This is a genomic window from Aliiglaciecola aliphaticivorans (assembly GCF_054782055.1).
On sequence record NZ_BAAGTF010000003.1, the window covers coordinates 288,358 to 342,308 of the forward strand.

At 40.1% G+C, this 53,951-nt stretch carries 54 protein-coding genes; 27 read left to right on the forward strand and 27 right to left on the reverse strand.

What is annotated here, in order from left to right; all coding sequences use genetic code 11:
* The first annotated feature begins 292 nt into the window (after nt 1-292).
* The 4 genes from ACYVIL_RS02325 to ACYVIL_RS02340 all read left to right on the forward strand — a co-directional run bounded on the left by ACYVIL_RS02325 (nt 293) and on the right by ACYVIL_RS02340 (nt 3,405).
* The gene (locus ACYVIL_RS02325) at nt 293-457 is read left to right on the forward strand and encodes a class IIb bacteriocin, lactobin A/cerein 7B family (protein ID WP_460311421.1); all 165 of its coding nucleotides are present in this window, start codon (nt 293-295) and stop codon (nt 455-457) included.
* Nucleotides 441-626, forward strand: coding sequence for a hypothetical protein (locus tag ACYVIL_RS02330; RefSeq protein WP_460311422.1), 186 nt, complete (start codon nt 441-443; stop codon nt 624-626). Before ACYVIL_RS02325 ends, ACYVIL_RS02330 begins: the two co-directional genes overlap by 17 nt.
* Nucleotides 627-907: 281 nt before the next feature.
* Complete coding sequence (locus ACYVIL_RS02335; RefSeq protein WP_460311423.1) at nt 908-1,120, forward strand: hypothetical protein; 213 nt, start codon at nt 908-910, stop codon at nt 1,118-1,120.
* A 134-nt stretch (nt 1,121-1,254) separates the two neighbouring features.
* Nucleotides 1,255-3,405 (forward strand): ATPase, T2SS/T4P/T4SS family, encoded by a 2,151-nt coding sequence (locus tag ACYVIL_RS02340; RefSeq protein WP_460311455.1) that lies wholly within the window; start codon nt 1,255-1,257, stop codon nt 3,403-3,405.
* A gap of 89 nt (nt 3,406-3,494) precedes the next feature.
* Here the strand turns inward: ACYVIL_RS02340 and ACYVIL_RS02345 are convergent, their stop codons facing one another.
* Entirely contained in the window at nt 3,495-4,898 is a 1,404-nt protein-coding gene (locus tag ACYVIL_RS02345) for a DUF5610 domain-containing protein (RefSeq protein ID WP_460311424.1), read from the reverse strand.
* Nucleotides 4,899-5,113: 215 nt separating this feature from the next.
* On the opposite strand from ACYVIL_RS02345, the gene trmA reads away from it, so the two are divergent.
* Complete coding sequence (gene trmA, locus ACYVIL_RS02350; protein ID WP_303471060.1) at nt 5,114-6,220, forward strand: tRNA (uridine(54)-C5)-methyltransferase TrmA; 1,107 nt, start codon at nt 5,114-5,116, stop codon at nt 6,218-6,220.
* 1 nt (nt 6,221) lies between these two features.
* Here trmA and fabR read toward each other — a convergent pair whose 3' ends face one another.
* The gene (fabR, locus tag ACYVIL_RS02355; RefSeq protein ID WP_303471062.1) at nt 6,222-6,839 is read right to left on the reverse strand and encodes an HTH-type transcriptional repressor FabR; all 618 of its coding nucleotides are present in this window, start codon (nt 6,837-6,839) and stop codon (nt 6,222-6,224) included.
* 146 nt (nt 6,840-6,985) lie between these two features.
* Here fabR and ACYVIL_RS02360 point away from each other — a divergent pair, with 146 nt between their 5' ends.
* Entirely contained in the window at nt 6,986-8,101 is a 1,116-nt protein-coding gene (locus ACYVIL_RS02360; RefSeq protein WP_303471064.1) for an acyl-CoA desaturase, read from the forward strand.
* 636 nt (nt 8,102-8,737) lie between these two features.
* Here the strand turns inward: ACYVIL_RS02360 and ACYVIL_RS02365 are convergent.
* Complete coding sequence (locus ACYVIL_RS02365; protein WP_303471066.1) at nt 8,738-9,049, reverse strand: pyridine nucleotide transhydrogenase; 312 nt, start codon at nt 9,047-9,049, stop codon at nt 8,738-8,740.
* Nucleotides 9,050-9,139: 90 nt separating this feature from the next.
* Here ACYVIL_RS02365 and ACYVIL_RS02370 point away from each other — a divergent pair, with 90 nt between their 5' ends.
* Complete coding sequence (locus ACYVIL_RS02370; protein WP_460311425.1) at nt 9,140-9,727, forward strand: uracil-DNA glycosylase family protein; 588 nt, start codon at nt 9,140-9,142, stop codon at nt 9,725-9,727.
* Nucleotides 9,728-9,771: 44 nt separating this feature from the next.
* Here the strand turns inward: ACYVIL_RS02370 and ACYVIL_RS02375 are convergent, their stop codons facing one another.
* Nucleotides 9,772-11,994: a bifunctional diguanylate cyclase/phosphodiesterase gene (locus ACYVIL_RS02375; RefSeq protein ID WP_303471071.1), complete on the reverse strand. Its 2,223-nt coding sequence runs from the start codon at nt 11,992-11,994 to the stop codon at nt 9,772-9,774.
* Between the two features lie 212 nt (nt 11,995-12,206).
* Here ACYVIL_RS02375 and ACYVIL_RS02380 point away from each other — a divergent pair, with 212 nt between their 5' ends.
* Nucleotides 12,207-13,106, forward strand: a complete 900-nt coding sequence (locus ACYVIL_RS02380) for a TIGR03899 family protein (protein WP_460311426.1) — start codon at nt 12,207-12,209, stop codon at nt 13,104-13,106.
* 87 nt (nt 13,107-13,193) lie between these two features.
* Nucleotides 13,194-14,054, forward strand: coding sequence for a glutathione-dependent disulfide-bond oxidoreductase (yghU, locus tag ACYVIL_RS02385; protein ID WP_303471074.1), 861 nt, complete (start codon nt 13,194-13,196; stop codon nt 14,052-14,054).
* Between the two features lie 97 nt (nt 14,055-14,151).
* Here the strand turns inward: yghU and ACYVIL_RS02390 are convergent, their stop codons facing one another.
* The 13 genes from ACYVIL_RS02390 to dusA all read right to left on the reverse strand — a co-directional run bounded on the left by ACYVIL_RS02390 (nt 14,152) and on the right by dusA (nt 25,145).
* Nucleotides 14,152-14,916, reverse strand: coding sequence for a phosphoadenylyl-sulfate reductase (locus tag ACYVIL_RS02390; RefSeq protein ID WP_303471075.1), 765 nt, complete (start codon nt 14,914-14,916; stop codon nt 14,152-14,154).
* Nucleotides 14,909-16,618 (reverse strand): assimilatory sulfite reductase (NADPH) hemoprotein subunit, encoded by a 1,710-nt coding sequence (gene cysI / locus ACYVIL_RS02395; protein ID WP_460311427.1) that lies wholly within the window; start codon nt 16,616-16,618, stop codon nt 14,909-14,911. The genes ACYVIL_RS02390 and cysI overlap by 8 nt, the downstream gene beginning before the upstream one ends.
* Nucleotides 16,618-18,441 (reverse strand): assimilatory sulfite reductase (NADPH) flavoprotein subunit, encoded by a 1,824-nt coding sequence (locus ACYVIL_RS02400; protein WP_460311428.1) that lies wholly within the window; start codon nt 18,439-18,441, stop codon nt 16,618-16,620. Before ACYVIL_RS02400 ends, cysI begins: the two co-directional genes overlap by 1 nt.
* Nucleotides 18,442-18,555: 114 nt before the next feature.
* The gene (locus tag ACYVIL_RS02405; RefSeq protein WP_303471081.1) at nt 18,556-19,314 is read right to left on the reverse strand and encodes a TIGR04219 family outer membrane beta-barrel protein; all 759 of its coding nucleotides are present in this window, start codon (nt 19,312-19,314) and stop codon (nt 18,556-18,558) included.
* Nucleotides 19,315-19,317: 3 nt separating this feature from the next.
* Complete coding sequence (locus ACYVIL_RS02410) at nt 19,318-20,310, reverse strand: DUF2333 family protein (RefSeq protein WP_303471083.1); 993 nt, start codon at nt 20,308-20,310, stop codon at nt 19,318-19,320.
* Between the two features lie 56 nt (nt 20,311-20,366).
* A complete protein-coding gene (locus ACYVIL_RS02415; protein WP_460311429.1) occupies nt 20,367-20,825 on the reverse strand; it encodes a copper chaperone PCu(A)C in 459 nt (152 codons plus the stop codon).
* Nucleotides 20,826-21,042: 217 nt separating this feature from the next.
* On the reverse strand, nt 21,043-21,372 hold the full coding sequence (locus ACYVIL_RS02420) for a hypothetical protein (protein WP_303471087.1): 330 nt from the start codon (nt 21,370-21,372) through the stop codon (nt 21,043-21,045).
* 25 nt (nt 21,373-21,397) lie between these two features.
* A complete protein-coding gene (locus ACYVIL_RS02425) occupies nt 21,398-21,598 on the reverse strand; it encodes a PspC domain-containing protein (RefSeq protein ID WP_348491422.1) in 201 nt (66 codons plus the stop codon).
* An 82-nt stretch (nt 21,599-21,680) separates the two neighbouring features.
* Nucleotides 21,681-22,340, reverse strand: coding sequence for a phage shock protein PspA (pspA, locus tag ACYVIL_RS02430; RefSeq protein ID WP_460311430.1), 660 nt, complete (start codon nt 22,338-22,340; stop codon nt 21,681-21,683).
* Between the two features lie 482 nt (nt 22,341-22,822).
* Nucleotides 22,823-23,242 carry a MarR family winged helix-turn-helix transcriptional regulator gene (locus ACYVIL_RS02435; protein WP_460311431.1) on the reverse strand — a complete coding sequence of 140 codons (420 nt, stop codon included), beginning with the start codon at nt 23,240-23,242 and terminating at the stop codon, nt 22,823-22,825.
* 231 nt (nt 23,243-23,473) lie between these two features.
* Nucleotides 23,474-23,635, reverse strand: coding sequence for a hypothetical protein (locus tag ACYVIL_RS02440; RefSeq protein ID WP_303471098.1), 162 nt, complete (start codon nt 23,633-23,635; stop codon nt 23,474-23,476).
* Nucleotides 23,636-23,649: 14 nt separating this feature from the next.
* Complete coding sequence (locus tag ACYVIL_RS02445) at nt 23,650-23,937, reverse strand: hypothetical protein (protein WP_303471100.1); 288 nt, start codon at nt 23,935-23,937, stop codon at nt 23,650-23,652.
* 218 nt (nt 23,938-24,155) lie between these two features.
* Complete coding sequence (gene dusA / locus ACYVIL_RS02450; RefSeq protein ID WP_460311456.1) at nt 24,156-25,145, reverse strand: tRNA dihydrouridine(20/20a) synthase DusA; 990 nt, start codon at nt 25,143-25,145, stop codon at nt 24,156-24,158.
* A gap of 790 nt (nt 25,146-25,935) precedes the next feature.
* Here dusA and ACYVIL_RS02455 point away from each other — a divergent pair.
* Both ACYVIL_RS02455 and ACYVIL_RS02460 read left to right on the forward strand, forming a co-directional pair.
* Entirely contained in the window at nt 25,936-26,229 is a 294-nt protein-coding gene (locus tag ACYVIL_RS02455; RefSeq protein WP_460311432.1) for a hypothetical protein, read from the forward strand.
* 148 nt (nt 26,230-26,377) lie between these two features.
* Entirely contained in the window at nt 26,378-26,938 is a 561-nt protein-coding gene (locus tag ACYVIL_RS02460; RefSeq protein ID WP_303471106.1) for a CBS domain-containing protein, read from the forward strand.
* 57 nt (nt 26,939-26,995) lie between these two features.
* On the opposite strand, the gene ACYVIL_RS02465 is transcribed toward ACYVIL_RS02460, so the two are convergent.
* Complete coding sequence (locus ACYVIL_RS02465) at nt 26,996-28,117, reverse strand: zinc-binding dehydrogenase (RefSeq protein ID WP_460311433.1); 1,122 nt, start codon at nt 28,115-28,117, stop codon at nt 26,996-26,998.
* A 415-nt stretch (nt 28,118-28,532) separates the two neighbouring features.
* Between ACYVIL_RS02465 and ACYVIL_RS02470 the strand changes: the two genes are divergently transcribed.
* From ACYVIL_RS02470 to ACYVIL_RS02480, 3 genes are all read left to right on the forward strand, one after another.
* A complete protein-coding gene (locus ACYVIL_RS02470; protein WP_460311434.1) occupies nt 28,533-29,900 on the forward strand; it encodes a methyl-accepting chemotaxis protein in 1,368 nt (455 codons plus the stop codon).
* 32 nt (nt 29,901-29,932) lie between these two features.
* Complete coding sequence (locus ACYVIL_RS02475) at nt 29,933-30,433, forward strand: DUF6436 domain-containing protein (protein ID WP_303471114.1); 501 nt, start codon at nt 29,933-29,935, stop codon at nt 30,431-30,433.
* A 91-nt stretch (nt 30,434-30,524) separates the two neighbouring features.
* The gene (locus ACYVIL_RS02480; protein ID WP_460311435.1) at nt 30,525-31,115 is read left to right on the forward strand and encodes a pyridoxamine 5'-phosphate oxidase family protein; all 591 of its coding nucleotides are present in this window, start codon (nt 30,525-30,527) and stop codon (nt 31,113-31,115) included.
* Between the two features lie 19 nt (nt 31,116-31,134).
* Here ACYVIL_RS02480 and ACYVIL_RS02485 read toward each other — a convergent pair whose 3' ends face one another.
* Complete coding sequence (locus ACYVIL_RS02485; protein ID WP_460311436.1) at nt 31,135-32,430, reverse strand: ribonuclease J; 1,296 nt, start codon at nt 32,428-32,430, stop codon at nt 31,135-31,137.
* Between the two features lie 351 nt (nt 32,431-32,781).
* On the opposite strand from ACYVIL_RS02485, the gene ACYVIL_RS02490 reads away from it, so the two are divergent.
* From ACYVIL_RS02490 to ACYVIL_RS02505, 4 genes are all read left to right on the forward strand, one after another.
* A complete protein-coding gene (locus ACYVIL_RS02490) occupies nt 32,782-33,339 on the forward strand; it encodes an HNH endonuclease (RefSeq protein WP_460311437.1) in 558 nt (185 codons plus the stop codon).
* 94 nt (nt 33,340-33,433) lie between these two features.
* Entirely contained in the window at nt 33,434-34,342 is a 909-nt protein-coding gene (locus ACYVIL_RS02495) for an acyltransferase (protein WP_460311438.1), read from the forward strand.
* A gap of 6 nt (nt 34,343-34,348) precedes the next feature.
* A complete protein-coding gene (locus ACYVIL_RS02500) occupies nt 34,349-35,245 on the forward strand; it encodes an acyltransferase (RefSeq protein WP_460311439.1) in 897 nt (298 codons plus the stop codon).
* Nucleotides 35,245-36,489 (forward strand): mechanosensitive ion channel family protein, encoded by a 1,245-nt coding sequence (locus ACYVIL_RS02505; protein WP_303471123.1) that lies wholly within the window; start codon nt 35,245-35,247, stop codon nt 36,487-36,489. Before ACYVIL_RS02500 ends, ACYVIL_RS02505 begins: the two co-directional genes overlap by 1 nt.
* A gap of 100 nt (nt 36,490-36,589) precedes the next feature.
* Here ACYVIL_RS02505 and ACYVIL_RS02510 read toward each other — a convergent pair whose 3' ends face one another.
* The gene (locus ACYVIL_RS02510) at nt 36,590-36,772 is read right to left on the reverse strand and encodes a hypothetical protein (protein WP_303471126.1); all 183 of its coding nucleotides are present in this window, start codon (nt 36,770-36,772) and stop codon (nt 36,590-36,592) included.
* Between the two features lie 330 nt (nt 36,773-37,102).
* Here ACYVIL_RS02510 and ACYVIL_RS02515 point away from each other — a divergent pair, with 330 nt between their 5' ends.
* Both ACYVIL_RS02515 and ACYVIL_RS02520 read left to right on the forward strand, forming a co-directional pair.
* Complete coding sequence (locus ACYVIL_RS02515) at nt 37,103-37,882, forward strand: DUF2884 family protein (protein ID WP_460311440.1); 780 nt, start codon at nt 37,103-37,105, stop codon at nt 37,880-37,882.
* A gap of 17 nt (nt 37,883-37,899) precedes the next feature.
* A complete protein-coding gene (locus ACYVIL_RS02520) occupies nt 37,900-38,718 on the forward strand; it encodes an NAD-dependent epimerase/dehydratase family protein (RefSeq protein ID WP_460311441.1) in 819 nt (272 codons plus the stop codon).
* 103 nt (nt 38,719-38,821) lie between these two features.
* On the opposite strand, the gene ACYVIL_RS02525 is transcribed toward ACYVIL_RS02520, so the two are convergent.
* On the reverse strand, nt 38,822-40,249 hold the full coding sequence (locus ACYVIL_RS02525; protein ID WP_460311442.1) for a sodium-dependent transporter: 1,428 nt from the start codon (nt 40,247-40,249) through the stop codon (nt 38,822-38,824).
* 196 nt (nt 40,250-40,445) lie between these two features.
* Entirely contained in the window at nt 40,446-41,180 is a 735-nt protein-coding gene (locus tag ACYVIL_RS02530; protein ID WP_460311443.1) for an SDR family NAD(P)-dependent oxidoreductase, read from the reverse strand.
* Between the two features lie 200 nt (nt 41,181-41,380).
* Here ACYVIL_RS02530 and msrA point away from each other — a divergent pair, with 200 nt between their 5' ends.
* Nucleotides 41,381-41,917 (forward strand): peptide-methionine (S)-S-oxide reductase MsrA, encoded by a 537-nt coding sequence (gene msrA / locus ACYVIL_RS02535; protein ID WP_303471136.1) that lies wholly within the window; start codon nt 41,381-41,383, stop codon nt 41,915-41,917.
* Between the two features lie 5 nt (nt 41,918-41,922).
* Here the strand turns inward: msrA and ACYVIL_RS02540 are convergent, their stop codons facing one another.
* Complete coding sequence (locus tag ACYVIL_RS02540) at nt 41,923-43,032, reverse strand: hypothetical protein (RefSeq protein WP_460311444.1); 1,110 nt, start codon at nt 43,030-43,032, stop codon at nt 41,923-41,925.
* A gap of 235 nt (nt 43,033-43,267) precedes the next feature.
* Between ACYVIL_RS02540 and ACYVIL_RS02545 the strand changes: the two genes are divergently transcribed.
* On the forward strand, nt 43,268-45,082 hold the full coding sequence (locus ACYVIL_RS02545) for an alkaline phosphatase D family protein (protein WP_460311457.1): 1,815 nt from the start codon (nt 43,268-43,270) through the stop codon (nt 45,080-45,082).
* A 165-nt stretch (nt 45,083-45,247) separates the two neighbouring features.
* On the opposite strand, the gene ACYVIL_RS02550 is transcribed toward ACYVIL_RS02545, so the two are convergent.
* Complete coding sequence (locus ACYVIL_RS02550; protein WP_460311445.1) at nt 45,248-46,342, reverse strand: mechanosensitive ion channel family protein; 1,095 nt, start codon at nt 46,340-46,342, stop codon at nt 45,248-45,250.
* 447 nt (nt 46,343-46,789) lie between these two features.
* Between ACYVIL_RS02550 and fldB the strand changes: the two genes are divergently transcribed.
* The 3 genes from fldB to ACYVIL_RS02565 all read left to right on the forward strand — a co-directional run bounded on the left by fldB (nt 46,790) and on the right by ACYVIL_RS02565 (nt 48,662).
* Entirely contained in the window at nt 46,790-47,332 is a 543-nt protein-coding gene (gene fldB / locus ACYVIL_RS02555) for a flavodoxin FldB (RefSeq protein WP_303471143.1), read from the forward strand.
* A 7-nt stretch (nt 47,333-47,339) separates the two neighbouring features.
* Complete coding sequence (locus tag ACYVIL_RS02560; protein WP_460311458.1) at nt 47,340-48,122, forward strand: CLCA_X family protein; 783 nt, start codon at nt 47,340-47,342, stop codon at nt 48,120-48,122.
* Nucleotides 48,123-48,251: 129 nt separating this feature from the next.
* On the forward strand, nt 48,252-48,662 hold the full coding sequence (locus ACYVIL_RS02565; RefSeq protein ID WP_216048934.1) for an ExbD/TolR family protein: 411 nt from the start codon (nt 48,252-48,254) through the stop codon (nt 48,660-48,662).
* 105 nt (nt 48,663-48,767) lie between these two features.
* On the opposite strand, the gene ACYVIL_RS02570 is transcribed toward ACYVIL_RS02565, so the two are convergent.
* From ACYVIL_RS02570 to ACYVIL_RS02580, 3 genes are all read right to left on the reverse strand, one after another.
* Nucleotides 48,768-49,145 (reverse strand): hypothetical protein, encoded by a 378-nt coding sequence (locus ACYVIL_RS02570; protein WP_303471149.1) that lies wholly within the window; start codon nt 49,143-49,145, stop codon nt 48,768-48,770.
* Between the two features lie 113 nt (nt 49,146-49,258).
* Nucleotides 49,259-50,059, reverse strand: coding sequence for a tRNA1(Val) (adenine(37)-N6)-methyltransferase (locus ACYVIL_RS02575; RefSeq protein ID WP_460311446.1), 801 nt, complete (start codon nt 50,057-50,059; stop codon nt 49,259-49,261).
* A gap of 27 nt (nt 50,060-50,086) precedes the next feature.
* Nucleotides 50,087-50,458 (reverse strand): PH domain-containing protein, encoded by a 372-nt coding sequence (locus ACYVIL_RS02580; protein WP_460311447.1) that lies wholly within the window; start codon nt 50,456-50,458, stop codon nt 50,087-50,089.
* A 189-nt stretch (nt 50,459-50,647) separates the two neighbouring features.
* Here ACYVIL_RS02580 and ACYVIL_RS02585 point away from each other — a divergent pair, with 189 nt between their 5' ends.
* Nucleotides 50,648-51,631, forward strand: a complete 984-nt coding sequence (locus tag ACYVIL_RS02585) for a serine/threonine dehydratase (protein WP_303471157.1) — start codon at nt 50,648-50,650, stop codon at nt 51,629-51,631.
* A gap of 14 nt (nt 51,632-51,645) precedes the next feature.
* Nucleotides 51,646-53,298, forward strand: coding sequence for an amidohydrolase (locus ACYVIL_RS02590; protein WP_460311448.1), 1,653 nt, complete (start codon nt 51,646-51,648; stop codon nt 53,296-53,298).
* Nucleotides 53,299-53,951: the final 653 nt, after the last annotated feature.

Sequence of the window (53,951 nt, forward strand, 5' to 3'; positions counted from 1 at the left end):
ATCACTACCCATCAGGGCAAGTGGGCGCGAATTATACATGTGTACGGAATTAATGCAACGCCTATTACTAATTAAATGCAAGTTTATAAGGTTAAATTATAAACACAACAGAAACCCCCTCTTAAAACAATAAAAAACTGTACCAAGGAACAGGTGTATTTTAGTTACCATTTCACTAACCTTTTGATATTGCTTAGGCGCAAAGATGGTTACAAGGCCCAAAGCAATAAAAACGTTCTTTAGCTGTGCATTAGTAAAGGACAGTATTTTTTTAATCAAAAGGAATTCGCAAATGCGAGAATTGAATGAAATGCAATTAGAAGAAGTAAATGGTGGCGTCGCTCCCCTTGTAATTTTACAAGGGATGGCTGCGTTAGGTGGTTATATGGGGTTAACGGCCACTTTTAGTAAGTTCGGCACGGGGTTCGGCTACGGCATTTATGACGCAACTCATTAACCTAGAGGCTAAGATTATGTTAGAGATTAAAGAACACGATATATCTAAAGTATCAGGTGGCTTTGAAGTTCAAGATATCGGTTACTCAGTAGGCTACGGTGTTGGTTATGTATTTAGTGGTAAAGCTGGTTATCAATTAGGTATTTCGATATACGAGTTTCTTCACTAGGTTAACTCAAGCTAAAGGGGTGTAATCCCCTTTTTTCTCTTTAATTTAAAAGGTGAGGAAAAACAATGAACCGCAAATTTGTCATATTCACTAATAGTATTTTATTTTTAATGATAGCAACCAATCTCTGGAGTGCTACATATAATTGGATCGTCAATGATATTAATATGTCGACCAACCCCAGTTTGCAAACCGCTCTGTTATACATTATTTGCGGTTTTCTTTTTAACCAACATGATGCAGTAAAGAAAACTTAAATACGGCACAAAGGAGACTAAACGATGGACCCTAAATTAATCACATTTATAAACTGGACGTTTTATATTTCAATAGCTTTTGCCTTGATTCAGGTTTTAGGGAGTTGGTTTGCTGATGGCACCGACATTCTTGGAAATCCAGTGATGCATAGTGCAATGTTATTAATCATTATGAGCTTTTTATTCAACCAAAGTGTAAAACCAAACGAGTCCGAAGAAAAGCAATCTAAATCTTAGGTTTTGTTAATGATTACACTCAGTTATAGTTAGGGAATAAGTAATGACACTGACCGTAGTAGATGGCAACAGAACTGGTTATTGAAGAGACTCTTCAGAAAATAGATAGATTGTTGGAAGCTCATCCATCATTGATGGATGCATATCAGCAATTGGAACCGATAATTCTCAACTTGTTTGAAGCTCAGCGTATGAGTATTTTTCAACGCCGGCGGCAACATCAAGATTTGGTTGCCCGTTTTAAAACGGGTAAAGAGACGTTGCAAATCAAAGTTCCCATCAGTCCGCAGTCGATCGCTGGCTATGTTGCCCTGAGTCAAAAACCACTGTTAATTAGTGATCCTTATAATGTTCAGGAACTAGCTGATATTCACCCTCGGCTGAAGTTTGCTGACAAATTCGATAAAAATAGTTCCTTCAAGACTGAAAATATCATTTGTGTGCCTATTCTAAACGCTGGCGTACTCATGGGTGTTATGCAAATAATAAATAAAAAAGTAGGTGTTTTCGGTGATGCTGATTTGCGCTTAGCGAAATCATTATCAGAAATTTTAGGCAATAAATTTCGTTATGAGTTAGGTGGTACCAGTAATCCGTTTGATTATCTAGTCCACCGAAAGTTGATGTCTGAAAAAGATCTCAAGCAGTTCACTGAAACCAGTAAAGATATTCGTCAATTAATTCAACGCATGATCTCCGAAGCCCGCATTCCAGAAGATGAATTGGGAAATGCCCTTTCGGTTCACTATCAAGTTCCCTACATTAGTTATCTGCCTGAGAAATATCATGTTTTACAAAGTGGCAATAAGCTAAACCTGTCTTATTTAAAACGAAACTATGTGGTGGTATTAGCCGACGCCTCTGAAAACCCGATAGTTTTAATGGCAGAACCTAACAATGCTGCACTTTTAATGGAAATTGAAAGTGCCTTAGGGATAGACAGCTACGAAATCTCCGTAGGCTTGCCCAACCAGGTTTTACAATATTTAGGAGCCGGTGGTGGGGGCGGTGCGCCAGGAGAGATGGATGAAATACTGGACGAAATTGGTACCAGTAATGAAGAATTAGATGATACCAGTGAGGAGATGTCGGATGATGCTCCTGCAGTGGTACGTTTGGTTAGTCGAGTTTTACATGACGCAAAACGGTTAAATGCGTCAGATATTCATGTTGACCCGGAAAAGAACGGCCCAACACGGGTTCGAATGCGTATAGATGGCGTGTGCCGAGATATCACCCAAGTCCCCGCTTCTCATCATAGTGCGGTTATTGCCCGAATAAAAATCATGTCGAACTTAAACATCGCCGAGAAACGAGTCCCTCAAGATGGTAAGTTGGCATTTAAAATGTCTGGTCAATTGGTAGAAGTTCGAGTCGCCACTATACCTACGGTAGCCGGTGAAGGCGTGGTCATGCGGATATTGGCCTCTGGCGGCGCTTTGCCCATTGAAAAAATGAACATCTCTCCTAAAAATATGAGTATGTTAAGGGTAATGATTAAAAAGCCCCATGGAATATTGCTGGTTGTAGGCCCAACTGGCTCGGGGAAAACCACCACTTTGCATGCAATATTGGGTTATTTGAACACACCTGACAAGAAAATTTGGACCGCCGAAGACCCAGTGGAAATAACCCAGCCGGGTTTACAACAAGTGCAGGTGAGCCCAAAGATAGGATTTACCTTCGCTAATGCCTTAAGGGCTTTCTTACGTGCCGACCCTGACATTATTCTGATTGGTGAGATGCGGGATAAAGAAACGGCCCACGCAGGTATTGAAGCATCTCTAACGGGCCACTTGGTACTTTCTACTTTACATACCAACTCAGCGCCAGAAACCATTACTCGCTTATTAGATTTAGGATTAGATCCCGTTAACTTTTCAGATGCTTGTGTTGGTATTATGGCGCAACGTTTGATTCGTACGTTATGTTCGAATTGTAAAGAAACATACCAAGCAACTGAAACAGATATGTCCTTTATTCGTCGTCAATACGGCGAGCAATACCTTGAAGAACTGGATCTACAAGAGCCATTAATGTTGCATCGAGGTAAGGGGTGCGATGACTGTGGAGACACCGGATATAAAGGAAGAACTGGGGTCCATGAATTGTTGGCGATGACACCTGACCTTCGCTCTCTGGTGTATAAGGAAGCTTCGGTAACAGAGATGAAAGCCCAGGCCATGAAAGACGGAATGCGGACCCTTACTCAAGATGGGATTTTAAAAGTACTAAAAGGTGATACTGATATAGCACAAATCCAGATTATCAGCGGCACTGATTAATCTAGTCAGGCACTCATTATGTTAATTGAGTGCCTGTATGATTTAATATTGAATAGTCAACATCGATAAAGTAAAGCCCATAGATTCAGTTATTCTGCATCAGAACTTTGATTAGCGTTTGGTAGGTTAGCTAATAACTGCTTGTTAAACGCATGAAAATCGTTGATTGCAGTAACTAAATCATTGGTATCTAACTCTTGAACTTCATTAATAATACTATTAATTAACGAGTCGTACTGATCACCATCCGCTAATTTTTGTTGGGATTGCTCGAAAACATCCAGCATTTTTTGTAAGTAATCGCTCACTCTCTCTACTGGCTTCGATGAGGGTTCCTGGCGACTATTTTCGTCGCTATAATGAGAAACTGATTCATAGGCTTTGACAACCTCGACTTGCTCTTGTCGAGTCAGTTGCAACGCAAAACCAGTCAGCTCTTGTTCATCAAAACCAATTTCCAGGGCTTGCTCGAAGGCCTGCTCGATATCGCCTTCAAAAAACGTTGTCGCTAAATCATTGGCATCTGAAACAAGCTGTCCAATAGATTCTAACTCAGCTTCATCTAACTCACCGGATACAGAAAAACTGTAATTTTTCTGGCTAATAAAGACGGACTGTTGATTCACTGTCGGTTCGTTAGTTTCATCTGGAGTCTCAGTTTGAGGGTTGACCTGAGACGACCTTTCTTCATCAGCCTTTGTATCTTCACTATTTAGTGTTTCAATATTGTCGGTCGCCGCTCGGGGAAGAACATCGTTGTGTTCAATGCTCGGTTCTTGATTAGTTTGCTTCTCTTGCTGCAATAATACCTGTCGATTCAATTCGAATTGTTTTAAATCTTCGAAACGAATAAGTACTTCGTCACCATCCTGGGTGCGGATCCTAAGTTCACCACTTTGTTGACTCGCTGCTGCAATACTATCTGTTTCATTGGAAATAGGTGACTGCAAGTCAGTATCTTCAGTTTCATCAGCGTGACCAAAAAGTTTATCCTGTAAACGCTGAATACCCTGTTCAATTAAATTAGCGCTACGGTCGATCCCGTCCGAAATCTCTTCATTCATAAAGCCAGACAAATCATTTTCCGCCAGCTTAATCCCTTTTGAAACACCGGAACGAGCTTGCTCAAATAACGTGTTTAATGTTTCTTCATCCGCGCCATTGCGGGCAGCGCCGGAGATCACTCCACTCACGAAATGAAGTACATTTTTAGCCACTTCTTCAAAGTCGAATAAGCTTTCATTTGTTTCTTCGGGATTCTTCAGATTTGCACGTTTACTATCTAACTCTATGGTTTGATTCAACGAATTACTGTAAATTCTCAACCCAACTGTGGTTTGCGAGCTGAGCTTGCTAACAGTAGATTCAGCAGACATACTCAGGCCTGCTTCGGCTTGTTTCAAACCCGCTTCTCGCAATTGATTTTTTATAGCGTCATTGGGGTTAACTTGGGTTTTATCTCCCATAAACGCTTTAATTTCGCCAAAATTCATGTGGAATACCTCACTATCCTCGTATAATAGTATCGACTATAAATTCACTTTATTGAGAAATTAAATTAAATAAATCAAGTATTTTGTGAAATAGTGAGTAAAATTAGTGAGTTACATATAGAGTAAAAAACAAACAGCAAATTGCGTTTGCAAGCGCGTAAGAAATCTTTAAAATTCGCGAATCTTCTTATAATGCCAAACTTATCGAGTTCTTGATGCGACCTACAGAAATAGCCCCCCAATATTACCAAGCTCAACTCGACCAGAAAATAACCGTTTTAAACCATCAATTTGCGCAATTCAACATGCCCGAATTGGAAATTTTCGAGTCTGAAAAATTGCACTATAGAATGCGTGCGGAGTTTCGCGTTTGGCATGATGGAGACGAGCTGTTTCACATTATGTTTGATCAACAAAGCAAAGAAAAATACCGAGTCGACCAATTTCCTCCAGCCAGTAAACTTATTAATAAGGTGATGGCAGACTTAGTCGCGTTGCTAAAAGTTAATGACATAGCTCGACGAAAACTGTTCCAAATTGATTACTTGAGCACCTTAAGTGGAGAAATTGTTGTTTCACTGCTTTACCACAAAGCCTTAGATGAAAAATGGCTTGAACAAATTAACGACATTTTGAAGCAGTTAAGAAAACATTATCCTATCGATATTGTTGGTCGAGCTCGCAAACAAAAAATGTTAGTGGATAAAGACTTTGTAATCGAACATTTACCCGTCGGTGAAAGGATTTACAAATTCAAACAAATTGAAAATAGTTTTACTCAACCTAATGCACTAGTGAATCAGAAGATGGTGGAATGGGCCCTTGATGTGACCGCAAACAGCGAAGGGGACTTGTTAGAATTATATTGTGGCTTAGGCAACTTCAGTATTCCCATGGCACAAAACTTTAACCGTGTTTTAGCCACTGAGATTTCAAAAACATCAGTGGCCGCAGCCCAAGATAATATTGCCGCAAATCAAGCTCACAATGTCACCATATTGCGGATGTCTAGCGAAGAGTTTGTACAAGCTCAGGCTGGAGTCAGAACATTCAATCGACTCGAAGGGATAGATTTAACCCAGTACAACTGCCGCACCGTATTAGTGGATCCGCCTCGTGCTGGATTAGATGATGAAACCGTTTCTATGGTCAGTAACTATGACAATATTGTTTATATATCATGTAACCCAGAAACTTTACTCGATAACTTAAACAGATTAACTGAAACCCACGAAGTAAAGCGTTTTGCTATGTTTGACCAATTTCCTTATACCCATCATGTTGAAGCAGGTGTTTATTTAGTGCGGAAAAACACAAATTAAGTTATATGGACTCGTTACTCTTAGCGAATTCCAAAGAACCGTTTGTAATGAACCTTAACTGAATTTTCAATCGCATCGCCAACTGCTCTCGTTGAATGGGATCTAAATCTAAGGCTTCTGCTCCTGTGCTAAATACCAGCTTAACCATAGCTTCAGCTTGTAGATTTGCGAGCTTTTTACTTAAACCTGTTGTAGCCACCGTATAATCAGTTAATTCCTCGGTGAAATGTTGAATTTCTCTGAATACTGCGGCTCTGAACGCGTTTGAGGTACCCGTGTGTTCCCGTAACAATAATCTAAAAATATTGCTATTGGCGGAAATGAATTCCATAAATGTATCAATGGATGTGCTTATGACACCACCGCCAGAGGCAATTCTTACCCGCGCTTGACGCATCAACTGACGCAATGTTAACCCTGCTTCATCCACTAAAGTCAGACCTAACTCATCGATATCTTTAAAGTGACGATAAAATGAGGTTGGCGCGATACCCGCAGCTCTAGCTACCTCTCTTAAGCTCATGCTAGAAAAACTGTGCTGTTCATCTAAAAGTCCAAAAGCGGCATCTATAATTGCACGACGTGTTTTTAGTTTTTGTTGTTGTCGAGTTTGAATCACTTAGTACCCTTAGATATTTCCAGTAGTGACAAAATTATTAGAACGAATTACACCCTAGGTTAACAACCTTTTCAATTTATTTACTTGATAAAGTAGGCCGCTCAGGATAAATTAGCGTACAGTTGTAAGCTCAAAAGCATTTTTAAATGAACAAACCTCGTCTATTGTTGACCAATATTTTGGTCTTTCTTATTACCGGTGTCATTGCTGTGGTTGGTGTTCCCTTGGAAGCATATTTCAATGGATTCGACGCATATGAAGTGATGGCCTGTATTTTCTTAATTTATTTTTCTGGTATGTCGATAACTGCTGGCTACCACAGATTATGGTCTCATAAAGCCTACGAGACGAACGCAGTCGTTCGCTTTATTTTAGCCGTTGGTGGTGCAATGGCACTGCAAAATAGTATTTTACATTGGAGTTCTGATCATAGGGTACACCACAAGTTTGTCGATCAAAATGGCAAGGATCCTTATTCAGCTAAGCGTGGATTTCTTTTCTCCCATATAGGTTGGATGCTTAGAGACTATGAATCCCATCGATATGACGACTATAAAAACTGTCGCGACTTGCAAAAAGATGCCATTGTTATGTGGCAGCACAAATATTATTTGCCAATCGTTCTGGCGACCAATTTTGGTATCCCCATGGTATTAGGGTTTCTCAATGGTGATGTATTAGGTATGTTGCTATTGGCAGGTGTGTTCAGATTAGTTGTTGTGCACCATGTCACTTTTTTCATCAATTCCCTTGCTCATATATGGGGGAAACAGCCCTATACCGACAAAAATACTGCTCGAGACAACGGAATATTAGCCTTTTTCACCTTTGGTGAGGGCTATCACAATTACCACCATATTTTCGAATATGACTACCGCAATGGTATCCGTTGGTGGCATTTTGATCCAACCAAATGGTTGATTCGCGGGTTATCCGCTTTGAAATTGGCTAAGAACCTGCGACGCTGTCCAGAAGAAAGGATTGAAAAAGCGCGTTTCGAAATGATGATGAAACGTACCCAAAAGAGAATTTCGAGTTTGCCTGACGCCGACGAAATTCTGGTGAAATTACAACATGAATACGACGTATTAGTTGCCAAAATGAGTGATTATTACGCGGCCAAGAAAAAGCTGTTGGAAATTAAACAAGCCCGTTTGAAAAAGAGTTACGACAATTTTGAAATTGCCAACAAATACGAAGAATTAAAGCTGAGTATGGTTTTACAAAAGCAAAAGTTCTACGAATTGTATCAAATGGCATAGGTATTAATCGGCTGGCAGGGTTGTTTAGAGAGTTCTTGTAGGCGGGTGCTTTAGCCCCGCGGCGTATGCGAAACATTCCATGGCCTAAAGACCATGCTACAACATAGCCTGTAGGCGGGCGCTTTAGCCCCGTGGCGTGTTGGAAACATTCCATGACCTAAAGACCATGCTACAACATAGCCTGTAGGCGAGTGCTTTAGCCCCGCGGCGTGTTGGAAACATTCCATGGCCTAAAACCATGCTACAACATAGCCTGTAGGCGGGCGCTTTAGCCCCGCAGCGTGTTGGAAACATTCCATGGCCTAAAGACCATGCTACAACATAGCCTGTAGGCGGTTGCTTTAGCCCCGTGGCGTGTTGGAAACATTCCATGGTCTGAAGACCATGCTACAACATAGCCTGTAGGCGAGTGCTTTAGCCCCGCGGCGTATGCGAAACATTCCATGGCCTAAAGACCATGCTACAACATAGCCTGTAGGCGGGCGCTTTAGCCCCGCAGCGTGTTCGAAACATTTCATGGTCTAAAGACCATGCTACAAGCCTCGCGGTTCTTGCGGAAATCGAGGGTTTAGTCGCACAATTACCGCGCAAAAAAAAACCTGACTGACGTCAGGTTTTTTTATAAGATTAATAAACTTAGCGTTGTACGGCTGCTGTTAACGATTGGTCCGTTAAAGCATCACGGTGAGCGACAACTTCGATTAACGCGTCTTTTGGATAATACTTAATGGTGGCCATAACGCCATCACTTTGAATATTTGCTTTTTCAGCAATATCCATTTGAACGTTTCGATAAGTCATGTTTTGGCTAATCTTGTTTGCCATGCATTGACTATTCACTTCAAACGATTGCTTGTCTACACAATCAAACGTTTTTAACTGATCGGCTTGAGCATGCGCAACCGTTCCTAAAGATAAGACGGCAAGAAAAGAAAATAATTTACGCATTGTGTTACTCCTATTTAATCATCGGTATTCCGATGTAAAGAATATAACACACTCAACCCTAAGATCGAAGCATAGTTTTATGACAGTAATATGACAAGGTGTAATTTATTGAAAAAAAATGACTTTGATTTAGCTAGAAATTGCCGAGAATGTGAAAAAATACTCCCGTTAGAACCCAGGCCAATTATACAAGGAAGTTCAAAGAGTAAAATTTGTATCATTGGCCAAGCGCCGGGGCTTGCTGCACATAATACGAATCTACCATGGAATGATGCCTCAGGAGATAGATTAAGAGCATGGATTGGTATGCCAAAAACTACTTTCTACGATGAAAATACAGTAGCAATATTACCTATGGGATTTTGTTACCCTGGAAAAGCAGCTTCCGGAGATTTACCTCCGATTAAGCAATGTGCAGAAATTTGGCACCAACGTCTGCTGTCTGCATTCAGCCCCAAGCTCACCCTTCTCATCGGGCAATATGCTCAAAACTATTATTTAAAAGACAAATCAAATGTCACCAACAGAGTAAAGAATTGGCAGCAATACCTTCCCAAGTACATTGTGCTTCCTCACCCTTCTCCACGAAATAACATTTGGTTGAAGAAAAATGAATGGTTTGAACAATCTGTATTGCCGCAGATTAAGAGTCGAATACAAACCGCCTGTCATTCATAATGAGCTCGCCGATTTATATTGAGATGATGTAATTGAAATCGTGACTAATAACTGTCTAAAAACTTAACGAGTTCATCAAATGCCATTGGCTTAGCGTACAAATACCCTTGTGCTTCATCACAACCCAATTTTAACATGTAACTGGCCTGTTCGCGCTTTTCAATTCCTTCAGCTATGGTATGTAATCCCAAACGGTTACCTAATGTTACAATGGTTTCGGCAATAAAAGCCGATTGGTTTGGTTTAATTTCATTAATAAATGATCTATCAATCTTCAATCTGTCTAAGGGTAACTGCTGTAAGTAGCTCATTGAAGAAAATCCCGTTCCAAAGTCATCGATGGCTATTTTCACCCCGAACTCTTTCAGCTCTTTCAGCGACTCGACAACAATCTGAGGTTCATCCATTACCACGCTTTCGGTTATTTCCAACTCTAACTGAGCTGGCACTAATGCATGCTTACTGACAGAGGTTTTTACCCCTTGAACAAAATCTGGATCTCTAAATTGCGGCATAGAAATATTTACCGCCATACGCAAGTCATCGTAGCCTTTGTCTGTTAACACTTTGAGGTGCCGACAAGACTCTTCCAATACCCAAGCACCAATTTCAATAATCAGTCCTGAATACTCCGCTAATGGAACAAAGACGGCTGGAGAAATAAAGCCTTCATTCTCAGTTGGCCAGCGTAATAATGCTTCCATGCCAACAACCTGTTCAGTCACCAAATCAACTTGTGGTTGATACCACACCTCTAGCTTTCGTGCAGAGAAATCGGTTCGAAGTTGCCGAATTAAACCTAACCGCCAAGTCGTCTTTTCTTCCATTTCCGGTTCGTAGTAACCGTAATTGGTATTTAAATCTTTTTTGGCGCGATTTAAAGCAATATTGGTTTGTTTTAATAAATTAATGCCCGTGCAATCGTCATCTATTAGCTTACAAAATCCCATTGTAATGTTAATGGGTAGAGTATGGTCACCGGCTTTGAAGGGAAATGCGAACAGTGAATTAACTCTTTCAGGATTAACCACTTCTTCAGAACCAATTAGCCCGAAAACGTCGGCCCCAATACGACCCATCCTGACTTTAGCCCCCAAACTATCTTGAACACGTCTAGATACTGCTTTGAGAAGATTATTCCCCGCATCTTGTCCTAAACCATCATTCACGTCTGAAAAGTGTTTAATATCCAGTAACGCCACAACATTGTAGCCGGTACTTGTCATCACCGCAGTCTCATCAAGCATATTAATGAATTCATTGCGATTGGGCAGTTTAGTTAACCAGTCTTTAAACGCCGCGGTGCGTAATTGATGGAACAAGTTTACATTTTCATAACCGATAGAAATACTGTGTAAAAAAACTTCCAATAGCTTCCGGTCTAGTGAATTTAAGGTTTCTTTGGCGTTAAGAAAAACAGCAGCGTCGTAACCAGAACTATTTAGATACAAAACAGAATAATTTTCTTCGTAAACATGTTCTTTTTTGGAAAGACATTGACTAACCGACTCGACAATCTTTTTATTATGCAGGTTATCTAAACTCTCATTTATATATTTAGCATATTCACCTGCCGCCCCTAAAACGTAAACACTGTTATCTTCTTTATCAAGAATTGCCCCTGCTCTGGCACAGACAACACCACTGGCATCAAGACCAATAAGTGAGCTAATTTGAGTGACTATACCTTCGCAAAAACCCTTAACCGAGTGCTCTTCTAATAAATTCGCTGAAGAATGAATAATCTTTTCTAAGCCCATACGGCTTTGATTTATGGTGAGGATTTGCTGATAAGAACGCAAAGAAGCAATGATGGTTGTAACTAGTTTACTGCGCGTAAGTTCGGTTTTCGTTTTGTAATCGTTAATGTCGTATTCTTTAATAACACTTTCTTCTGGCGCATAACCTGGTTGCCCAGTCCGCAAGATTATTCTAGGCTCCATTATCTTTAGTTCTTCACGCATTTTTCGCGCGACCACTAACCCAGCGTCATCAGTTTCCATTACAACATCTAGGAGTATTATAGCGAGTTTACTGCCTAATTTTTCTATAATAGTAAGTGCTTGCTCACCTGAATAGGCGTGATGGAAGAATAGCTTTTTATCATTGAGCTGTAAATCTGACAGCGCTAATCTCGTTACTGAATGAATTTCCTCATCGTCATCAACTACTAACACATTCCAGTGACCTAAATGCGTCTCCTGTTCTTGTGATTCGTCTTCATCCAAGAAAATCAATTCATCATTTTCATAATCCGTTGGAGACATTCATCCTTCCACCATACAAACACCATAATTGGTGAATTCTGTTGTTTACTACCTAAACATATCTCAATATGTAACAAAGAGGAATTATAATTGTAGCAAAAAACAGCAGACTCGCCTTTTTTATTTGATTTTCGTCAAAAAGTGCAAATTCGTCAATTTAAATAATTTTCGGTTATAATCATTTTTTCGTTATTCAGGTCAATTTACCCCTTATGAAAATAGATTCTAATGTGCCGCCTCCCCATTTAATGCAGAAAAAAGACGCTGCGGCAAAAACAAAGCAGCAAGCTGAGGTAGCAGCGACTCATAAGGCTAATGCAGAGCATACCAAGCAGGCGAAACTCAAAATGCTGCAATGGTTTAGTCGAGCCGGTATTGCCATTGGGCATAAAAGCGCAATAGAACAAGATTTACATAAAAAAGTGAATCGACATCAGTTTGTTAAAGCCCAACGAAAGTTAAAAAACTTGGAACGGATCTTCGCATTGGCAACGGATTTCAGCCAAGAACAGGCCGTTCAAGACGAACTAGATCCGGATTGGTTCTTCAGTTTTAGCGAAATGGCAGAAAATATTAACTCTCCCGCGATGCAAGAATTATGGGCGAAAATATTCACAGTAGAGATAAGTGTACCAGGTTCATTTTCCCTTAAAACCTTACAAACCTTAAAAAACTTAACCCATAGAGACGCGAAAATACTCAAGCTAGCAGTAGGTATGGCGACGAGAAGAAAAGGTGAGCATGGGTTAAAAATTATCTATGGTTACCATCGAAAACCCAGTATTTTATCTGTTTTCAGATTAACCAAAAATGAGCAAATTAATTTAGCGGAACACGGCTTAGCTTATCCAGATCTGTTATCGCTAATGGATCTCGGTCTAATTTATAATAGTGAGATTGAGACCAGTGAACTTGAAACTCAAAGTCGCTTGCAATACCGCTGTGGTGGCGAAACTTTTCATCTCGCCCCGAAGAAAAGAGGGTTGAGTTTGCAGTATTATAAATTTACCTCAATAGGCTCTGAATTAGCACGCTTAATAAATAGCACCGTAAATCAACACTATTTAGATAACTTGTTAATATTACTTGCAAGTGAATTCGAGTTAAATTGAACCTCATCACTTTAGTTTTTCAGTTACACCCCAATCTCATTATTTTAAGTAATGTTGCCCCCTTAACTAAAAATATCAGGAGCTAAAATGAGTGACTCTTATACCCCGCCCAAAGTATGGACCTGGAATAAAGACAGCGGTGGAAAATTTGCAAATATTAATAGACCTATTTCTGGAGCAACCCACGAAAAAGATCTTCCCGTTGGTAAGCACCCATTGCAACTATACTCATTGGCAACACCAAATGGCGTGAAAGTCACAGTGATGCTAGAAGAACTACTAGAAAATGGACATACAGGGGCTGAATACGACGCTTATTTAGTGGATATTTTAGAAGGCGATCAATTTAGTAGTGGGTTTGTTGCTGCAAACCCCAACTCCAAAATTCCTGCTTTGGTTGATCACAGTACGCCGAAACCCACCCGTGTGTTTGAATCGGGCTCTATACTCCTCTACTTAGCAGAAAAGTTTAATGCATTCATTCCACAAGATCCGGCACTGCGAACCGAATGTATTTCATGGTTATTCTGGCAAATGGCCAGTGCGCCATTATTAGGAGGAGGATTCGGTCATTTTTATGCTTACGCCCCTGAAAAATTGGAATATCCCATAGACCGCTACACCATGGAAATAAAACGCCAACTTGACGTGCTCGACAAGCTACTAGCGGATAATAAATACATGTGTGGAGACGAATACACCATTGCAGATATCGCAACTTGGCCATGGTATGGTGCATTAGTCAAAGGCTTAGCCTATGACGCCGCCGAATTCATTGAGGCACATACTTACAAGAATGTTATTCGATGGGCCGATGAAATTGCTGAACGCCCCGCAGTTCAGCGTGGCAGAATGGTCAATAAAACCTGGGGAGAACCGGAATCTCAGTTGCGTGAACGTCATGATGCCAGTGATTTCGAAACAAAAACCCAAGATAAAATAGGTTAGATATCATTTAACCATATACACTGAACCGGAGTTCAGTGTATATGGCATTGTGCTATTTTTCATACCTGAGAAACACCACAAAATGTTGGCCGAGTAATTAGATTCCGTCACCAAATTCGTGAAGGCCACATTCGCGTTTTAACCCAAAGAAACGAGTATCTTGCTCACTCATTCCGGCTTCTAAGGCTCTAGATGTATGCCAGTCACCAATAGACACAAAACCTTTCTCCCACAGAGGATGGTAAGGCAGATCGTGTGCTTTAAGATATTGATGAAGCGCTTTATTTGATTGATCAATGATAGGATAAACTTTAGTTTGTCCATTTAATCTTTGTAGTACATTCAAGTTTTCACGAGTATCCGACTGAGAGCGTCTTAAACCGGCAAACCAAGTTCCAACATTCAGCTCTTTCAAAGCTCGTTGCATTGGTAGAACCTTGTTCATCTTGTTGTACTTCTCGATGCCTTCAATTCCTTGTTCCCACAATAAACCATGACGCGCTTCTTGCCATGCTGCAGACTCAGGTGCTCGATACACTTTTAAATTGAGTTTAAGCCGTTCGGTTAGTTCATCAATGAAATTATAGGTTTCTGGAAAAAGATAGCCAGTATCAGTGAGCACAACAGGAATATCGGAATATTCTTGAGACAACAAATGCAGCATGACCGCTGATTGCGCACCAAAACTAGACGACACTATGTGTTCACCAGGTAGATGCTCGAGTGCCCAAACAACCCGCTGTTGCGGCGTTTGTTTTTCAAGATCTGCATTTAACTCTGCGAATTGCTCAGTGCTTAGATTGTTAACCCAATCTGCTGCACGGGCATTTTCGCCTGAATTTTGAAACACTGCGTTAGGCATAAAAATCCTTGGCTGAATTAACAACCGGAGCGATGACTTTAGCGCGAATTAAAAAGTCACCAAAACCTTCGTCTTGATTACCTTCTTTAGCCCAACGACCAATGAGTTCATCGAGGTGAGCTAAAATCTCTTGCTCGCTAATATTTTCTTTATACATTTTAGGAATACGTGTGCCCTGACGATCACCACCTAAGTGGAAATTGTATTTACCCGGACCTTTACCCACTAAACCAACCTCAGCAAGCATCGCTCGACCACAACCATTAGGACAGCCAGTGACACGAAATATAATACTGCGGTCAGCTACATTGTGTTTTGCAAGCAAACCCTCGATTTCGGTTACTGCATCAGGCAAATAACGTTCAGCTTCTGCCATTGCCAAAGGACAAGTTGGCAATGAAACACAGGCCATTGAATCGAGACGTTGATTACTGACTCCATCAGAAATCAATCCATGGGTTTTAGCCAAGGTTTCAATTTCTTCTTTCTGCTCTGCCGGAACGCCTGCAATTACCAAGTTTTGATTGGCAGTTAAACGAAAATCACCTTTATGCACTTTGGCTATCTCAGCACAACCTGTTTTTAAGGTTTTACCCGGATAGTCAAGAATACGACCGTTTTCAATAAATACGGTTAAATGATACTTACCATCAACGCCTTCAACCCATCCAAAACGGTCACCACGAGATGTAAACTCGTAAGGGCGGCTTTGCGCAAATTCAATACCGGCACGCTTTTCAACTTCGGCTTTAAAGTTCTCTACACCAACACGCTCAAGGGTATATTTGGTTTTCGCGTTTTTACGGTTAACACGATTTCCCCAATCCCGTTGAGTACCCACGACAGCGGCAGCCACATCCAACGTCTTATCCAAAGGAATATAACCGAAGTCGTCTGCTTTACGTGGGTAAGTCGAGTGATCACCATGGGTCATGGCTAAGCCACCGCCGACTAAGACGTTAAAACCAATTAGCTTGCCGTTTTCAGCAATAGCAACAAAATTGAGATCATTGGCATGCACATCAATATCGTTATGTGGTGGTATAACAACCGTCGTTTTGAACTTACGAGGTAAATAGTTGTTACCTAAAATCGGTTCATTTTCAGTGGTTTCGACCTTTTCACCATCTAACCAAATTTCTGCATATGCACGAGTTTTGGTGAGCAAATGTTCACTAATTTTTTTAGCCCACTCGTACGCTTCTTGATGTACGGCAGACTCAACCGGGTTTGAAGTACACAAAACATTACGGTTAACGTCACCGGCAGTCGCAATTGAATCGATGCCCACTTTATTAAGGGTTTGATGCATTAATTTAATTTGCGGCTTTAGAACACCGTGAAACTGGAAAGTTTGACGGGTAGTTAATCGAATACTGCCGTAAAGACTATGATCTGCTGCAAACTTATCAATGGCCAACCATTGATCGGGAGAAATAATTCCACCTGGTAAACGAGCACGCAACATCACATTTTGTAAGGGTTCTAATTTTTGTTTAGCCCGCTCAGCTCGGATATCACGATCATCTTGCTGGTACATACCGTGGAATCGAATCAACTGAAAATTGTCAGCGGTAAAACCACCGGTTAAATCATCTTTAAGATCTTGGGCAATTGTGCCACGTAAAAAGTTACTTTCGCCTTTTATACGTTCGTTTTCTGCCAACTTACCTTCAACAATAAATTTTTTATCGGAGCTCATTAGTACACATCCTTCTGATAACGCTTAGCACGGCGCATTTCGGTTAAATACGTTTCCGCATCTGCTTCACTTTTTCCACCGTGTTCTTGAACAACAGTCAAAAGTGCATCATGAACATCTTTAGCCATGTGGGTTGCATCACCACATACGTAAAAATGTGCGCCTTGCTCTAACCAGTCAAATAACTCAGCACCATTTTCTAGGATACGATGCTGTACATAAATTTTTTGTTCTTGGTCACGGGAAAATGCCAAGCTCACTTTGTCGACAACACCATCTTTAACAAAACGCTGCCATTCAGTTTGATATAGGAAGTCTTGGGTAAAACTTGGATTACCGAAGAACAACCAATTTTTGCCTTCGGCTTCTTCTTCTGCGCGCTGTTGCATGAAGGCTCTAAAAGGCGCAATACCAGTACCAGGCCCTACCATGATAACCGGTGTTTCTGGGCTTTCTGGTAAGCGGAAGTTGTTGTTATGCTCCACAAACACCTTCAATTCTTGGCCTTCTTCTAAGCGTTTACCTAAGAAGTTAGACGCTGAGCCATGGCGCACATTGCCGTTAACCTCGTATTCAACCATTGCCACAGTAAGGTGTACTTCGTCATCTACTTCAGCTTGACTAGAGGCAATTGAATATAACCTTGGGGTAATCGGTCTAAGGGCTCTAGCTAACTGTTCAGCAGTGATATTTGCAGGGAAATCAGCAACAATATCGACGATTTGCTTATCCGCTAAATACTCTCTGAGTTTTGCTTTGTCATCGAACAAAGCCTGCAGTTTTTCATTTGGCGCAGACTCTAAATAACTTTTTACGAAGGTTGGGTAGCTTAAGGTCAACTCAAATTTTTCAATGAGTGCCTGCTTAATGCTTAAGGCGTCTTTGCCAACCTCAACACTTTCATTTTCATCAACCCCAACCAGGTTTAATAACTCGCTCACTAAAGCTTCGTTATTGGTAAACCAAATACCTAAGGCATCCCCAGGTTGATATTGGATACCAGAATCTTCGAGAGAAATCTCGATGTGACGAATGTCTTTAATAGAATCTCGCCCAGTTATTTTCTGGCTTTCTAACAAAGTGGCTGTAAATGGGTTTTTCTTAGAATATTCTGACTTTGCAGTATTTACAGAAGTGCCGCTTACACTTCCAGCAACAGGTTCAACAGGCGCTTGACTGGCAGCAAACTCTTCTTTTAGCTGAATAGCAATCTGATCAAAAAATGCGTTAGTTACGGTTTCGTAATCCACGTCACAATCCAATCTTGGGGTAATGCGCTTGCCACCCAAAGCCTCAAGGCGAGCATCAAAATCTTTCGCCGTTTGGCAGAAGAATTCGTAGCTACTGTCACCTAATCCAACCACAGCAAAATTTAACTCCGGTAATTTCGGTGCCTTTTTGCTGGCCACAAACTCATGAAGTTCAACGGCATCATCAGGAGCATCACCTTCTCCGTGGGTACTGACCACAATAAGAAGATGGGTTTCATTTTTAAGCTGCTTAGCTTTGTAATCGGCCATGCTGTGCAGGTTAACTTTTAGACCAGCATGCTGAGCTTTCTCTTTAAACTCTTGAGCCACACCTTTTGCGTTACCCGTTTGCGAGCCGAAAAGAATGGTGAGTTGCTTTTCAACAACAGAGGCAGATGCAGCAGGAGCTACAACTTGTCCAGCTGATTGTTGATGGGCCAAACCAGCCAAATAACCACTCATCCAAGTAAGTTGATCATTGTTAAGCGGCGCTATGGCGCTATTAATTTGCTGCCACTGAGATTCGTTAATAACAGCTGTTGGCACTAGTGCCTGATTGTTTTTTGAAGACATAAAAACGCTAACCTTTTAATTGATGTGGGCAGATTAGCGTTTTTTATTATTGACAGGAAAGACCTAAATAGGATTTTTTATTACTTAATGGACTTAGAAACGAACTTTATTGACTTAAAAGTGAATTTCAATTCCAGCAAAGGCACCACTAAACTCTAGGTCTGAATAGATATCATCTAAATCTTCTAATTCTAGAGAAGTCGCTCTGTATCCTAGCTGTAGCGTCATATCAATGGCTAGATTGTCTACAAATTGATAGACCAAAGCGATTTCATAATCACTTAGAGAATGATCGTCGATGGCTAAATAACTTCCTTCGGCATACGCTCCCAAACCGGTAAAGGGTAAGCCAATGTAAAGTTTTGAGTACACCATTGGAACTACACCTGAAAACTCTTCTCTGGCGAAATTAGACGTATCCGCGGTTTCTCTTACGAAAATTTCCCCGTCAACGTATTTTCCGTTGATACCAAAGTCGAAACTGATTAAATCGTTATCGAATAATTCATAATACAAAATAAAATCGGTATTACTCATATCGACTTCGGTGGTTAACGGTGTATCCACACTAAAAATTTCGCCATTAAAAGTGAAAGTGCTGTTTAATGTAACGTCACCACTTGTGTCTAGTGTAGTCTGACGGACTTTAATGTTAGGAATTAACGGAATTGGATGCTCTAGCGCAACATAGAAGCTCGATTTAGTTTCGGTATCAAAATCAAATCTGGTTATATTGGCATCATTTGCAAAGCCACCTTCGGTATCCATGTTCCAGCCCTGCGCGCCCACATACAAACCTAATAATGTATCTGCTTGAACAGGAACAGCGACAACGGATGCCGCTAAAACTAATGATTTAATTCTGTGTTTCACTTTTTATCCTTGATTGAGTAGTTCATTTAATTCGATTAAAGCCGCATTGGCTCGGGAAATATAGTTGGCCATGACTAATGAGTGATTAGCTAACATACCCAACCCACTGCCATTCAAAATCATTGGGCTCCAAATAGTTTGTTGCGTCGACTCTAGTTCACGAATGATTTGACGCAAACTCACGGTGGCATTTTTCTTTTCAAGTACGTCAGCGAAGTCAACCTCTACCGCTTTTAAAAAATGAATCAACGCCCAAGCAGCTCCCCGCGCTTCATAAAAATTATCGTCGGTTTTCCACCAGCTAGTTTTTTCATAACGTTGTTTCGCTTCTGGAGTGGATTGTCTAGCTTGCGCATCTCCTGCCAAATCAGTATTGAGCACTTCTTGGCCCACACTAGCACTTAACTTTTGCGATAAATTACCTAAACGTTTTTCAACTTGCTTTAGCCAGTCTCTCAGATTATCCGCCCGAGAGAAGAATTGTGCGCTGCCTTGACCTTTTTCGGCTAGATCTGTTCGATAGGCGTACAAGTCTTTAAGTGCATCTTGATACATGGACTCTGCGGAAGGCAACATCCAACTTAGATGATTCATATTTAATGCAGGCTGAGCCTTTGTTAGTTCTGGATTCTCCATTGATTGTGATTGAGAACGACTAAAGTCTTTGCGCATAGCCAAGGCTAAGTCTCGGGACATTTCCAAGGCACCGAACTCCCATCGAGGCATGTTGTCCATAAATACACCAGGCGGCATAACGTCATTCGATAAATAACCACCAGGCTTATCCATTAGTGACTCCACTACACGGATCAGGGTATGGGTAGTGGTGTAACCAATCACCACACTTTCTGAATTTTCTTGGGCATAAGTTTGTGCTTCAGTTCGAACATTGAAAGCATCCGGCTCAAAACTCCAATAAACAGAGATTATCCAACCAATTAGTACAATTATTAGGAAAGTGGTGGTAAGCCATTTCGCATTTAAAAAACGTTGCATAATATGCTTCCTGTATTTTTAATTAGTGACACTTTACACCCATAAGACTATCTATTCTAATGATGTTTATGTGACTTTTCTTTACCTGGCATCACAGCTTTAGCTGTTACCTGAATAGTTTGTTGGTCTTCACTTAGCAAAGTGATTATGACCTCTTTATTTTCGACTAGCGGCTTTTTGAGACCAAATATCATGACGTGTAAACCACCTGGTTTAAAAGTGACCGTTTCCCCCGCAGGAATGCGAATTTGTTCTTGTTCCTGCATGCTCATCATTCCGTTTTCCATTACATGGGCGTGTAATTCCGCTTTTTCAGCAATATCGGTAGTGGCAGATATGAGAACCACATCTTTGTCTGAGGAATTATGGATTTTAAAATAGGCGGCGGTATTAGGTACTGTTGGCGGTAACAATCGGACGGTAGCATCTGTTACTTTGATATTTGCCGAACTTGCAAAGCTAAAGCACAATAATCCGATAAACATCAACCAAGGTTGTAATCTGATACATTTCATAAACGGCCTTTCCTGAATAATAAATTTCCCGTAATTATCAATTAATTCACGGGCTTTTACCAGAATAGTCAACGCTTTTTCGCAGCTGAAGCAATTATGCCTTTATTATAGTAGCGCCTAGAAAATGGTTTACGGTTATTTCATAAGATGATGAAAAACACCTAGCAATGAGAAATGTTAAAAGTGAGTAGCCGATACATTCTTGACACTCACAGCGCTAATACTGAGTTTGACGCTTATCTTTTAACAACCAAAAGATGAAGGCAATAACCAACAACATTGGCCAAAACACAGTTACGCCTGCAAATAACATCGCGATTAATACTACGAATAAAGCCAAAGCTAAAGCTCCAAACACACTAATTGCAACGATAACGCCAACGATTGCCATGACCGCACCTACCGCAGTTACACTGACTACCGATTCCATGGGACCCAGTATGTGTTGGTCAAAGTGAATGGAAAAATCAAACCATTCACTGGCAAGGATCCCACAGCTATAAGTAATCAAAATCGCGATCAGAACCGCAACAATAAAATTCTTCATGACCTAAATCCTTATAAATTACTAACTAACGAGTTGGGATTAATAGCACGGCCAACAAATACGCCACACCAACAACCATTGGCATAAAAATAAACGCGGCTATGGCTGCTATTCTGACCATCCAAGCTTCAACGTTAAAGTGACGAGCGATACCTGCACAAACACCACTAATTTTACCTCTTACAGTGTCACGATATAATTGGTTTGTATTTAAATAGTCTTTCATTTGGAGACTCCTATTAAGTTTTTAATCCTAGGCCTGGAAATTCAGGCCTAAAATCGAAATATGTTGGGTTGCTAGCATTTTTCTAGGCGACTTTTTTACGCAAAGCTGCTAACTCTTTTTCAATATTTTCATCTTGTTCAAGTTGCTCAATCTGTGCGCTCAATGAATTGCTTGGTGACACTAAATCATAAGCTTCAACTTGCGACTCCAAATCGTCGATACGACTTTCATAATGTTCAAACCGTGCAATGGCATCATCGATTTTTTCAACATTCTGAGTGGTTTTTGCTTTAAGACGCACAGATACCGATTGCTGTCTGATGTCTAGCGCTTTTTGACGACTTCTCGCTTCTTTCAATTTTTCTTGTAAACGCGAAGTATCTTCTTGTAATTTGGTGATTGCCTCTTCGACAACGTCCATTTCCTTAGTCAAAGACTTTAAAGACTCTTGGGCTTTATTCTTTTCAACTAACGCTGCTCTAGCGAGATCTTCACGTTCTTTTTTCATGGCAACCGTGGCTTTATTTTGCCAATCTTTAATTTGCTGCTGGAGTTTTTCTTGTTTGCGCGATAAATGCTTTTTGTCAGCTAAACTTCGTGCTGCAACAGAGCGAATTTCAACTAAGGTTTCTTCCATCTCTTGTACAATTAAACGAATAACCTTTTGTGGATCTTCCGCTTTGTCTAAGATGGCATTAAGATTTGCTTGTACGATGTCTGACATTCTTGTGAACATACCCATTTTTCGATCCTCCGAGATTATTATGAGTGTTGTATTTTGAATTACCTTTTATAATTCTAAATTCAGTTTTCTTTACCAGTACTTCACTTATTACAATCTACGTGCCAAACTTTCAAAACCCAACAAGCCATTGATTTAATTGAATTTAAATAAAATCCTTTAGAATTTCACAAAAACAGAACGGCAAGCTAAATTAAGATTTTAGTCAAATTAACCAAATAATTGGTCAAATTATTAAAGTGAGAAAAGAATGGAATTGAAGGTCAACTAAACCTGCTTTTACGAGTAGGGAAAAGGAAACAGCAAGGCGCTATCGGTCACCTTGATGTTCAGCTTTGGAAAAAAGGGTCACCAGGTTAATGTGGTCTGTATTTTAGATTTAGGATACGAAATTAAAGGCAAAGCTGTGATTAGGGATCCAAAGAGAGCAAACCTTAATCGTGTATAAGTACTAAATGAAAAGCAACTTTCGAGAGAGTCATTTACAGCTTCTTTAACACCTCTAATACGGATTCCATTTGATATTGTCGTAAATCAGATAAAAGATTTTCGGAAAAATGTTTAAAGGTAACCGATGCATCTTCGTAAAGTGACTTACCCGTTGCTGATAGCTGCACTAAACTGACTCTGGCATCTCTTGGATTCTTTTGTTTTTCAATTAAGTGAATCTTATCCATAGGGTTCAACATACGAGTGACACCGGAAGCGGTCATTCCCAATGCTTCCGCTAAGGCAATCCGACTCATGGTGTAGGAAGGTTGTTCAGCGAGAACATGTAACGCCATATATTCGCTAAAACTAATGCCATGTACACCTAAACTTCGGTCTAGCTTTTTATTCAGCTTTATTGAAGCCAGGTTTAAATTAACCAGTAATGACATAGATTCGGTAAGTTGTTGCATCTTGCACCTCGACTTTTAATTGACAAGTCAAGTATACATCAAACATAAATAAAGTAAAATGCTATGAATTTCATCTCAGACTGGAATAAGGTAAACATGATAGCTATTAGATGAGTAGTGGATACTAGATTGGTTGAAAAGTTTTTTATTGTAGATAGCGTTAGAGCAGAAATTTAGATCCCCATTGTAGAGAAGCTACCGAACAAAATGAGCCAAAAACAATGACGGTCTCTACTGCGAGTTACGACCGTCATGGTATTGGAGGTTGGAACCGTTAACCGGTACTGCATGGCTATTCTTCTTACACTCGACAAGACTAAATACGAGTGCGGCTGCAAGATAGGCCATAACCGGTGCTAACAATAGTGTAAGTAGATGTATGTGATTAAACATAGCGTCTCTCCTTACTATTCGGCTTTATCATTTTCTTGTTTTTTAGCTTCAACGTTACTGTTCAAATCTGTGATAGTGACATTAGTGACGTAATCTTGTGAACCTGACTCAAAACCAATTGAGTTGTTTACTGTCAAAATAGCCTCTTCAACACCGTATGATATTTCTTCTTTTGTTACTTCAACGGCTTGAGAAATAAGTGAACCAACAAGTTGTTCTACCGAGACTTCTGTGGCTTGAGCAGTTGACGCTACAAATAAACCAGAGATAAGTACTGTTGCTGTTGTGATTTTCTTAAACATAATAATTTCCTTAGTAGTTGTGTTTGTAACTGATTATTCAGTTACTAGTTAAGTCGCAATCATTATTGCGATAGTTGTGCCAACTACTAAGAAAATATATATCCAATTGATTTTAAAGTACTTTTTAAAAATAAAAAGAAATAGTTTAAACGTCGCCAAGGATTTTAATGGAGTAAAAAATAATTTTTTGGTGTTTTTGACCAAGTCAGTTGGCGATTTTAACCAACTTGATCAGGTGCATGAGTATTGCGAAATTGTTGCGCCTGGAATTGAGCTTCATTAAGGGTATCTAAGGCATCCGTTAATAGCTCTATACCTACGCCTTTCTGGGTACCATTTTGACTTAAGTAGCGACGCCAAATGCGCGCCCCGGGTTGCCCTTGAAATAACCCAAGCATGTGTCTAGCAATGTGCCAAATTCGGGTGTGAGGCAATTCCAATTGAGTTTGCGCATATTCAACCATAGCTTTCACAATATCATGGCGGCTCGGCACTTGATGAGTGTCTTGATAAAAGCGATTATCAACTTCAGCTAAGATGTAAGGGTTACTGTAAACCTCCCGGCCAATCATAACGCCATCTATATAATTCAGATGCAAAGCCACATCATCCAAAGTCTTTACACCACCATTAATACTAATGTGTAAATCAGGAAATTGTTCTTTCAGATGATAAACACGCTCATACATTAATGGCGGAATATCACGATTTTCCTTTGGACTGAGTCCCTTCAGCCAGGCCTTGCGGGCATGTACAATAAAAGTATCACAACCCGAATCAGCTACTTGGCTAATGAACCGAGTTAGATCCTCGTACTCGTCCATTTCATCAATACCGATGCGCGACTTAACCGTTACTGGAATATCGACTTCAGCCTGCATACTCTTTATACAAGCGGCAACGGTTTCTGGCTCAGCCATCAAACACGCACCAAACCGGCCATTTTGCACACGATCAGAAGGACAGCCAACATTAATGTTAACTTCATCATAACCACGCTCTTGAGCTAGCAACGCACAGCGCGCCATACCTGCAGGGTCAGAACCACCAAGCTGCAATGCAACAGGATGCTCGGCTTCATTGAAAGCTAAATAATCGCCTTTGCCAAAAATGATCGCCCCCGTTGTCACCATTTCGGTATATAACAACGAATGTTGTGATATCTGCCGTAAAAAATAACGACAATGCTTATCCGTCCAATCCAGCATTGGCGCGACGGAAATGGTGCGGTTGATGGGAGTCAGGTTATTATTCAACTTAAGCCTATGTTTTATATGGTTAATATCTAAATTCCCGCATAAATACCAATAGCGGTATTTATGCCTTTAATGCCTTATTTTCACTCTTTCGTGGGCCCAAAAGAGCCTTTTTGAAGTCCAAGTTTTTAAGCAGGAAAATAAGATGGCGCATTATAGCATTTCAAAAAGAGTTAGGAAAAATCAAACTGTATACTGTGCAAGGTTCAGGAGTAAAGAATCCGGAGTAGTCAGGTTTTCAACTTCTAAAATGCAACGGGTGCGTTTGATGACCTTTACTATTTTGGTTCGCAACGACAACGTAAACGGAAGGAAGCTTAGCTACTTTGTTGACATAAACTGATGTACGCACATAAGGCTAAATAAACTCAAAGGTTGAGGGTATCAAAACCTGTGTTTAAATCCCGCTTGAGTCGATTGAGGAATTGTGTGCATCAATGGCGCAAATAACAAAACTGAACACTTAAAATTAGCACGATAAATTTTGACAATTATTTAACATTTTCGATAACTGGTCGATTTAATGGGTTGAAGGGTTTGTACTAAGTCAGAGTATGAGCGTATTTTAACTCATAACAGGTTGGCAGAAAGTAATTGCTTCGTTTTTACTTTTTCTCCAGCCCTTTAAAAAACAGATAGGTGTTCACATGTATAAAGTTATTAATCCACTTTTTATGTGTTTATCAATCCAGTTTACAAACACTGTAATAAACAAGTTTAAATATTAACGAGTAAGAAATTGATGAAAGTCCTTTGGTTCAATATATTGCTGATGTCATGGGTAGCTAGTTTTAGCTTCTCATCAGTAGCGCTTGAACAATCGCAAGAGGCAATAGATCAAACTACTTCAATAGTCGAGCAGGCTGAAATATTTAACCTTGATCCTTTCGACTTAGACCTTGATGCGACAATCAATTCCGTTTCCGCATCCGCCCATTCTGTTAACTACTTAGGGGTTACCTTTCAGCGTAATGAAACCTATCTGGTTTCCAAAAACACTGACTTCATTCGTGGCCCTCCCTCTCTAACCATCTGATATAAAAAATAAATTTTCTAATAGTATAAATCAGAGGGTATTCCCATGAGTATAACTGACGTTTTAATTCGTTATCGTAGTGACTGTGCTTATATTCAGTCTAAAACTAAAAACAATCTGCTAAAAACAGTTAAGAAGGAGCGTAAAAATGAAAAAGTTAGCGCTCTATAACACCGAATCTGTAGACAGACTCGCATGGCCACCAGAGAACACCGGTATTACCATGCATTCAAATGCATTATCTATCTTCACGGATTTCAAAAAATTTACACCTTTGGTTATCGATGCATCAACTAAAGCGGTTGAACTCGAAGGTCTAATGAAAAGATCTCACGTTAGAATGGAGTTAGTACTCGACAGTGAGCAAAATTTCATTGGCATTGTCTCTTTGAGTGACATAAGCGAGCAAAGAATTCTTGCTAAAGTCACTAAAAATCAACCAAGAGAAGAGATAACAGTCACCGATTTTATGCGCTCCAAAAATAGCCTTAAAGCGTTTTCTTATGAAGACTTAAGGGCCGCTAGTGTTGGTGACGTTGTGGAAACACTAAGGGATAACCATCAACAACATTGTTTAGTCATTGATAAAAGCAACCATGAAATCCGTGGACTTATTTCTGCAAGTGATGTGGCAAGAATACTGAAATTGCCTGTGGATATTCAATTACAGCCTTCTTTTGTCGATTTATTTAATGTAGCTGCAGCATAACAATTTACACCCTATCTGTTGCCTAGATAGGGTGCTTCATTTCGCTTACCTTAGAGCCTAACCTAGGCTTGGATTGAGCAGAAATTTTTCACCGGTTTTTTTGGCCATATATTTACCGATAGTACTTGGCTGTAGAGCCTGCTCAAAAGACAGCTCATCAGTGAAGTCAATGGCAAAGGTTGTGTTAATTTCATTGGCAACACGTTGATGCAGTTGTTTTACTTTTTGTGGGCTTTGCTTGCCAAGGAACCGCATCAATAACCAGCCTCCAATCCCCCAGGTCATACCATAAGCTCGATTTAACACAGTTGGCGAGAAGTCTAAACCACCGTATATATACACTTGCTTATTGTCTGCTGAACCGTAAGTATTAAACCCTTTGGCATCTTTACTACCAACTTGCTCCATTGCGGTCAATATATCACTGACTAAATCCCCACCACCAATGGCATCGAAAGCCAACGTAGCACCGGTAGCCTCAATGGCTTTATATAGATCTTGTTTAAAACTTTCACTTGAAGAGTTGCAAATATATTTTGCTCCTAACTTTTCTAAGAGCTCTACCTGTTCTTGTTTTCTCACTATATTCACTAAAGGAACATCTTCAGCTAGGCATATCTTGTTCAGCATTATTCCTAAACTTGAAGCCGCTGCCGTATGGACCAAAGCCGAATGTCCTTCAGAGCGCATAGTTTCAACCATTCCAAGTGCGGTTAGCGGGTTAACAAAAGACGAGGCGGCTTGTTTAGCGGTTGTGTTTTCATTGTGGACAATACAGGCCTGCCAGGGCACAACACAATACTCAGAATAAGCAGCTCCACTTAATATCCCCACGGTTTTTCCCAACATTTCTTTGGCCGCTTCACTATCACCAGTGGCCACAACTTTTCCTGCGCCTTCATTACCAATAGGTAATACTTGATCTAGCCTTGATTTCACACGGCCAAGCATAGATGGCGAAACTGGCGCCGTAAATGCCATTTCTCGCTTGTTAAATGATCCTTTGTTTAGGTCTGCTGGACCAAACATTGGCCACATATCCGATGGATTAATAGGTGCGGCCTGAATTTGGACTAAGACTTCATGGGCCTTTAACGACGGGATTTCACGTTCTTTTAATGAAACGACTAATTGACCGTTAGAAGTAATTTCGGTGAATAATTGTTTGCTTACTGTCATTTATGAACTCCGATAATGGAAAGGAAAAATACGTCAATCCAAGCTAACATTAAGTTTAGTGATAATCGAATGCTAAAATATGTTTGTTATACATTAGTTACGGTAATGTTATAAAGCTGCTGGGCGATAAAATAAAAGTGTCTCGGCATGCTTAAGTGATTGCCGTAATTTGAGAGAGGTTGTTCAATTACCATTAATATTGCCTATATAATGACATTCAAAAGACTAATTTGGCAAATTAGCTAGCAACCTCCATATTTGACCTATGTTAACTACGTGGATGAATATTATGGATACGATAAATCGACCATGGATAGATAGCGCAAACAAAGTCGTCTCATTTGCGTTATTGATATTATTGCTTATTAGCCTCGCCATTGCCCCCATTTATGGAACTTAGCTTGAAGCTGTCATCGTGGGCATTCCAACTGCCGCAATCCCCCTCGTTATGATCAACAGAAACGGTCAAGCAGAAATCACGCAACATGTCGTTGCCATCAGTTTTATGTTGTTTTCAGCACTGCATATTCAACAAATGCAGGGGTTAACTGAAATTCATTTTGGCATTTTTGTATTAATGTCTTTTTTAGCTTTTTACCAGAACTGGCGAATTTTCGTTACCGCTGTCATAGTTGTCGCTGCGCACCACACCAGCTTTTTCTTTCTACAAAAAGCTGGAGCACCGTTATACATATTAGTTGACGGTAATTTACTGTTAACTTTGCTTTTGGTGCATTTCGCTTACGCTATTACTCAATCGGTGCTTTTAGCCTGGATGAGTAAAGAGAATGCTGTCACCAGCCGAGCTGCCCATGAAGTCGTAAAAGGCGTGGATAATATCTCTAAAGAGGATGGAAAATTTAATTTAACCTATCGTTCAAATTCGAATATTGATATTCAATCTGTAGCGGCCTTTAATCAATTAATAGACTCTTTTGAAACTATTGTGAAAGAAGTTGAAGTTTTGGGAAAAAATATCGACCGAAATGCATCTTCAACCAAAGCGGCATCTTCCGAACTACAAGACTTTAAGCCAATTGCAGATGCTGAAATATCTTCTATTGCTAGTGCTTCCGAACAGCTATCCAACTCTGCAAGAACCATCTCTGAACTGGCACTAGAAACCTATAATCGCGCTAGTGAAGCAAGACTGGATACCGAAAAAGCACAAATGGAAATGACGAACGCCAATAGCGAAGTAAGCAAGTTAGTAGATAACATTTCAAAAACCAGTAAAAGTATCGAAGATTTAGCTAATGAGTGCACTTGTATTTCTAGCGTATTAGAAACCATCCAATCCATTGCCGATCAAACCAATTTATTGGCCCTCAACGCAGCCATCGAAGCAGCCAGAGCGGGTGAACAAGGTCGCGGATTTGCGGTGGTTGCCGATGAAGTTCGACAACTTGCATCGAGGACCAAAGTCAGTACAGAAGAAGTGAATGAAATTATGGCGAGATTATTGTCATCGTCCAAACAATCAAGTGCATTTATGGAAGACTGCATGGCTTCAGGAAGTATCACCAGTAAACAAGCTGACTCAGCCCTAAACTTCATGCAAAACGTACAATCCAATATTGAACAGGTAGACAACGTAACAAACGGTTTGAAAGATGCGGTGGAAGAGCAAACGAAAGTTATCAATAACATCGCCTCATCCGTAGGGCAATTAAATTCAATTAGCGAACAAGAGTCAGACTTAGTACATTCGGTTTCTAAAGAAACCAATGAATTAGAGTTAATATCTCATAAGCTGATGCTAAGCCTCAATAAATTTCAATAATACTAAATATGTCTACTAAAGGAATTTTGGGAATGGTGATGTGGGCAGGACTTAGCCTGTTCACATTGGCTTATATTGCTCAAAATAAAGTAACCAATTTTGATCCTCAGCAATTGCTGTTAACAGCCTCAATGGCTCAAGACTTTGATGGTAAAGTAAAGTCGGTTTTTTCAGAAGTGGGTCAACCGCTGCACAAGACAGTTTTTCATATTGGCGAACAATCATGTGACTGCAATAACTTATCTAGCACTCACATTCGCAAACTCAATCGGACATTCGCTGAAAATGGCTATATCGTTAAAACGGTTAACCCTAAAGAGGCAACAAAAATCAGAAAACTCATCCCATCCTACCCTGCCATGGTGATTTTTGATGAATCTGGCAATTTAGGCTATTTAGGTCCTTATTCCACAGGTTATTTTTGTAGCCCTAAGACAAGTTTAATTGAGCCCATTGCAAACACAATTGTTGCTAACGAACATTTAGGTGCCACAGTCATAGCCGATGGTGAGGGCTGCTATTGTCAATCCTAAAAACCGTGCTAAGTTGAAAAATTGACAAAACCCTAAGCTGTTGTGCAATACATATTAATTAGCTTTAAAATAGAAGATGTTGACAGAAAAAATGGATAGCAACAGAGACGCCGCAATTTGGTTAAATAAACTAAAGGGGGTTATAAATGATAACCAAGCCCTGCCAGAATCAAAATACCTGCAATTGGCGACTATTAACCAAGAAAACCAACCAGAAGTGAGAACGGTTGTATTTCGCGGCTTTTTGGAAACAACGGGCTCTTTGTTTATCCACACTGATATTCGAAGCAAAAAAATTCAGCATATGGCAGTGAATAATCACGCCCAAATATGCTGGTACTTTAGCCAATCTAGAGAACAGTACCGCTTAACTGGTAACCTTCAGGCAATAACTGCCCAAAGTACACAACAATCGCTTCGTATACAGCAATGGCAGAAACTTTCAGAGGCTGCTAAGCAGTCATACTTTTGGGATACACCGGGGGAGATTTTAGCCCTTGATGACAAATTTCAGCCGCAAGCTAATCAAAACAAGCCCACACAGCAAATGAGTGATAACTTTTGTTTGTTGATATTTTCAGTGACAGAGGTAGATCATCTGCAACTGCAAACTACCCCCCATATACGTAAACGTTTTGTTTTCAACCGTCATGGCTGGCAAGCATGCAGAGTGAACCCGTAAAATGACCATCAAGCTCAATCTAATTGTTTTGCAGCGCAATACGTCCAGTTTTAATAGCTTGGCGCTTAACCCCAAGTTGAGGTGCAAGTAAAAATATATCCCCATTTTTGCCGGTTAAGGCTCTTAAAACCTGTGATTGCTTGGCTAAATACGCATTTCGTTGCATGTGCATCTCCTCTCCATGAGTAGGCACCGCCACTTGCGGACGTACCCAGTTATACATCAACTTCAACTCTTCTTCACAAGGGTGTCCGGATGCATGAATAGGGAGTTCGCTACTTTCTGATAAAACAGTGTGTATTTTGCGTGCTTTAAAAGCATTGATAAGAGTTTCAACCGCTTTTTCATTACCCGGAATAATAATCGAGCTGAAAATGACTAAATCGCCTTCATCCAGAGATAAGTCCCGATAATTATCCTGGGCAAGTCTAGACATTGCTGCACGTGGCTCGCCTTGACTCCCCGTCGCGACTGCGAGCACTTCCCTTGGCGGTAAATAGCCGCTGTGGTAGGCATCAATGATGGTTAAATCGTCGGGCCAATGGCCTGTTGCTTTCGCCGCTCCAACTGTATTTTGCAATGAGCGTCCAAGTAACGCCAGATATCGCCCAGTGTGTTTAGCGATTTTAGCCAAGGTGATTAATCGTGCAATATTGCTGCTAAAACACCCAACCACAACCCGTCCACTTGCCCCTTCCACCAATTGTTTCAATCCATGGTAACAAGCCCCTTCAGACAAGGAGAATCCGCTTTTGGTGGCATTAGTTGAATCGCAAATCATGGCTAAAATATTTTGTTTTCTTAGCTGTTTAAATGGCTGTTCATTAAAACCTTTACCAGTAACGGGATGAGTATCAATCTTCCAATCAGCGGTATGAAAAATATTTCCAGCCGCAGTGCGAATTATTAACCCATGGGGTTCGGGTATAGAATGGGTAATGGGCATCCACTGCACATTGAACACGCCAATATCAACAACTTGATTGGAGACCACTTCTATAATGGGCATATTCTGATTGGCGGTATTGCGTAGTTTTCTGCGCAAAATCTCGGCGGTATAGGGCGTTGTGTAAACTGGACACTTGAAGCGTTGCCAAAGATGCGGCAAAGCGCCAATATGATCTTCATGTGCATGGGTGATAACAATGCCCACCAAATTCTCTTTTTGGCGAGTAATAAAAGCAGGGTCTGCACATACAACATCATGTTTTGGCCCTACCGCAACCCCATGCTTTAAGGTTAATGGCTCATCGAAAGTGATACCACAATCGACCATTAGCCATTGGCTGTCATGACCAAATAGATTCATGTTCATACCAATTTCCCCCGTGCCCCCTAACGGCAAGAACCACAAATCGTTGTGTCCAGGAATATAAGCTTGAATAAATACCGTCCTTTTATAGATTCAATGACATAATCTTATTATGCACGAGCTACACAAAAAGTTTTGTTTAAACACAAATAATTATGTGTTTTTTGACATAGCTGTATTGTTAGATTTTTTGCATTAAATCTGTCACAGTAACTGTATATTATTTATACCGATTCAAAACCATAACAAAAAGACAGGCTTGAAAGCCTAAGATAGTGGCTTGAGAAAAAACCTAGCCACAAAATAACCATTTTCAGGCGAGTTGCACATAACGAGAGCGAATTGGGGAAGTTTATGATGGTATTGCGATTGAACAAATCAGGTATGCCGCAAGCGTGGATAACACCAGAAGAAGCGGCTAAGTACTATGCACAAGAGCGTGTACTATTTGAATTGGGTGAGAATAAGAAGGTTATGCTTGGTGGCTGGAACAACCAAGGGGTGCAAAGTCGTCTGCAACTTTCATCCATCATTGGTTGTGAAGGAAAAGTGACTAATTTAGATGGTAAAATATCCTTGTGTAATCGCTATCTATTCCGCCGCGATAACTTCCTATGTATGTATTGTGGACAAAAGTTTAAATCTTCACAACTCACTCGAGACCACATAATACCCCGCTCTCGTGGTGGTAAAGACATTTGGACAAACGCAGCTACCGCGTGTATTCGATGTAACTGTCACAAAGCAGCGAGAACTCCCGACGAAGCTCAAATGTCATTAATAGCAGTGCCTTTTGCGCCCAATTTGTATGAGCGATTTTATCTCATGAATCGACGCATTTTAGCGGATCAAATGGCATTTTTGGGTAACCACTTTTCGCGAAATAGAAGTTGGTTAGATCAAATATTGTAATCCGCTTTGGACTTGCAATAATTGTTTATAACAATGTCGAGAATTTAGTTTACAATAACCCTTATTAATTCTGAGAAATAGGGTCTATTCAAGCGTGTCTATCCGCAATATTACTGGTCATTTTGTTGGTACCATATCTGTCGTTTTTTATTTCATTAATACTGTTTTTTGGGTCATACCTATTGTACTTCTTTCCATTTTGAAGCTGCTCCCCATCGCTACTTGGCAAAAGTGGATTAGTTACCCTTTAGATGGTTGCGCAACGGCTTGGATAAGCATTAATAATTTAAATCAGAAAATCACTTCGAATACCCAATGGGATGTAGAAGGCATAGAAACACTCACTTTGAATGACTGGTATTTAGTTACCTCGAATCATCAATCTTGGGTGGATATACTTGTTTTACAAAGAATTTTTAACCGTAAAATACCTTTCCTTAAATTTTTCCTTAAAAAAGAGTTAATCTGGGTTCCGTTTTTAGGTATTGCATGGTGGGCATTGGACTTCCCATTTATGAGTCGTTATTCAAAATCTTTCCTGGCGAAAAATCCGCATCTGAAAGGAAAAGATATGCAAAGCACTCGTAAAGCTTGTGAAAAATTCAGCACTAAGCCCGTTAGTATTATGAATTTTGTAGAAGGTACCCGTTTAACAGAAGAAAAGTTGAAACGAATCAATGGCCCCTATAAACACCTACTGAAGCCTAAGGCTGGTGGCATGGCATTTGTGCTCAGTGCTATGGGTAACCAATTGCACAAGCTATTAGACGTAACCATTTATTATCCAGAAGGTATTCCCAGTTTTTGGGACTTTGCCAGTGGCAGAGTCAAAAATATACAAGTGAAAGTTCGCATTCTTTCCATTGAAGATATTCTCAATAGTGATGCCTTTGCTATGGATTATTTCGACAACCCTGAGCAACGAGTTCGATTCCAGCGTTGGCTGAATCAGTTGTGGTCTGAGAAAGATGAAACCCTTGCCACTATGTCGTCGAGAAAATAGTCCATTATGTTGAGTTTTATCCCCGCTTTTATCATGTTCCCAATTCACTTTACGCTGCAAATGCTAAACTTGGGTTTTTGGGCTGTATTAATTATCTCTTTAGGATTGGTGAAGCTTCTTCTACCCTTCAAGTGGATAAGCGCTCTGCTTAGCCCCATTATGCATTTTATGATGTTTGCATTTGGTGTAATTAGCATCAAGCTAATAAAGCTTACCAATAATGTTGCCTGGAACTGTTCCGTGGAAGGAGAGCTAAATAAAAACAGTTGGTATTTAATGATGCCAAATCATTTAAGCTACTTGGATATCATTTTATTAATTGAATTTGCAGCCACGCGCATCCCTGCCCCTAAATTCTTTTTGAAAAAAGAACTCATCTGGTTACCCTTCGTGGGTTTGGGTGCCTGGGCTCTTGGCATGCCTTTTATGCAAAGGTATAGCAGAGAGTTCGTCGAGAAAAACCCTCACCTCAAAGGAAAAGACATAGAAACGACGCGAAAGTACTGTAAAAAGTTTCAAACAACACCTACCACTGTGATTAACTTTGTCGAAGGCTCTCGATTTACACCTGAAAAGCAGCTCGCCAAGGCAAGCCAATATCAGCATCTGCTGCCGCCAAAGGCCGGAGGGGTTGCCTTTACTTTAGCAAGTATGGGGGAACAATTTACCAATATTTTAAATGTCACGATTTTGTACCCCGAAAATACTAAGCATCCAATGATGGATATGCTTTGTGGCAACCTGAAACAGGTATTTATTCATATTGATGTATTACCGGTGACAGATGATGTGATTGGCGACTACTTTAACGATGTTGAATTTAAAGGACGCTTTCAAACTTGGCTGAACCAATTATGGAACAGTAAAGATAAGTTTATATCACAGCTAGGTAGTTCAAAATAATGCTCAAACAAGAGAAAGTAAAAGATTGGTTACTAACGAATTTAAATAGTATTGATGCGGGTATTACCGAGCATAGCTGGTTATATCAAGGTTCCGCTATATTGTTGTCGATAGGGTTAGCCACTATTGCATTTATGTTAACCCGCTTGCTAATGCGAGGACGTATCTCTCAAATTGTTTCGTTGAGCCGAAATAATTGGGATGACGAACTCCATAAACATGGTTTTTTTAGGCGAATTTGTCATATAGTTCCGGCCTTGGTTATGTTCTTACTAACCCCGGTATTGTTAGACGACTCCAATATTTTCTACACCTTTATTCAAAAATCTATGCTGATTTATATCGCTATCTCAGTAGTGTGGTCAAGTAGTGCATTATTTAACACCGTTGAAGATATTTATAACGCCTCTGAATTAGCCAAACGAGCCCCTATCACCGGTTTTATCCAGGTTGCTAAACTGGTCGTTGTTATCGTCGCCGCCTTGCTTATTATTTCCAACCTACTCGATAAATCCCCTCTTTTGTTACTTTCTGGCTTAGGTGCTGTTACAGCAGTTTTACTCTTGTTATTTAGAGACACGATTTTAGGGTTTGTCGCGGGTATCCAAATCGCAGCCAATCGCATGGTGAATAATGGCGATTGGATAGAACTGCAAAAATACGGTGCCGATGGCGAAGTATTGGAAGTGGGTTTAACCACAGTTAAAGTACAGAATTGGGATAAAACTATCTCAACAATTCCCACTTATACCCTGATAAGCGACTCGGTCAAAAACTGGCGTGGCATGTCTGAATCAGGAGGCAGACGCATAAAACGAGCGATTCAGATCGATATTAATAGCATAGAATTTTGTGATGCCGATACCCTTGCTGAATATAAAAAAATCAGATACATCAGTGATTATATTGAATCAAAAATTCAATTACTTAGGGATTATCACAATCAACAACATATAGACGAACAAGATTTATTAAACAGTCGTCGTTTAACCAATATAGGGACATATCGTGCTTACGTTAACGCATATTTACAACACCATATGCAACTTAACAAAGAAATGACTATGATGGTACGCCAACTCCCGCCAACGGAAACAGGTTTGCCGTTAGAAATATATTGCTTCTGTGCGGATAAAAACTGGGTAAATTATGAAGGGGTTCAAGCAGATATCTTTGACCATTGTTTAGCTATGCTGCCTGTATTCAACCTTAGAGCGTATCAACGAGTAAGTGATAGAGCTTAAATTTTAACGCCAACATTGAGACCATGAGCGCTAACTAATTGGGTCATGTTTAAAACGTCCAATTAGTCAGCGTTGAAGTCAAAGGCAAAGACGAGTTGACTTAGCTCCAGGCGATAGCAACAGACAACAGTAAAGTTGCCACTAACCCTGTGACACCAAAGAATCCATACTCGACTTTTTCACGCATTCCACCAGCAGGGGAAGGTAGAAATCCCATAATTAAACAAGTTGTGCCTAATACAAACACAAGAACTGTTATTCCAAATAAAACGGCATCAACCATGCTATCTCCAAATTAATAAACGATGAATTCTGTATATTATGCACCAAAACCTTTTGTTGGGGGAGTGATCTATATCAAACAGTTAAAATATTCTTCAATATATAATAGCCAAATGAATGTAGTGAATTTGACTAACATTTAGCATAACTTCCTACTCACAAGTTCAAGTCACCCTATCCGAAAACTTAAAACTGCATTAACTATTTGATATTACTTAACTTTATAAAAGTGGCCAGAGTGTTGCTAATCTACAAACATAATCAATCATCATAGACGGTGTTTGCAAAAAGCTCATTGTCCTAATTCGTTAAAGTATATAAAGGAAAAATTATGAAAAAATCAGTTATCGCCGCAAGTTTATTGTTACTTACAGGCACAGCGGCTGCAGGTGAGTGCGATGTAAGTATGGATGGTCAAGTTTCTTTAATGAATAACATTTTAACTGTGACGACTGAAGACAACGACATAATTAAAATTGACGCGGGTGAAACGCTTTTTGTAAATGGCAAGCGCATGGATATCAACAAAAACCAAGAAAGGTGGGTAGCGGAATATTATAATGGTATTTACGATGCTGTCCCTGTTGCTGCTGACCTTGCTTTAGATGGGGTTGCCATAGCCAATGTTGCCGTCTCAGAAGTGTTAGGTAATTTACTTGGCTCAGAAAGCAACGCTGTTGAGAAAATCCAAAGCAAATTAGATGATGTGAAACAGAAAATTGAACATAATTTTTATGCTGAAGATGGCAGCATTCACCTAGATTCTGCTGACTTTTCTGATGGTGAATTTTTCGGAGCAAAGTGGGAACAAGAATTTGAAGACACTGTAGAAGAGGTGGTTACAGCATCAATCGGCCACTTGATGATCGCCCTTGGAACCGAGCTTATATTTGGTGATGGTGATACCAATGATTTTGATCAACGTATGGGTAACTTTGGTCAAGATATTGAACAAAAAATTGAAGCACGAGCCGACAAATTAGAACAAAAAGCGGATGCGTTTTGCATGCGACTCGCTAAAATCGATAATGTAGAAAATAAGCTTCAAAATTCCATGGGCGAGTTATCTGGTTTAAACCTGATCACTGTCAAATCAGACCGCAAAATGTAAGGATTTAAATAACAATCGTGAAAATTGCAATTATTGGGGCGGGTTGGTTAGGTTTACCACTTGCCCAAACGTTAATGAAAAGTGGCCACCTTGTTGTGGCCACTAAGCGTTCGGCTACTGAAGTAAACAAATTACAAGACATGGGGGTTTCAGCTATACAGTATGAGCTTGGAGATAATTTAGACAGTCCTGAGTTAACTCCTTTATTTAACGCCCATACATTGATTCTGAATATCCCACCGGGTAGAAAATCGCCTTCCTTAAAAAAATTTGGCCAAGAAATGCGAGCCTTAGTTTCTACAGCAAAACATCAGGGCATTCAGAATGTGATTTTTATTTCCACCACCGCAGTTTATGGCAATGCTGACGGGATGATTTATGAATACACGCCTGTTGCCCCCCAAACTCACAGTGGCAAGATCCACGTTGAGATTGAAAATGCAGTTCGTAGTATGTTTCAGCAACATGGCTGCATTCTTCGTTTAGCCGGTTTAGTCTCACAACATAGGCATCCAGCGCGGAGTTTAAGTGGTAGAAAACACATTGAAAACGGTCAACAGCGAGTTAACCTCGTTCACAGAGACGACGTAATTCACGCCATCGAAAAGATAATTAACAAGAATAAATTCGGCCAAACTTACCATTTATGCAGTATTGAGCATCCAACACGCCAACAATATTATGTAGATGCAGCAACAGCATTGGAAGTACCTCCACCGGAGTTTGTTGAAGACACCTCATTTCCCTTTGGCAAATGCATCAATAGTGAATTTACCCTTAACACCCTTGAACTCGACCTAGCTTACCCAAGTCCATACGATATGCTTAAAGGCTAACACATTGCTATCGCACTAGTTAACGACTCACCCGGGGTAATAACAAAAGTCTACATAAAAAAGCCGGTCTGTTGACCGGCATTGAATACATCAAGGTATGACTCTAGCCAACCAAAGCCTTTCCAAAATATTTCAAAGCAACGGTGTTAACAAACACCAAAAGCAATATTAACGGAATAAAAGTTCCCACCGAGATGTCTACGTATCTCTCAAAAAAGCTGCCTTTATAACTGGGGGCGCCTTCATCTAACTCGGCATTGAAGTTCTCTTTTTTCCAACGATAAATCACGAATAAACAAATCAGTAAACCGTTTAAAGGCAAGATAGTGTCGTAGAACACATCGTAAATCAGATCAAACAAAGATTTACCGCTGTCGGGATAAGCATAACTAATAAAATGAGTGACTGGCTCCCACATACCAAACGACAATGTCGCTAAGCTAGCAGTGACAATTAATAATAATCCCAACAAGCCTAAGGCTTTTTTACGGCTTACTTTTTTAGACTCCATAAACGCCGCAACAGGTACTTCGAATATCGATACCAAAGAGGTTATCGCAGCAAAAAATACTAATAGAAAAAATAGACCCGCCACAAAACTCGCACCTACGTAACCAATAGACGCTTGCAGCGCTAAAAAGATCTTAGGTAGAAACGTAAAGATAAGCTCTACTGATGAATCACTTAACTCAGCAGTGTTCGTATTCGGATTGAATGAAAATACAGCAGGTAGAATTAACAATCCCGCAATGAAAGCAACCGCGGTATCGGCTAATGCCACAAATTTCGCCGAACCTGGTACATCACTCTTACTATCTAAATAGGAACCATAGGTGATCATGATCCCCATTCCTAAAGATAAAGAGAAAAACGCTTGAGACAATGCTGCGCTGACCACGGAGGCGTTAATTTTGCTAAAGTCTGGAACTAAGTAATATTCCGCCCCTGCAAAGGCATTATCTAAGGTCAGTACGAAAATCACTAAGCCGATCAACATCACAAATAATGCCGGCATCATTACTTTAGCGGCTTTCTCAATGCCTTGCTTTACACCACCTTGCAAGATGAAATACACAACAGCAAATACTCCTGCCATGTAAATAAACAAATGTGAGGATTTGATGAATTCGGGAAAAGTAGTTGGGTCTGCTAATTTATCAAGGTTGCCACTCATAATTTGGAATAGGTATCCAAAAATCCACACTGTAATAACCAAATAAAATACGGCTATCATAAATGGTGTGATAATTGACAGCCACCCCGCAATCCGCCAATGGAGCTGATTTTTGCTCAGGTTTACATAAGCATTTAAAGGATCCATTCGACTTCGTCGGCCAACCGACATTTCCGCCAACATGACGGGCAAACAAATTAATGCGACAAAAATAGCATAGATGAGTAAGAAAGCGCCTCCACCATTTTTGGTCGCCGCCACGGGAAATCCCACCATATTACCAATACCCACTGCTGAGCCAGCTGCCGCTAAAATGAATCCGAGACGAGAACCAAACTGCTCACGATCTGCTGCCATAATATTTTCCTTTTTATGAGTTGACGACTCCCTACAGCTTCAATTAGCGGGGGATAATCAACCTTATTGTTTTTAGGTTAGAACGACGATGTTAACAGCCTAATTTTAAAATGTCTTTCACTTAAAAAGCTAGGTTTATCAAAAAGCCAGCTCTAGACGGCTATGGAGTTTTTGTTCCATTGGGAGCGGGTTTAGCTCACCATGGAATAGATTTATTATCCCAATCAATAAAATGTGGTGCATGATTGATATCTAGTGTTGGCAGCAGCGAAAGTAACTGTCTTACAGTGAAATCCACAGAAAACAACTTGTCCTTAGGGACATTAGATTGAAATGGTTTAGACAAACCGGTATCGACGGTACCGGGATGATAACTTACAATTTGAACTGTTTTAAAACGGCGTCGATACTCCACTTGACTCGTTTTTATCAACATATTTAGTGCAGCCTTGCTGGCTCTATACCCATACCAACCACCCAATTTATTATCCTCAATGCTGGCAACTCGAGCCGATAGTAAAACCACTTGGGTATCAACAGATTTTAATAACAGCTTGGGAAGATGCTTTAACCACATCATAGGCGCAACTGTATTGACCTTAAAATAATGCTCTAATTGGTTAGCCGTTACATCCTCTAGGCGCTTTTCTGGAGTAACTTGTTCCACTTTACTATCTAAATGGAGCATACCAATACAACACACCACAAGAGCAAATGGACCAGACTCACGCAGGGTTTCACAGATTTTCGCAATTTGTACTTCATCGCTACTATCTACCTCATGAGAATGCAACTTCGGATGAGCTACGGCGATCTCATTTCGAGATATTGCATGGACTTGATGATATAGATTGCTATCACATAATTGACTCACCAGTTCAGCGCCAATACCTGATGAACTACCAATAACTAGCGCGTTTGTTTCTGACATTACAGCATACCTCTTTGCAATAAACACTCAACAGCGAAAAACCTGTATTTGGTGCGTTAAATAATTACCCCATCATGTTCAATTAGAGCAAATAAACGGGATTACAATTTATTACGCAAAACTATCTGTTGTGGATGCCTTGAACTAAACTAAATTCATGACCATGTTAATCTCAAACCTATTAATTATCTGAGGAAAAAATGGCAAATATTCAACAAGCAACGCTGGCTGGTGGCTGTTTCTGGTGTCTTGAATCAGCATTCAACTCGGTGGAAGGGATCCAATCGGCTTACTCAGGCTATGCTGCAGGCCACGTAGATAACCCCAGTTATGAACAAGTTTGTTCTGGGTCAACAGGGCATGCAGAGGTCGTAAGAGTCAATTTTGATGAGGATAAAATTTCTTTTCGAGATGTATTAGAAATATTTTTTGCGTTGCATAACCCTACCCAGTTAAATAGGCAGGGTAATGATGTGGGTAGCCAGTATCGAAGCGCCATTTTTTATCACAATGATGAACAAAAGAAGTTAGCCGAAGAAATTATTGCTGAGATTGAAGAACAACAAATCTGGCCAGACCCTGTGGTAACTGAAGTGACTGAAATTAACAATTACTATCAAGCCGAAGATTATCATCAGGATTACTTTAGCAAAAACCCACAAAACCAGTATTGCAATATGGTGGTAGCGCCTAAACTCGCCAAATTTAAACAAAATTTCGCGAGCCGGCTTAAATAATTAAACTAGTGGAACCATTTTGGATTAATCGGCATCGAAAACAATAACGGTGCCATTCTTTCATATTTACCACGATTAGATTCGCAAATTACATTTTTTGTATAATTCTTTTTCCAAGGATCATTAATCATCCAAATTCGATCACCATCTACCGCCACACCTTCTAAGGAAGCGTTATTCATTAATTCCCATTCCTCACAATTTGCATCAGTTGAATGAGTAGGGGCGTAAAACTCAAGAGGAATGACTAAAGTTGGCTTTTTCTTGGCTAAATCGATTAACCAAATATCGTTATCATTTCGCGCTGCAGCAACTAAGTAACCTGGATGATTATCTCTAGGTAAATAATCCATACCATTAATTGGATGATTACCTTTTTCATACTGCGGTAGATTAAGCTCTGTGTCAGTTACCTGAGCAAAACCTTCAGAATTCCAAAATGCATCGTCAATTTTCACTGAAAACACCCTAGCTTGTACGTTTTGATCTTTTTCTTTACCAAGATATAAGGTGCCATCTAATCCAAACGCTAACCCTTCAAGACCATCATTAGGAAAGTTTCCAATCTGGTAGGAGGCTTCAAATTGCAGGGGTTTTGCATGAGTGATAAGCAGAGTATTATCGTCTTGAAGTTCTAGTCTCACTAATAAGCTAGGGTAATCCGTTGAGCCGCTACCCTGGTATTTTTCAAAACAACTATCAGACATGGTTTTACCACGGGTCGCATCTTCCGTTACAACGACAATAACCTTGTCATTTTTAGGATCAACGGCCAAGGCCTCTAAATCGGGAGAGTCATTTAAATAATCGGCAAAACAGCTTTGCTGCACGTTATCTGACATCTTAAATAATAAAGCGTCTTCAGACACTAGCGCAGTTTGTGGGTCAATAATGTGCAATTGCTTGCGTTGAGAAATATGCGCGCTTCCGTCTGAAACAGATAATAGCTTGCCTCGCCAACTTTTAAGTCCAGAGGTTTGTGGGTTTAACATAACCTCACCGTTTGACTCAGTGACCCACTGCCCCTTAAGGGAAATAAGTTCTGGTTTAAAGGTGGTAGATGCACAACTGATTAAACCTGTAGCAATCAGCATTATTAGTCCGAATTTTTTCATTTTCCTTCCTCTCCCTGGGCAAGGTGGATAAATTTAACATGATTCAATAGCAAGTAATTCATAAAACAATTTGATTGATCGGTTGAAACTAATGCAAACTTAACTGCAATTGTGGCTATTTTTTAATATTGATTTGCAAAAAACAAAACCTTCTCAAAACTCACAACAAGTGCTCCCGCCCATTATCGCGGGGCCAATTCTGCGTGCAATTAGTGAAACTAGCATTACATTATGGATGTTGGTAAGCCACAAATATGAATTTAACGCTAAAGTTTGGACCAAACAGTCTGAATCCTTATTTGACCAGAATATTAAGCAATTCTCAAATATTGTGAAAGTAGGCGAAAAAGCCTTCATTTATGTTACCACTCTTCCCTTATCTGAAACATTAACAGAAGGCAGTCGGTGTTATTACGACATTTCGATTAACGACTATCGAGGTGCGCGTAAGAATCTTAAGGATTTGATGCCAGATATTGTTTACGGTCAGCAATCCACCCCCAGTTTTTATTTTAATAAACGAATTAAAAATGTTTTGCACGGCTCATGTCGTAAGCCCCATCATACGAGTCAAGACGGCATGCTAGCAGTTGATTTAGCCCTAGAGGAGTCCTTTGAAGATCATACATCATCACCTGATTTACTCTTACTATCAGGTGATCAGGCGTATATCGATGATGTAGCTGGCCCCACTTTAGTTGCCATAAACCACGTTATTGAACGTTTAGGCTTATTTCAAGAAGAGCTGCTAGGAGCAACCATTGAAAATAGTAAGCAATTACTAACTGATGAACATTGTTATTACCAACGGCCCACTTTATTACCCGACAATGATACAACTGAAACTGTTATGTCGTATTTTTTCAAAGGTAAGAAAAAGCCGATATTTACTTCTGTTAACGCCAATAACCATTTGATCAGCTTCGCCGAAGTAATTGGCATGTATGCGCTAATTTGGTCGCCTGAAATGTGGCATAACACTGAGTTAAAGACCAACAATATTGCCCCTCAATTTGCTGCAACCTATGCAGAAGAACTGAAATGGGTTGAAGACTTCAAGCAAGGCTTACCAAGAGTCCGTCGTGCAATGGCACATATTCCGGTTTATATGATTTTTGATGATCATGATGTGACTGATGATTGGAATTTAACCAGAGGCTGGGAGGAAGCTGTTTACAACAACGCATTTGCAAAGCGTATTGTAGGTAATGCCCTAATTGGATATTGGTTATGCCAAGGCTGGGGAAATGACGTATCTAAACTTTCACCTTTAACCGAAAAGCTAGTACCTTTTTTCACTGATACGGGTATCACCGAACACGAGAAAGTCATTGATATATTATTGCATTGGGATCAATGGCATTACACGTTAGATACTCAGCCTAAAATTGTCGTATTAGACACACGAACCCAGCGCTGGCGCTCCGAGTCTAGTTTAAGCAAGCCTTCTGGGTTAATGGATTGGGAAGCACTATGTGATTTGCAGCAAGAGTTAATTAATCAACCAAGTGTTATTATGGTATCTCCAGCCCCAATTTTTGGGGTGAAGTTAATTGAAACCATTCAACGCATTTTTACCTTTTTTGGCCGTGCATTAATGGTCGATGCTGAAAACTGGATGGCCCATAAAGGCACTGCAAGTGTCATTCTTAATATTTTTAGACACTATAAAACCCCACCCCACTTTGTCATTTTATCTGGTGATGTACACTACTCGTTTGTGTATGACATCACCTTAAAATTTAGACGCAACAGCCCACACATCACGCAAATAACCAGCAGTGGAATTAAAAATGAGTTCCCCCATAAACTCTTAAGCTGGTTTGATAAACTGAACCGTATTCTATTCGGTACTAAGTCACCGTTAAATTGGTTTACTCAACGCCGTAACATGACAATTCGCCACCGTCGCCCTAATAATCAACAGATCAACACCCTATTGAATGGTTCGGGTATCGGTCAAGTTAAGGTAAACCGCGACTGCACAGAAGTCGATGCATCAGTATTGCTAGCGAATGGTAAAAAAGTGAAATTTATTACACGGGATTAACCTGGCTCAAAACCATTTAAATAGTGAACACTTTTCGTCAACTTCTAGATCCTTCGACTGAACTCGCAGGCGAAAGCAGAGAGTCGATAACCTGTGTAAGGAGGAGCAACGAGCTATCACCCCGACCTAATGAAGTAACTGGCAGAAGGGCTGAAAGAGTCAGGTTTATTTACTTTTTAACACGTCATCGCTACCTTCTTGATGTAGATTTATTGCTTGGATTGGGTATGGAATCACAATACCTTCCTGGGCAAATCTCTTGTGTAAGGCTTTGATAAATTCGGACCTGATAAAAAAGCGATTGAAATATTCCTGAGCACGCAGCATCACTGTCAAATTGATACTAGAATTATCAAACCCAGTAAAGATAACAAAGGTATCGTATTCAGGAATACCCCATTTGTGACTTTTTAGCACTTGTTTTGCCACTTCAAGTGTCACTTTCTCAACATGATCTAGATCGGAATCATAGTGCACTCCAAGATCTACCGGCACTGATAGCTGTTTTTCAGGATAATAATAATTGATGATTTTTGATTGTGCGAGTTTACTGTTGGGCATAATGACAATGTTATTTGGCAGCATTTTTATCCATGTAGAGCGCCATCCTATCTTTTCGACAAAGCCTTGCTCACCTGAATCCAGTTCAATAAAATCTCCAACTCTTATTGGTTTATCGGCCAGCATTTGAATGCCCGAGAAAAAGTTTTCCAAGGTAGGTTGCAATGCTAGTGCAACCGCAAGGGAACCAATGCCTAATGAGGCGACAAGTGGTGTGATGGAAATCCCAATATTGCTCAGTATAATCAACACACCGATGACAATAATAGTCCCCCGCAGAAGTCCTCTTAAAAGGGTACCACTGCTTCGCAAGCCACTTCCTTTTGAAATAATCCTCGTAATACTCATTCGAGCAAAGTGATCGGCAAACACTAGCACTGCAACAATCGCTAACAGCAATGCAACAAGGTTAATCTGCGTCACCCAGGTACTGACTGTTTCGTCATAGAGTTTCACAAGCTGTTCTGTAGCCAACAAACTAATTGAGATTATCAGCAAACTTAATGGCCGTTTGGCCCCTCGCACTGCTATTCCCGACCAGTGATAATTGCTAGGGTGATTCAAGCCGCTTAAATAGAAATATAGAACACGTTTTATTAGCCAAAGACCAATAAATACCATGAAAAAGAATATTGGCCCGATTGCCCAAAAAGGCACCCACTGAGCGATCCAATTCGGAATATTTGTAATTGCCTGCAAGAAATTATGCACCCTGTTGAAAAGCTTTAATAATCTACGAAGCAATTATTACACCACCAAAATCAATAATTCTGGTGATGTAGCTTATTGAATTATATAAAGAAAAAATACATACACATGTTTTCAAAATACCATCGCACTCAATCCATGCAACGCTGCACCCTGTTTGGGGTACTCTATATTGCGAACTACGTTTTATTAATATTAGCCCGATATAGTCAGTATAAAATATGAGTATCGACTCGATTTTTTGACTACAAGGTGCCCAAAACCATAGCCTTTAAAAAGAGTAAACAAGGGATAGTCGCAACAATATAAAACAAAAAATTGTTGGATATTACTAGCACATACAGAGACAATAATGGCTGAATAATCGTTAATACCTTTTTCATTAAAAAGTAGGTGACAAGTAAAGGCTTGTTTAATGAAATGAGTATGAGGAAAAAAATGTCAGAACACGCAGTAAATATTGGTTTGTTTTTCGGTTCTACCACTTGCTACACAGAAATGGCCGCAGAGAAAATCCAATCCGAAATCAACGAGCTTTTTGATGCTCCTGTCGTTGAGCTATTTAACATAAAAGACGTTGCCCTAAGCAAAGCACAATCATTCGATATTTTGCTGTTTGGTATTTCTACATGGGACTTTGGTGAGTTGCAGGAAGACTGGGAGTCGACTTGGGATGATATAAAAACCCTTAACCTAAAAGGCAAAACCGTTGCTTTATTTGGTTTAGGTGATCAAATCGGTTATGCCGACTGGTTTCAAGATGCCTTAGGAATGTTACACGATGAACTCGCCGTGCTTGATTGTGAGTTTATTGGCTATTGGCCCAATCAAGGTTATGAGTTTAATCATTCAAAAGGGCTAACCGCAGATAAAAGTCATTTTGTTGGACTGTCACTGGATGATGAGAACCAATATGATTTAAGCGATGAACGCATCAGCCAATGGTGTGAACAACTTCTCACTGAACTGCCACTTAGCTAATTATCTCATGCCTGATATGCGCCCTAGAATCCAACGACCTTTCTATCGAAACGGTCCAGAGCACCGGGCGGGGGCAGACGTAAGTTTTGGCGATATTCGGAAAATATTTGGTTTTAAAACCATTCAAATTGGCAAGTGGGTAACACAAACTGAACAGCAGTTAGCGGCTAACCTATTCTTCGATGCACTCTGTGATTTAATGGACATTCTGCAAGTTAATGAACAAGTAATTTCCTTGAATGGGAGTTTATCATTGGCCTTTGGTATTGGTGGCCAAAAACACAGTAGTGCTCATTATCATGCGCCGAAAAGACAATTATCCTTAGCTAAAAATGCAGGTGGTGGCGCTTTAGCTCACGAATGGTTCCATGGTTTCGACCACTATATTAGCAGTAAAATGTACACTATAAATGCACCACATGGATTTGCCTCAAGCCTGTGGTTAGAAGACGCCAACATGCATTCCCACCCGTTAAACCAAACCCTTTCTCATTGGTTTCAAACGTTATTTTTAGATACTAATGGCATCAATCCAAGCGATTACGTGACACGCTGCGTGCAAGCAGATAAAAGCCTGCAATTTTATTATTTTGCGCAGCCACAAGAAATGGCCGCTCGAGCCTTTGAAGCGGCGATCCAAGATCAGACCATTAAAAACGCATTTTTGGTGCAAGGCACAAAACAAACAGTCGAAGCGCAAGTGGGGATTTATCCCGTTGACGAACATAGGTTAGAAAGTAACGCTAGCATACTGAATTATTTTAAAATTTTAGGTAAAGCGCTTAAATAACGGGCAAATTTAAACCCAAAATAAAATTAATTGCCAAAATCTATCAACAAATTGCATTTAACGCATTTACTCTTACACCAAAGTAATTCTATACTAGGGCATTAACGATTAGTAACTGTGGTTGAATTTATGAGAAAGAAAAAGCACGGCTCCGCTGATGACGAAGCTCAAATTGATATGACCCCCATGCTAGACATCGTTTTTATTATGTTGATTTTCTTCATTGTAACGACGTCTTTTGTGAAAGAAGCTGGCTTGATGGCTAATCGTCCAAAGGCTCCAGATGCGCCGCCACCGCCAAGTAATGCAAAAACCTTGGCTATACGTATTGACCAGCAAGGCACCATTGTAATGGATAACCGCGAAGTTGATATACGTCGAGTTGTGGCAAACATCCAAAGCTTTTTAGCAGAGAATAATACGGATTCTGCAGCTATCCAGGCTCATTCAAAAACCAAACACGGTATCGTGGTGGAAGTTATGAACCAAGCCAAAGAAGCAGGGATAGACAAAGTGTCGATTCTTGTTAAAGACAGCTGATACATTTCAAGCTATTTAAAAAGCCCTTCCGTTGTGAAGGGCTTTTTTTTATCTATTATTTCGTTTTCATTGCAGTTAACGAGTGAGTACCTACTATAATGTAGGTTATACAAAATCTTTGACTATATGTTGCACTGAACGATGATTTCTAGGAATGGAAACATCATCAGCCACATGATCAGCAGGATAACCGTACAAGCCAAACCTATCTTCTTTGCTATGGGTAATGATGACAACGTGGGCTGGAGGCTTATCGATATTGCCTCGAAATGGATCAATGACTGGCACTTCATAGCGCCCCAATTTGATAAGTGCGACTCTCCGACCTTCGCGATAGATAAAACGGTCGAATACAGGATTATCCAAAATACAATAAACCGCAAACTTGGGGATTTGAAAAGGGATAGCCTGCCACACTATTTCAACAACCTGTAGCTTATCGGCTAAATTAGAGATTGAATCCGGTAGATCAATGTCGCGCATACATCACCACTTTATCTAAACCATCTGAATTAAATATAGCAACAAATCTGCCCAGAGAAAATTGTTTGAACAAAAAATCTTCACTAATGCGCGATTAAATCATCAATGCTGCTTTAAAAATTAAGGTAAAAGTCCCGACAAAGGGCCACATATTCATCAGAATACGTACCTTGATAATTGTGAATAGTAATATGCTCTATCAAAGGTTCGTTTTGCGAAAAACCAAACCTCAATAATTGGCGTATTGGAGGTTTAGCAGGACTCGAACTTACCCAAGTTTGCATTTGACAATAGAGACCGTGTTCAGCAGCTAGAGCCAATACTTCGCCGCTATTGGCGGGTAAGATACAATAAAAATGGCCCTGTTCCGTGAGTAAACGAGATACTGATTTAAATAAGTCTACAAGACTTAAACTCGTATCATGACGAGCTTGTCGTCTCGATTCCGGCATATAATTAGGATCAGAAATATTGAGATCTCCCGTTTTCCCTTGGAAGTAAGGAGGATTGCTAACGATGAGGTCATACTGAGGCAACTCAGGTAACTGTTGTAAACTAATATGTTGAAAAGAAAGCTTCCCTTGCCATGGGCACTTTTGAGCATTTATCTGCGCCTGTAAAACCGCTTTTTCATCAACATCTATACCCAATATTTGGCTTTGTTCGCCAGTTCGTTGGGCCATCATAATGGCAATTAAACCACTGCCAGTTCCAATATCTAAAATAGAAGAATAATGGCCATTAGCCACCCAACTTCCTAACAATATCCCATCGGTCCCCACTTTCATGGCACAGTTTTCATGTTCAATATCGAACTGTTTAAATCGAAATCCATTAAATTTGGTTTTAGAGGTCATTGTAAGGGGGTCACTGACTTGCCAACGGCTACGAATAAAGTGGAAGAGGTGGGACATGATTCCCACCCAATTTTGCTATACCAATTAAAACATATAATCGGCAAGGGTGCGTTGAATACCCACTACCACATTTTTATTTAGTTCTTTTTCTATTGGTTCATCAATTCCAGATATCCAAATTTTGAACTCTGCATCTAAATCGAAATGACCTGCAGTTTCCAGTTTAAATTGAGTGATGGCCCGGTAAGGAATAGAATGATAGTCGACCTTCCTTCCGGTTAAACCTTGTTTATCTATTAATATCAAACGCTTACTAGTGAAAACATACATATCGCGGATTTCCTTGAATACGCGTTCTACGGTTTCATTCTCGCCGATAATAGGGGCTAATTCGTCGCTTACCTCAGCTACATCTATCTCTGATGCATTTCCCATTAATTTGTCTAACAATCCCATTTCTGTCTCCTAATTCAAATAGCTATGTCAAGGATAGGGGATTGGTTGCAAAACACAATACACCTATACCCTTTGTGTCGACTTTATGCTTCACTAGCTTATAAAAATTAAACGTCAGACCAAGTTAGCGGTATAGTTTACATAAGATGTGCATTTGCCTGCTTAATATGGAATTGAAAAGGAATCAAGATGACAAGCTATTCTGACATTGTTCAAGCCCGCAAACGGATTGCTTCAATGATACATCAAACCCCAATAATAGAATCTTCGTTGTTGAATGAATGGTTGGGCAGCCGAATTTTATTTAAAGGGGAATGTTTACAACGAACCGGTGCATTCAAAGTTCGGGGTGCCATTAATACCTTGGCAAAATTAGCCGAACAGAATGCTTTACCCAAACAAGTGGTTGCCAATAGTTCGGGCAATCATGCTCAAGCAGTCGCATACGCATGTAGCCTTTACGATATTCCAGCGAAAATATTTAGTACCCAAAATGTATCAGCAGTAAAAGCACAAGCAACTCAGTATTATGGTGCTGAACTGGCACTATACCCTACTCGTTTAGAAGCAGATGAAGCCGTGAAACAGGCATCAGTTGAATCCGGAACATTATGGATACCTCCGTTTAATCATCCCGACATCATCGCTGGACAGGGCACCTTGGTAATGGATGCACTCGAACAAACTGGAGATGTAGATGGCATATTTGCCCCTTGCGGTGGTGGAGGTTTATTATCGGGAACTTTGATTGCTGCCAAGACCCTTTGTCCAGCAGCAAAAGTATTTGGCGCTGAGCCACTGACGGCAAATGATGCAGCAGAGTCTTTGCGACAAAACAAAATTATTTCATTAAGCAAACCTCCCATAACATTGGCAGACGGAGCAGCCACACCGTCAGTGGGTGAACATACCTTTGAGGTGCTAAAATTGCTTGATGGTATAGTCGAGGTATCTGAGTCTCGTATCGCTTACTGGACCCAGTGGTTACAACATTTACTCAAGTTGCATTTGGAGCCAACGAGCGCCATGTCCATGCAAGCAGTTGTTGAGTGGTTAAAACATCAACCTAAAAATCAAACGGTTTTAGTACTTTTATCTGGTGGCAATATTGATCAATCCAAAATGCAACAAATTTGGTCAATGGATCACCTTGGTGAAATACCTAACTTATAAAAATAAGAGGATTTATGAAGAATCTATTTTTACTAGCTGCCTGCTTTATTTGCGCGATGACACATGCAAAACCAACAATAATTGGAAATGTAAACGGATATACCCTAGATAATAATGGGGCTATGGTGCAATTTTCTCATTTAGTCTTTGAAAATGGCAAAGTACTTTCCATCGGCGATCAAACCTTAATCAATCAATATCCGGATAGCGTATTCATTGATGGTCTTCAAAAAACTCTTTTACCTGGGTTAATAGACGCTCACGGGCATATCATTTTCCTCGGAGATTCACTTTTGGAAGTGAATATAAGAGATATAAAATCTGCACAACTTTCAGCGGCAAAGGTAAGGGACTACGCAGCGATAAACTCACAGCTAGAGTGGATATTGGGTAGTGGTTGGAATCAAGTCATATGGCCAGATAAGCAATTTCCAACTGCCCAAATACTCGATGAATATGTCAGTGAAACTCCTGTCGCCTTATCTCGGGTGGATGGTCATGCCGTTTGGGTTAACAGTAAAGCATTACAAATCGCAGGCATTGATAAAGATACCTTAGATCCCCCCGGAGGCAAAATTATTCGAGATGATCAAGGGAACCCTAGCGGCATTTTAGTCGATACAGCGATGGACTTGTTATTAGAGCACCTGCCAACAGGCACTAATCAGAATATGCAAGCTAGCTTAGAGGTCGCTTCTGAACGCTTACTCTCAGTCGGTATCACCAGTGTACATGATGCTGGAATCGACAAATCAGAATTTGATTTTTATAAACGCAATGCCTTAGAAAAAAATTTAAACACCCGCATATATGCAATGTATTGGTTTGAAGACCCGAATTTAGAAGAGCTTCTTAAAGCCGGATATTACAATGACCCCGATGACTTTCTGTCGGTTCGCAGTGTTAAAGCCATGGCTGATGGCGCTTTAGGCAGTCGCGGTGCAGCTTTGTTAGAGGAATACTCTGACGACCCCCACAACAAGGGTCTAATGGTTTTACAAGAGGAACAATTTAAACCTTTGTTTGATCTCGTTTTAAAATATAAATTTCAATTGAACGTCCATGCAATCGGTGATCAAGCGAATAATCGAGTATTAAATCAATATGAAGCGTCATTTAAGACAGTGGGAGGTAAAGAGCTTCGAAATAGAATTGAACATGCTCAAGTGATTAGCCTGACGGATATCCCCCGCTTTAAACAATTGGATATTATCCCCTCTATGCAGCCTACCCATGCCACCAGCGATATGAACATGGCTGAAGACAGGTTAGGAAAAGATCGTTTACGTGGTGCTTACGCGTGGAAAAGCTTTATTGCTCAAGGTTCACCACTAGCGTTAGGTTCAGATTTTCCGGTTGAGATGAGCAATCCTTTTTATGGTCTTCACGCAGCTGTCACTCGTCAGGATAGAAATAATCAGCCAGTGGAGGGTTGGATTCCTAGTCAAGCACTTAGCCTTCAACAGGCCTTTAAAGGCTTTACCATTGACGCGGCTTATGCTGCTCATCAAGAAAAGATAATAGGCGGCTTAACAACAGGAAAATGGGCTGATTTTATATTAATTGATAGGGATATTTTCGAAATTGATAAAAAAGAGATTTGGAAAACGAACGTATTGGAGACTTGGCTAGCAGGAAAACGCGTTTATAAGAAAAGCGACAAATAACAGAAGGAAAAAACCCGCACAAACCACAGGACACGAAAATTTGTGCGGGTAGTATTGCCTTCCTGCCTCAAACAACTTAGTTAGCGTCTGAAGTATTTCAACATTGTTTATTGTTTTTATTATCAATGGTTACACACATAACTTTTCTATCGTAGATGCGTAATCAAAGCTTACTTAGCAGGTTCAGTGCCAACTTTTTTATCCATATAATTCAATAACTTAAAATTTAAACACCAACACCTTTTGCCTCACATCTTACCAGTTTGGTGCATTAGCACTTTATTAGGGCGCAAGGATCGAATTTGTGCACATTTTATCTCACACTTATTTGTTCGTTATGTGTACATATAGTTGATTAATATGAGAAATTTTATACACAAGGTGTATTGCCTAGGGGAAATCGACAATGAGTAACGGTGCGAGCAATAAGGTTATTACTCCTAGTGTTGATTATAGTGTTGTGGCTCACATCTGATCAGACACTTTGATTCGATAGGTTTTGACCTAACTCGACAGACTGCAATGAGCGAATTATAGTCTTTCAACCTTAATTATCTACACTTAGATTGTTTAGGTTATGTGCTCATTACATACGAATATTGAGCGATATTCATTTGATGATTTCTGCTTTTCTTTCGATGCAATGAGTCACT

Coding starts and splice junctions, on each gene's coding strand:
- ACYVIL_RS02505 (WP_303471123.1), top strand. CDS start 35,245: ATGCTCAAACAAGAGAAAGTAAAAGATTGGTTACTAACGAATTTAAAT.
- ACYVIL_RS02545 (WP_460311457.1), top strand. CDS start 43,268: ATGTTGGTAAGCCACAAATATGAATTTAACGCTAAAGTTTGGACCAAA.
- pspA (WP_460311430.1), bottom strand. CDS start 22,340: ATGGGTATGTTCACAAGAATGTCAGACATCGTACAAGCAAATCTTAAT.
- ACYVIL_RS02530 (WP_460311443.1), bottom strand. CDS start 41,180: ATGTCAGAAACAAACGCGCTAGTTATTGGTAGTTCATCAGGTATTGGC.
- ACYVIL_RS02570 (WP_303471149.1), bottom strand. CDS start 49,145: ATGCGCGACATTGATCTACCGGATTCAATCTCTAATTTAGCCGATAAG.
- ACYVIL_RS02465 (WP_460311433.1), bottom strand. CDS start 28,117: ATGACAGTAAGCAAACAATTATTCACCGAAATTACTTCTAACGGTCAA.
- ACYVIL_RS02330 (WP_460311422.1), top strand. CDS start 441: ATGACGCAACTCATTAACCTAGAGGCTAAGATTATGTTAGAGATTAAA.
- ACYVIL_RS02440 (WP_303471098.1), bottom strand. CDS start 23,635: ATGTTTAATCACATACATCTACTTACACTATTGTTAGCACCGGTTATG.
- ACYVIL_RS02515 (WP_460311440.1), top strand. CDS start 37,103: ATGAAAAAATCAGTTATCGCCGCAAGTTTATTGTTACTTACAGGCACA.
- ACYVIL_RS02560 (WP_460311458.1), top strand. CDS start 47,340: ATGCCTGATATGCGCCCTAGAATCCAACGACCTTTCTATCGAAACGGT.
- ACYVIL_RS02360 (WP_303471064.1), top strand. CDS start 6,986: ATGAACAAACCTCGTCTATTGTTGACCAATATTTTGGTCTTTCTTATT.
- ACYVIL_RS02345 (WP_460311424.1), bottom strand. CDS start 4,898: ATGAATTTTGGCGAAATTAAAGCGTTTATGGGAGATAAAACCCAAGTT.
- ACYVIL_RS02475 (WP_303471114.1), top strand. CDS start 29,933: ATGGTGATGTGGGCAGGACTTAGCCTGTTCACATTGGCTTATATTGCT.
- msrA (WP_303471136.1), top strand. CDS start 41,381: ATGGCAAATATTCAACAAGCAACGCTGGCTGGTGGCTGTTTCTGGTGT.
- ACYVIL_RS02485 (WP_460311436.1), bottom strand. CDS start 32,430: ATGAACATGAATCTATTTGGTCATGACAGCCAATGGCTAATGGTCGAT.
- ACYVIL_RS02565 (WP_216048934.1), top strand. CDS start 48,252: ATGAGAAAGAAAAAGCACGGCTCCGCTGATGACGAAGCTCAAATTGAT.
- ACYVIL_RS02340 (WP_460311455.1), top strand. CDS start 1,255: ATGGATGCATATCAGCAATTGGAACCGATAATTCTCAACTTGTTTGAA.
- fldB (WP_303471143.1), top strand. CDS start 46,790: ATGTCAGAACACGCAGTAAATATTGGTTTGTTTTTCGGTTCTACCACT.
- ACYVIL_RS02375 (WP_303471071.1), bottom strand. CDS start 11,994: ATGTCTCCAACGGATTATGAAAATGATGAATTGATTTTCTTGGATGAA.
- ACYVIL_RS02415 (WP_460311429.1), bottom strand. CDS start 20,825: ATGAAATGTATCAGATTACAACCTTGGTTGATGTTTATCGGATTATTG.
- ACYVIL_RS02325 (WP_460311421.1), top strand. CDS start 293: ATGCGAGAATTGAATGAAATGCAATTAGAAGAAGTAAATGGTGGCGTC.
- ACYVIL_RS02480 (WP_460311435.1), top strand. CDS start 30,525: ATGGATAGCAACAGAGACGCCGCAATTTGGTTAAATAAACTAAAGGGG.
- ACYVIL_RS02425 (WP_348491422.1), bottom strand. CDS start 21,598: ATGAAAGACTATTTAAATACAAACCAATTATATCGTGACACTGTAAGA.
- ACYVIL_RS02525 (WP_460311442.1), bottom strand. CDS start 40,249: ATGGCAGCAGATCGTGAGCAGTTTGGTTCTCGTCTCGGATTCATTTTA.
- ACYVIL_RS02460 (WP_303471106.1), top strand. CDS start 26,378: ATGAAAAAGTTAGCGCTCTATAACACCGAATCTGTAGACAGACTCGCA.
- ACYVIL_RS02435 (WP_460311431.1), bottom strand. CDS start 23,242: ATGCAACAACTTACCGAATCTATGTCATTACTGGTTAATTTAAACCTG.
- ACYVIL_RS02400 (WP_460311428.1), bottom strand. CDS start 18,441: ATGTCTTCAAAAAACAATCAGGCACTAGTGCCAACAGCTGTTATTAAC.
- ACYVIL_RS02540 (WP_460311444.1), bottom strand. CDS start 43,032: ATGAAAAAATTCGGACTAATAATGCTGATTGCTACAGGTTTAATCAGT.
- cysI (WP_460311427.1), bottom strand. CDS start 16,618: ATGAGCTCCGATAAAAAATTTATTGTTGAAGGTAAGTTGGCAGAAAAC.
- ACYVIL_RS02510 (WP_303471126.1), bottom strand. CDS start 36,772: ATGGTTGATGCCGTTTTATTTGGAATAACAGTTCTTGTGTTTGTATTA.
- ACYVIL_RS02335 (WP_460311423.1), top strand. CDS start 908: ATGGACCCTAAATTAATCACATTTATAAACTGGACGTTTTATATTTCA.
- ACYVIL_RS02575 (WP_460311446.1), bottom strand. CDS start 50,059: ATGTCCCACCTCTTCCACTTTATTCGTAGCCGTTGGCAAGTCAGTGAC.
- yghU (WP_303471074.1), top strand. CDS start 13,194: ATGAGTGACTCTTATACCCCGCCCAAAGTATGGACCTGGAATAAAGAC.
- ACYVIL_RS02590 (WP_460311448.1), top strand. CDS start 51,646: ATGAAGAATCTATTTTTACTAGCTGCCTGCTTTATTTGCGCGATGACA.
- ACYVIL_RS02370 (WP_460311425.1), top strand. CDS start 9,140: ATGACAAGGTGTAATTTATTGAAAAAAAATGACTTTGATTTAGCTAGA.
- dusA (WP_460311456.1), bottom strand. CDS start 25,145: ATGCTGGATTGGACGGATAAGCATTGTCGTTATTTTTTACGGCAGATA.
- ACYVIL_RS02420 (WP_303471087.1), bottom strand. CDS start 21,372: ATGAAGAATTTTATTGTTGCGGTTCTGATCGCGATTTTGATTACTTAT.
- ACYVIL_RS02455 (WP_460311432.1), top strand. CDS start 25,936: ATGAAAGTCCTTTGGTTCAATATATTGCTGATGTCATGGGTAGCTAGT.
- ACYVIL_RS02410 (WP_303471083.1), bottom strand. CDS start 20,310: ATGCAACGTTTTTTAAATGCGAAATGGCTTACCACCACTTTCCTAATA.
- ACYVIL_RS02380 (WP_460311426.1), top strand. CDS start 12,207: ATGAAAATAGATTCTAATGTGCCGCCTCCCCATTTAATGCAGAAAAAA.
- ACYVIL_RS02365 (WP_303471066.1), bottom strand. CDS start 9,049: ATGCGTAAATTATTTTCTTTTCTTGCCGTCTTATCTTTAGGAACGGTT.
- ACYVIL_RS02490 (WP_460311437.1), top strand. CDS start 32,782: ATGATGGTATTGCGATTGAACAAATCAGGTATGCCGCAAGCGTGGATA.
- trmA (WP_303471060.1), top strand. CDS start 5,114: ATGCGACCTACAGAAATAGCCCCCCAATATTACCAAGCTCAACTCGAC.
- ACYVIL_RS02585 (WP_303471157.1), top strand. CDS start 50,648: ATGACAAGCTATTCTGACATTGTTCAAGCCCGCAAACGGATTGCTTCA.
- ACYVIL_RS02580 (WP_460311447.1), bottom strand. CDS start 50,458: ATGGGATTGTTAGACAAATTAATGGGAAATGCATCAGAGATAGATGTA.
- ACYVIL_RS02500 (WP_460311439.1), top strand. CDS start 34,349: ATGTTGAGTTTTATCCCCGCTTTTATCATGTTCCCAATTCACTTTACG.
- ACYVIL_RS02445 (WP_303471100.1), bottom strand. CDS start 23,937: ATGTTTAAGAAAATCACAACAGCAACAGTACTTATCTCTGGTTTATTT.
- ACYVIL_RS02390 (WP_303471075.1), bottom strand. CDS start 14,916: ATGCCTAACGCAGTGTTTCAAAATTCAGGCGAAAATGCCCGTGCAGCA.